44 protein-coding genes and 1 riboswitch are annotated in these 46007 nt (G+C 71.8%); of the genes, 15 read left to right on the plus strand and 29 right to left on the minus strand.

Annotated elements, in window-relative coordinates; genetic code table 11:
- Positions 1-144: 144 nt before the first annotated feature.
- Together AB0C73_RS30185 and AB0C73_RS30190 are read left to right on the plus strand one after the other, a co-directional pair.
- Positions 145-201: a trp operon leader peptide gene (locus AB0C73_RS30185; protein WP_362536492.1), complete on the plus strand. Its 57-nt coding sequence runs from the start codon at positions 145-147 to the stop codon at positions 199-201.
- Between the two features lie 103 nt (positions 202-304).
- Positions 305-2173, plus strand: a complete 1869-nt coding sequence (locus tag AB0C73_RS30190; protein WP_362536341.1) for an anthranilate synthase family protein — start codon at positions 305-307, stop codon at positions 2171-2173.
- 5 nt (positions 2174-2178) lie between these two features.
- Here the strand turns inward: AB0C73_RS30190 and AB0C73_RS30195 are convergent, their stop codons facing one another.
- From AB0C73_RS30195 to AB0C73_RS30210, 4 genes are all read right to left on the minus strand, one after another.
- Positions 2179-3177 (minus strand): 2-hydroxyacid dehydrogenase, encoded by a 999-nt coding sequence (locus AB0C73_RS30195; protein WP_362536343.1) that lies wholly within the window; start codon positions 3175-3177, stop codon positions 2179-2181.
- A gap of 101 nt (positions 3178-3278) precedes the next feature.
- Entirely contained in the window at positions 3279-3926 is a 648-nt protein-coding gene (locus tag AB0C73_RS30200) for a response regulator transcription factor (protein ID WP_362536494.1), read from the minus strand.
- 50 nt (positions 3927-3976) lie between these two features.
- Positions 3977-5209 carry a DUF5931 domain-containing protein gene (locus AB0C73_RS30205; RefSeq protein WP_362536345.1) on the minus strand — a complete coding sequence of 411 codons (1233 nt, stop codon included), beginning with the start codon at positions 5207-5209 and terminating at the stop codon, positions 3977-3979.
- Between the two features lie 37 nt (positions 5210-5246).
- The gene (locus AB0C73_RS30210) at positions 5247-5993 is read right to left on the minus strand and encodes a lysophospholipid acyltransferase family protein (RefSeq protein WP_362536347.1); all 747 of its coding nucleotides are present in this window, start codon (positions 5991-5993) and stop codon (positions 5247-5249) included.
- Positions 5994-6169: 176 nt separating this feature from the next.
- On the opposite strand from AB0C73_RS30210, the gene AB0C73_RS30215 reads away from it, so the two are divergent.
- Together AB0C73_RS30215 and AB0C73_RS30220 are read left to right on the plus strand one after the other, a co-directional pair.
- Complete coding sequence (locus tag AB0C73_RS30215; RefSeq protein ID WP_362536349.1) at positions 6170-6982, plus strand: alpha/beta fold hydrolase; 813 nt, start codon at positions 6170-6172, stop codon at positions 6980-6982.
- The gene (locus AB0C73_RS30220; protein ID WP_362536351.1) at positions 6975-7646 is read left to right on the plus strand and encodes a hypothetical protein; all 672 of its coding nucleotides are present in this window, start codon (positions 6975-6977) and stop codon (positions 7644-7646) included. Before AB0C73_RS30215 ends, AB0C73_RS30220 begins: the two co-directional genes overlap by 8 nt.
- 255 nt (positions 7647-7901) lie before the next feature.
- Here the strand turns inward: AB0C73_RS30220 and AB0C73_RS30225 are convergent, their stop codons facing one another.
- The 6 genes from AB0C73_RS30225 to AB0C73_RS30250 form a co-directional block, all read right to left on the minus strand.
- On the minus strand, positions 7902-8663 hold the full coding sequence (locus tag AB0C73_RS30225; RefSeq protein ID WP_362536353.1) for an endonuclease/exonuclease/phosphatase family protein: 762 nt from the start codon (positions 8661-8663) through the stop codon (positions 7902-7904).
- 69 nt (positions 8664-8732) lie between these two features.
- Positions 8733-9674, minus strand: coding sequence for an ROK family glucokinase (locus tag AB0C73_RS30230; RefSeq protein WP_362536355.1), 942 nt, complete (start codon positions 9672-9674; stop codon positions 8733-8735).
- Between the two features lie 87 nt (positions 9675-9761).
- Positions 9762-10253 (minus strand): DUF5304 domain-containing protein, encoded by a 492-nt coding sequence (locus AB0C73_RS30235; RefSeq protein ID WP_362536357.1) that lies wholly within the window; start codon positions 10251-10253, stop codon positions 9762-9764.
- A 51-nt stretch (positions 10254-10304) separates the two neighbouring features.
- Positions 10305-11468 carry an ArsA-related P-loop ATPase gene (locus AB0C73_RS30240; RefSeq protein WP_362536359.1) on the minus strand — a complete coding sequence of 388 codons (1164 nt, stop codon included), beginning with the start codon at positions 11466-11468 and terminating at the stop codon, positions 10305-10307.
- A gap of 68 nt (positions 11469-11536) precedes the next feature.
- Positions 11537-11980 (minus strand): SRPBCC family protein, encoded by a 444-nt coding sequence (locus tag AB0C73_RS30245; RefSeq protein WP_362536360.1) that lies wholly within the window; start codon positions 11978-11980, stop codon positions 11537-11539.
- A 91-nt stretch (positions 11981-12071) separates the two neighbouring features.
- Complete coding sequence (locus AB0C73_RS30250) at positions 12072-12839, minus strand: metallophosphoesterase (protein ID WP_362536362.1); 768 nt, start codon at positions 12837-12839, stop codon at positions 12072-12074.
- A 256-nt stretch (positions 12840-13095) separates the two neighbouring features.
- Here AB0C73_RS30250 and AB0C73_RS30255 point away from each other — a divergent pair, with 256 nt between their 5' ends.
- Both AB0C73_RS30255 and AB0C73_RS30260 read left to right on the plus strand, forming a co-directional pair.
- Positions 13096-14892 carry an AMP-dependent synthetase/ligase gene (locus AB0C73_RS30255; RefSeq protein WP_362536364.1) on the plus strand — a complete coding sequence of 599 codons (1797 nt, stop codon included), beginning with the start codon at positions 13096-13098 and terminating at the stop codon, positions 14890-14892.
- A gap of 127 nt (positions 14893-15019) precedes the next feature.
- Positions 15020-15550, plus strand: a complete 531-nt coding sequence (locus AB0C73_RS30260) for a hypothetical protein (protein ID WP_362536366.1) — start codon at positions 15020-15022, stop codon at positions 15548-15550.
- A gap of 19 nt (positions 15551-15569) precedes the next feature.
- Here AB0C73_RS30260 and AB0C73_RS30265 read toward each other — a convergent pair whose 3' ends face one another.
- Positions 15570-16712: a glycosyltransferase family 4 protein gene (locus AB0C73_RS30265; protein ID WP_362536368.1), complete on the minus strand. Its 1143-nt coding sequence runs from the start codon at positions 16710-16712 to the stop codon at positions 15570-15572.
- Between the two features lie 156 nt (positions 16713-16868).
- Between AB0C73_RS30265 and AB0C73_RS30270 the strand changes: the two genes are divergently transcribed.
- The gene (locus AB0C73_RS30270; RefSeq protein ID WP_362536496.1) at positions 16869-18107 is read left to right on the plus strand and encodes a glycosyltransferase 87 family protein; all 1239 of its coding nucleotides are present in this window, start codon (positions 16869-16871) and stop codon (positions 18105-18107) included.
- On the opposite strand, the gene AB0C73_RS30275 is transcribed toward AB0C73_RS30270, so the two are convergent.
- Entirely contained in the window at positions 18065-19432 is a 1368-nt protein-coding gene (locus AB0C73_RS30275) for an MATE family efflux transporter (protein WP_362536498.1), read from the minus strand. The two genes, AB0C73_RS30270 and AB0C73_RS30275, sit on opposite strands and share 43 nt — an antisense overlap.
- A gap of 102 nt (positions 19433-19534) precedes the next feature.
- Between AB0C73_RS30275 and AB0C73_RS30280 the strand changes: the two genes are divergently transcribed.
- Positions 19535-20086 carry a PadR family transcriptional regulator gene (locus AB0C73_RS30280; protein ID WP_362536370.1) on the plus strand — a complete coding sequence of 184 codons (552 nt, stop codon included), beginning with the start codon at positions 19535-19537 and terminating at the stop codon, positions 20084-20086.
- Here the strand turns inward: AB0C73_RS30280 and AB0C73_RS30285 are convergent.
- The 5 genes from AB0C73_RS30285 to AB0C73_RS30305 form a co-directional block, all read right to left on the minus strand.
- Complete coding sequence (locus tag AB0C73_RS30285) at positions 20083-21309, minus strand: hypothetical protein (protein WP_362536372.1); 1227 nt, start codon at positions 21307-21309, stop codon at positions 20083-20085. The two genes, AB0C73_RS30280 and AB0C73_RS30285, sit on opposite strands and share 4 nt — an antisense overlap.
- 114 nt (positions 21310-21423) lie before the next feature.
- The gene (locus tag AB0C73_RS30290) at positions 21424-22446 is read right to left on the minus strand and encodes an NlpC/P60 family protein (RefSeq protein WP_362536374.1); all 1023 of its coding nucleotides are present in this window, start codon (positions 22444-22446) and stop codon (positions 21424-21426) included.
- 184 nt (positions 22447-22630) lie between these two features.
- Positions 22631-23659, minus strand: a complete 1029-nt coding sequence (locus AB0C73_RS30295) for an NlpC/P60 family protein (RefSeq protein ID WP_362536376.1) — start codon at positions 23657-23659, stop codon at positions 22631-22633.
- A 265-nt stretch (positions 23660-23924) separates the two neighbouring features.
- Positions 23925-25289 carry an NYN domain-containing protein gene (locus AB0C73_RS30300; protein ID WP_362536378.1) on the minus strand — a complete coding sequence of 455 codons (1365 nt, stop codon included), beginning with the start codon at positions 25287-25289 and terminating at the stop codon, positions 23925-23927.
- A gap of 43 nt (positions 25290-25332) precedes the next feature.
- Positions 25333-25575, minus strand: coding sequence for a hypothetical protein (locus AB0C73_RS30305; protein WP_128976779.1), 243 nt, complete (start codon positions 25573-25575; stop codon positions 25333-25335).
- 188 nt (positions 25576-25763) lie between these two features.
- Here AB0C73_RS30305 and AB0C73_RS30310 point away from each other — a divergent pair, with 188 nt between their 5' ends.
- Positions 25764-26498, plus strand: a complete 735-nt coding sequence (locus AB0C73_RS30310; RefSeq protein WP_362536380.1) for a rhomboid family intramembrane serine protease — start codon at positions 25764-25766, stop codon at positions 26496-26498.
- The gene (locus AB0C73_RS30315; protein WP_362536382.1) at positions 26495-26776 is read left to right on the plus strand and encodes an Lrp/AsnC ligand binding domain-containing protein; all 282 of its coding nucleotides are present in this window, start codon (positions 26495-26497) and stop codon (positions 26774-26776) included. Before AB0C73_RS30310 ends, AB0C73_RS30315 begins: the two co-directional genes overlap by 4 nt.
- A 69-nt stretch (positions 26777-26845) precedes the next feature.
- Here AB0C73_RS30315 and AB0C73_RS30320 read toward each other — a convergent pair whose 3' ends face one another.
- The 6 genes from AB0C73_RS30320 to AB0C73_RS30345 form a co-directional block, all read right to left on the minus strand.
- Complete coding sequence (locus AB0C73_RS30320) at positions 26846-28288, minus strand: aminotransferase class V-fold PLP-dependent enzyme (RefSeq protein WP_362536384.1); 1443 nt, start codon at positions 28286-28288, stop codon at positions 26846-26848.
- A 188-nt stretch (positions 28289-28476) separates the two neighbouring features.
- Positions 28477-28593, minus strand: a riboswitch (SAM riboswitch).
- Between the two features lie 87 nt (positions 28594-28680).
- On the minus strand, positions 28681-29745 hold the full coding sequence (trpD, locus tag AB0C73_RS30325) for an anthranilate phosphoribosyltransferase (RefSeq protein WP_362536386.1): 1065 nt from the start codon (positions 29743-29745) through the stop codon (positions 28681-28683).
- A 158-nt stretch (positions 29746-29903) separates the two neighbouring features.
- On the minus strand, positions 29904-31529 hold the full coding sequence (locus AB0C73_RS30330) for a cytochrome bc complex cytochrome b subunit (protein ID WP_362536388.1): 1626 nt from the start codon (positions 31527-31529) through the stop codon (positions 29904-29906).
- Positions 31526-32578 carry a Rieske 2Fe-2S domain-containing protein gene (locus AB0C73_RS30335; protein ID WP_362536390.1) on the minus strand — a complete coding sequence of 351 codons (1053 nt, stop codon included), beginning with the start codon at positions 32576-32578 and terminating at the stop codon, positions 31526-31528. Before AB0C73_RS30335 ends, AB0C73_RS30330 begins: the two co-directional genes overlap by 4 nt.
- On the minus strand, positions 32575-33384 hold the full coding sequence (locus tag AB0C73_RS30340; protein WP_362536391.1) for a c-type cytochrome: 810 nt from the start codon (positions 33382-33384) through the stop codon (positions 32575-32577). The genes AB0C73_RS30335 and AB0C73_RS30340 overlap by 4 nt, the downstream gene beginning before the upstream one ends.
- Positions 33385-33460: 76 nt before the next feature.
- Positions 33461-34081, minus strand: coding sequence for a heme-copper oxidase subunit III (locus tag AB0C73_RS30345; RefSeq protein WP_362536393.1), 621 nt, complete (start codon positions 34079-34081; stop codon positions 33461-33463).
- A 191-nt stretch (positions 34082-34272) separates the two neighbouring features.
- Here AB0C73_RS30345 and AB0C73_RS30350 point away from each other — a divergent pair, with 191 nt between their 5' ends.
- Positions 34273-34677, plus strand: coding sequence for a hypothetical protein (locus AB0C73_RS30350; protein ID WP_362536395.1), 405 nt, complete (start codon positions 34273-34275; stop codon positions 34675-34677).
- A gap of 158 nt (positions 34678-34835) precedes the next feature.
- Here AB0C73_RS30350 and AB0C73_RS30355 read toward each other — a convergent pair whose 3' ends face one another.
- The 4 genes from AB0C73_RS30355 to coxB form a co-directional block, all read right to left on the minus strand.
- On the minus strand, positions 34836-36092 hold the full coding sequence (locus tag AB0C73_RS30355; RefSeq protein ID WP_362536397.1) for an Ig-like domain-containing protein: 1257 nt from the start codon (positions 36090-36092) through the stop codon (positions 34836-34838).
- 114 nt (positions 36093-36206) lie between these two features.
- The gene (locus AB0C73_RS30360) at positions 36207-36605 is read right to left on the minus strand and encodes a cytochrome c oxidase subunit 4 (protein WP_362536398.1); all 399 of its coding nucleotides are present in this window, start codon (positions 36603-36605) and stop codon (positions 36207-36209) included.
- Positions 36602-38338 carry a cytochrome c oxidase subunit I gene (gene ctaD / locus AB0C73_RS30365; RefSeq protein WP_362536400.1) on the minus strand — a complete coding sequence of 579 codons (1737 nt, stop codon included), beginning with the start codon at positions 38336-38338 and terminating at the stop codon, positions 36602-36604. Before ctaD ends, AB0C73_RS30360 begins: the two co-directional genes overlap by 4 nt.
- Entirely contained in the window at positions 38335-39261 is a 927-nt protein-coding gene (gene coxB, locus AB0C73_RS30370) for a cytochrome c oxidase subunit II (protein ID WP_362536402.1), read from the minus strand. Before coxB ends, ctaD begins: the two co-directional genes overlap by 4 nt.
- Before the next feature lie 360 nt (positions 39262-39621).
- Between coxB and AB0C73_RS30375 the strand changes: the two genes are divergently transcribed.
- A complete protein-coding gene (locus tag AB0C73_RS30375; protein ID WP_362536404.1) occupies positions 39622-41004 on the plus strand; it encodes an aminotransferase class V-fold PLP-dependent enzyme in 1383 nt (460 codons plus the stop codon).
- 60 nt (positions 41005-41064) lie between these two features.
- On the opposite strand, the gene AB0C73_RS30380 is transcribed toward AB0C73_RS30375, so the two are convergent.
- Positions 41065-42039, minus strand: a complete 975-nt coding sequence (locus AB0C73_RS30380) for a carbohydrate kinase family protein (protein ID WP_362536406.1) — start codon at positions 42037-42039, stop codon at positions 41065-41067.
- Positions 42040-42171: 132 nt separating this feature from the next.
- Here AB0C73_RS30380 and AB0C73_RS30385 point away from each other — a divergent pair, with 132 nt between their 5' ends.
- Positions 42172-42381, plus strand: coding sequence for a hypothetical protein (locus AB0C73_RS30385; protein WP_362536408.1), 210 nt, complete (start codon positions 42172-42174; stop codon positions 42379-42381).
- Positions 42382-42459: 78 nt separating this feature from the next.
- Positions 42460-44004 carry a hypothetical protein gene (locus tag AB0C73_RS30390; protein ID WP_362536409.1) on the plus strand — a complete coding sequence of 515 codons (1545 nt, stop codon included), beginning with the start codon at positions 42460-42462 and terminating at the stop codon, positions 44002-44004.
- A 78-nt stretch (positions 44005-44082) separates the two neighbouring features.
- On the opposite strand, the gene AB0C73_RS30395 is transcribed toward AB0C73_RS30390, so the two are convergent.
- Positions 44083-44439 carry an iron-sulfur cluster assembly accessory protein gene (locus tag AB0C73_RS30395; RefSeq protein WP_362536411.1) on the minus strand — a complete coding sequence of 119 codons (357 nt, stop codon included), beginning with the start codon at positions 44437-44439 and terminating at the stop codon, positions 44083-44085.
- 253 nt (positions 44440-44692) lie between these two features.
- Between AB0C73_RS30395 and nadA the strand changes: the two genes are divergently transcribed.
- Positions 44693-45871 carry a quinolinate synthase NadA gene (gene nadA, locus AB0C73_RS30400; protein WP_362536413.1) on the plus strand — a complete coding sequence of 393 codons (1179 nt, stop codon included), beginning with the start codon at positions 44693-44695 and terminating at the stop codon, positions 45869-45871.
- Positions 45872-46007 lie beyond the last annotated feature (136 nt).

A 46007-nucleotide genomic window follows, 5' to 3' on the forward strand; every position in this document is an offset into this window, starting at 1 on the left:
CTACATCATTTCCAACCACCCCCCACTCCCGCTTGCGCACCGTACGGTCGTGTGACCCCTTCCGCGTTACCGGGGGCCCGTACCGCACCGTCCACGGTGCGGAACGGGCCCCGTTCGCGTATCCGGCTGCGTTACAGTGCTCGCATGTTCGCGCACTCGAACCAGAACTGGTGGTGGACCGCTCATTCGGCGGCCCACTGACTGCGCGTACTCCCAGACACACGCGAAGGCCGCCCGAGGGGCGGCCTTTCTCGTACCCGCGAGGCCGTTCCTCTCCGACTCCCACGGAAGGAACCACCCGCCCATGGACCTCTCCCGTCTCCTCGACGCCTCCTGCCCGCCCTTCGCGCTGCTGCGCCGGCGCACCCCGGGCCGGGACCACGACACCGTCGAGGCCCTGATCGGCCCGGTGCACGAGGCCGAGCACCTCGCCGACCTGCCGGTGGGCGGGCGGCCGGCGCTCGCCCTGGTGCCGTTCCGGCAGATCCGCGAGCGCGGCTTCGACGTACGCGACGACGGCACCCCGCTCTCGGTCCTGGTCGCCGAGGAGACGTACGAGCTGCCGCTCACCGAGGCCCTCGCGCAGCTTCCCGCCCATGCCGTACGGGTCGAGGGCGGCGGGTTCGACGTCTCCGACGAGGAGTACGGGCGGATCGTGCGCCGGGTCATCGACGAGGAGATCGGCGCCGGCGAGGGCGCCAACTTCGTCATCCGGCGCACCTACACCGGCGGGATCCCGGGCTTCGGGCGGGCCGACGCGCTGGCCCTGTTCCGGCGGCTGCTCACGGGCGAACGGGGCGCGTACTGGACCTTCGTCGTCCACACCGGTGACCGGACCCTCGTCGGCGCGAGCCCCGAGGTGCACGTCCGGATGACCGGAGGCACGGTCGTGATGAACCCGATCAGCGGCACCTACCGCTACCCGGCGGGCGCCGCGCCGACCCCCGAGGACCTGCTCGCGTTCCTGGCCGACCGCAAGGAGACCGAGGAGCTGTCGATGGTGGTCGACGAGGAGCTCAAGATGATGTGCACCGTCGGCGACCGCGGCGGGGTGGTGATCGGCCCCCGTCTGAAGGAGATGGCGCACCTCGCCCACACCGAGTACGAGCTGCGCGGGCGTTCCTCGCTCGACGTGCGCGAGGTGTTGCGCGAGACGATGTTCGCGGCGACCGTCACCGGGTCTCCGCTGCAGAACGCCTGCCGGGTGATCGAGCGGCACGAGGTCGGCGGCCGCGGCTACTACGCGGGCGCGCTCGCGCTGCTCGGCACCGACGAGAACGGGGCGCAGACCCTGGACTCGCCCATCCTCATCCGTACCGCCGACATCGGCGCGGACGGGACCCTTCGGGTACCGGTCGGTGCCACGCTCGTCCGGCACTCCGACCCGGCGGGCGAGGTCGCCGAGACCCACGCGAAGGCGGCGGGCGTGCTGGCCGCGATGGGAGTGCGGGAGGGGCGGCCGCGCGAGGAGAGCGCGGTGCCGACCCGGCTCGCCGAGGACCCGCGGGTGCGGGCGGCGCTGGACGCGCGGCGGGCCGACCTGGCGCCGTTCTGGCTGAAGATGCAGGTGCGGTCGGCGGAGCTGTCCGGCCACGCGCTGGTGATCGACGCCGAGGACACCTTCACCGCGATGCTGGCGCACCTGCTGCGCTCCTCGGGCCTGGAGGTGTCGGTGCTGCGCTACGACGAGCCGGGTCTGCGGGAGCTCGCCCTGGCCCACGAGGGCCCGGTGGTCCTCGGCCCGGGCCCCGGCGACCCGCAGGACGCGGCCGACCCGAAGATGCGCTTCCTGCGCGGCCTGACCGCGGAGCTGCTCCGCGCCCACCGGCACGGTCTGCTCGGCGTGTGCCTGGGCCACGAGCTGATCGCGGCCGAACTGGGCCTGGAGCTGGTACGGAAGCAGACCCCGTTCCAGGGCGCCCAGGTGCGGATCGATCTGTTCGGGCAGGAGCAGACGGTCGGCTTCTACAACAGCTTCACGGCGCGCTGCGACGACCGGACGGCGACGGAGCTGGCGCTGCACCGGATCGAGGTGAGCCGGGACCCGGCGACGGACGAGGTGCACGCGCTGCGCGGTCCGGGCTTCGCCGGGGTGCAGTTCCACCCGGAGTCGGTGCTGACCATGGACGGCGCGGCGGTGACGGCCTCGCTCCTGGCGGGCGTACTCGTCTGAAGGTGCTACGGGATCCGCGGGACCAGGACGTTCTCGCTGCGCCTGCCGGCCAGGTGGTCGAGGACGTTCTGGACCGTGGTGTCGATGATCTGGCCGACCGCGTCGGCCGTGTAGTACGCCTGGTGGGAGGTGACCACCACGTTGGGGAAGGTCACCAGGCGGGCCAGGGTGTCGTCCTCGATGCCCGCCAGGGACTTGTCCTGGAAGAAGAGCCCGGCCTCCGCCTCGTACACGTCGAGGCCCACCCCGGCGAAGCGGCCCGCGCGGAGTTCGCCGACCAGGGCCTCGGTGTCGATGAGGCCGCCGCGGCTGGAGTTCACCAGGATCGCGTCGTCCTTCATCGCGCGCAGGGCGGCCGCGTCGATGATGTGCTGGGTGGCCGGAAGCAGCGGCACGTGCAGGCTGATCAGGTCGGCCTCGGCGAAGATGCGGTCCTTGTCCGCGTACTTCATGCCGAGTTCCAGGCAGGCGGGGTTCTCGGCGACGTCCCAGCCGAGCAGGTGCATGCCGAAGCCGTGGGCGATCCGGGTGAAGGCCTCGCCGATCTTGCCGGTGCCGAGCACGCCGACGGTGCGGCCGCGCAGGTCGCGGCCCATCAGCCCGTCGAGCCGGAAGTCGAAGTCGCGGGTGCGGTTGGAGGCCCGGACGATGCGCCGGTTGACGGCCATCGCGAGGGTCCAGGCGAACTCGGCGACGGAGTACGGCGAGTAGTACGAGACGCGGGCGACGGTGAGGCCGAGCCGTTCGGCCACGTCGAGGTCGATGTTGTTGAAGCCGGTGGAGCGCTGGGCGATCAGCTGGGTGCCTCCGGCCGCCAGGGTCTGGAGCACCCGGTTGTCGAGGTTGGCGTTGACGCTGGTGGAGATGATCTCGTAGCCGGCGGCGATGCGCGCGGTGTCCTCGTCGAGGAAGACGTCCAGGCACCTGACGTCGTGGTGCCCTTCGAAGGCCTTCTCGATCAGCGGCTTCTCGTCCGCCTGCACGCCGAATGCCAGGATCTCCACGGGCCCTCCCGGGTTGAACGCCGAATTCGCCTCTGGGTCAGTCACCAGGAGCGAATATACGGGCCCGCCCGACGCGCGGCTGCCGGGCGGGCCCGGGTGCCTCAGGCGTCGTCGAGGCCGCGCTCTATGGCGTAACGGACGAGCTCGACCCGGTTGTGCAGCTGGAGCTTGCCGAGGGTGTTCTGGACGTGGTTCTGCACCGTGCGGTGCGAGATGACGAGCCGTTCGGCGATCTGCTTGTAGCTCAGGCCCTTGGCGACGAGCCGCAGCACCTCGGTCTCCCGCTCGGTGAGCTGCGGGGCCTTGGGCTCGTCGGCGCCGGGCGCGGGGGCGGGCTCGGAGGCGAGCCGGCGGTACTCGCCGAGGACCAGGCCCGCGAGGCCGGGGGTGAAGACGGGGTCGCCGACGGCGGTGCGGCGCACCGCGTCGATCAGCTCCTCGGTGCTGGCCGACTTCAGCAGATAGCCGGTGGCGCCGGACTTCACGGCCTCCAGGACGTCGGCGTGCTCGCCGCTCGCGGAGAGGACCAGGACCCTGAGGCGCGGGTCGGCGCCGACCAGTTCCTTGCAGACCTGGACGCCCGGCTTGAGGGGCAGGTTCAGGTCGAGGACCAGGACGTCCGGGCCGGCCGCGGCGGCCCGGCGTACCGCCTGCTCGCCGTCTCCGGCGGTGGCCACCACGTCGAGGCCCGCCTCGGAGAGGTCGCGGGCGACCGCGTCCCGCCACATCGGGTGGTCGTCGACCACCATGACCCTGACCGGCCGCTGCCCGTCCGCCTGCTGCTCGTTCAGCCGCTCGCTCACTTCGTTCCTGCCTTCCCCCGTCGCTCGCGCGGTGCGCGCGGGACCTTCAGTTCCACTTCGGTGCCCTGTCCGGGCACGGAGATCAGCTCGGCGCTGCCGCCGAGGTCCCGCAGTCTGCCGCGGATGGACTGGGCGACGCCCATCCGGCCCTCCCCCTCGGCCTTCGCGAGCCGGCCCTCGGGGATGCCGGGCCCGTCGTCCCGTACGGTCACGATCACCTCGTCGCCCCAGTCCTCGACCAGGATCCAGGCCCGGGCCCCGTCGCCGGCGTGCACCCGTACGTTGTCCAGGGCGGCGCCGACGGCCGCGGCCAGTTCACGGGCGGCCGGGGACGGCAGCGGAACGGGCGTGCCGGGGTCGGAGAGGGTGACCCTGGCTCCGGCCCGCGGGGCGAGCAGGGTGCGCAGATCGACGTCGGTGCCGGGGTCGTCGATGTCCTCCGGCTCCTCCACCAGGCGGACGACCGCGCCTTCCGACTCGTCCTCGGAGACGTACGAGCGGCGGGTGAGGCCACCGGCCACCAGGGTGCGCAGCGCGACCTCCTGCTCGCCGGCCATCCGGCCCAGCTCGGCCGCCTCGCCGCCGAGGGCGGTGCCGCGGCGCTGCACCATGGCGAGGACTTGGAGCACGCCGTCGTGGATGTCGCGGGCGAGCCGCTCGCGCTCGCGGGTGGCGGCCTCGATCTCCAGGGCGCGGGCGAGGGTGCGCTCGGAGGCCCGGGCGACCTCGACGATGTATCCGACGGCGACGGAGGCCACCCACACCAGGAGCACGTTGTGCAGGGTGTCGAGGCTGGGCTCGCCGCGCGCGACGAGGTTGGCGGCGGCGATCAGCGAGGAGGCGAAGGCCGCCCAGCGCCAGCCGCCCTTGATCGCGTACGCGAGGGCCGCACCGGCGGTCCAGATGGAGGGCAGGGTGGGCCCCTCCACGCTCTGCGCCTGCTCGTCGGCGACCGGGGTGAGCAGGATGCCGGTGAGCGCGATGGCCAGGTCGACGACCAGGAAGCGCTTGGTGCAGCGGATCGCGCCGGACACCTGCGGCAGCGTGGCCAGGGTCCACACACAGATCACGGCGAAGACGGCGACGGCGACCCACGGCCGCTCGAAGCGGTCCCGGCCGAGGACGCCGAGCAGCACCGCGTAACCCATCGTGAGCACGCGGTACCCGGTGAGCGCACGCCACAGCGGCTGCTCGACCGACATCCGCACGACCCGTTCGCGCCTGGCCATCTCCCCCACCCCCGGGCGCCCCCTCCTCCTCGGAGGGTCAGGCGCCGGACTCTTCCCGTGCCGCGATCTCGGCCTTGACGGCCTCCTTGGCGGCCTTCTCGGCATCGGCGATCTGGCGCTTCGCGGCCGTCGCGTAGATGTCCACGTACTCCTGCCCGGACAGCTTCATAATCTCGTACATGACCTCGTCGGTCACCGAGCGCAGGATGAAGCGGTCGCCCTCCATGCCCTGGTAGCGGGTGAAGTCGAGCGGCTTGCCGATCCGGATGCCCGGGCGCATCAGCTTGGGCAGGACCTTGCCGGGCGGCTGGATCTTCTCGGTGTCGATCATGGCGACCGGGATCACCGGCGCGCCGGTGGCCAGCGCCACGCGCGCGAGACCGCCGGGCTTGCCGCGGTAGAGCCGTCCGTCGGGCGAGCGGGTGCCCTCGGGGTAGATGCCGAACAGGCCGCCGCTCTCGATGACCTCGATGCCGGCCTTGATGGCCGCCTCGCCGGCGCCGCGGGCGCCGGAGCGGTCCACCGGGAGCTGCCCGACGCCCTTGAAGAAGGCGGCCGTGAGGCGGCCCTTGACGCCCGGGGTGGTGAAGTACTCCGCCTTGGCGATGAAGGTGACCTTGCGGTCGAGCACGGCGGGCAGGAAGAAGGAGTCGGAGAAGGAGAGGTGGTTGCTCGCGAGGATGGCCGGCCCCTCGGCGGGAATGTTCTCGAGGCCCTCCACCCAGGGCCTGAAGGCGAGCTTCAGGGACCCTCCGAGGGAGAACTTCATTGCGCCGTAGATCAACTCGCCATGCCTTCCGTGCCTTCCACGTGCTCGTCGGGATGACCTTATCCCGTTCTCCTCCTGATCCCGCGCTCCCCGCAGTCCTCTTCGTGCGGACGGACCTGGTCGGTGTCGGCCCGGTCGCGTACGGTGAAAGCCTTCCCCTTTTCGTCGTCGAACCCCGAACAGGAGACCCCGTGTCGGTCCTTCCTGGAGCCGAGCCCTACCGCCACGAGGGCGGCAAGGTCGGCGTCCTCCTCTGTCACGGATTCACCGGCTCCCCGCAGTCGCTGCGCCCCTGGGCCGAGTACCTGGCCGGGCACGGACTGACGGTGTCGCTGCCGTTGCTGCCCGGGCACGGCACCCGCTGGCAGGACATGCAGGTCACCACCTGGCACGACTGGTACGCGGAGGTGGACCGCGAGCTGCGCGAGCTGAGCGCGCGCTGCGAGCGGGTCTTCGTCATGGGCCTGTCGATGGGCGGCGCGCTGACGCTGCGGCTCGCGGCGCGGCACGGTGACGCGATCAGCGGCATCGTCCTGGTCAACCCCGGCAACAAGGTGCACGGTCTGGCGGCGTACGCGCTGCCGGTCGTCCGCCACTTCGTGCCCACCACCAAGGGCATCGCCAGCGACATCGCCAAGCCGGGCAACGACGAGGTCGGCTACGACCGGGTGCCGCTGCACGCGGCGCACTCGCTGCGGCGCCTGTTCCAGGTGGTCGACGGGGAGCTGCCGCAGGTCACGCAGCCGATGCTGCTGCTGCACAGCGCTCAGGACCACGTGGTGCCGCCGGCCGACTCGGCGCGGATCCTCAGCCGGGTGTCGTCCACGGACGTCAAGGAGATCGTGCTGGAACAGAGCTACCACGTGGCGACGTTGGACCACGATGCGGAGCGCATTTTCGAGGAGAGCTGGGCGTTCGTGACCCGGCTCGCCCCGGAGGCGGCTCCGGAGCCGACCGACGGGATCGGTGCGATCGGGGAGAAGGGACTCGCGAGCGGTGGCTGAGCAGCAGGACGGGGAGCGCGACCCGCAGCCCATCGACGAGGAGGCGGCGTGGGCCGCGATCGTCGCGGGGTACGGCGAGGAGCCCGCGGACCCTCCGGGCGCGCGCCCGTTCCGTCCGGACCGTCCGGTGGAGGACCTGGCGCTGCCGGACCTGCCGGACGCGCCGGACGACGGCGGGACGCCCGCGCCCGGGCGCGCCGACGCCTCCGAGTCGCCGGAGAAGCCGGACAAGTTCCGCAGGCCGGAGCCGCCCGCCGACCCGGACCGGCCCGCGCTCGGCTCGTCGATCGTCTTCGCGCCGGGCGTGGGCGTCGGCGGTCCGCGGGACTACTCGCTCGCCGACCCGGACGAGGCGGAGGCCACGGACGGGGCGGGCGGCACGGACGGCGCGGGCGGCCACGACGAGGGCCACTTCGTCCCCCCGGAGCCCCCGCCGCTCCCGGAGGCCGACACCACGACCAAGTTCGCCTGGCTCGCGGTGGTCGGCGGCCCGGTCCTGATGCTGCTCGCGGTGCTGCTCCAGTGGGACATGACCTGGTGGCTGACCACGCTGTGCGTGGGCGGCTTCCTGGGCGGCTTCGTGACCCTGGTGGCCCGGATGAAGGGCGACGACGACGAGGACGACGACGGCTTCGACGACCCGGGCCGGGGCGCGGTGGTGTAGCCGCCGGGCGCAGCCCGCGGTCAGGACGCCGGCACACGGACCACCGCCGGCACCGGCCGCCGGGCACCCTGGTTCACACCGCCGGGGCCCCAGACTCCGCCGGCACACGGACCACCGCCAGGACCGGCAGGTGGGCTGAGCCTCCCCACGCCCCCGCTCGCACCGCTCGGCGCCTGGCGCGCCTCCCGGGCTTCGGGCGGCTGCGGCGGCCTCCGACCGCCGGGCCTCGCACACCGGCCGCCGGGCACCCCTGGTTCACACCGCCGGGGCCCCAGACTCCGCCGGCACACGGACCACCGCCAGCACCGGCAGGTGGTCCGTCGCCGTGTGGAGGTCCGCGCGGGCGAGGCCGGTCGGGACGCCGCAGGCCAGGAACTCGACGCCCGGGGTGGCGAGGATCGCGTCGATGCGGCGGTCGGGGGCGGTGGCCGGGAAGGTGGGGGCGGTGCCCCAGGGGGCGGTCGCGTGGCCGTCCTGGAGCTCCTTGGTCAGGCGGGTCCAGGCCGGGCCGCCGGGGCGTTCGTTGAGGTCGCCCGCGACGATCGCGTACGGCGTGCCGAGCGCGGCCAGCCGGTCGAGGACCAGGCCCGCCTGTGCGTGGCGCTCCTGCTCGGACAGGCTCAGGTGGCAGCTGATCAGGCCGAGCCGCGCGCCGCCGAGGCGGACCACGGCGGTGGCGAGGCCGCGCCGGTGCAGCCCGGGGGTGAGCGGCAGCAGGATGTCCTCGGTGCGTTCCACCGTGGCCCGCAGCGAGCAGAGCAGCAGCGGCCCCGCGGCCGTGGCGCCGCCGCTCAGCACGAACAGCTCGCTCTTCGCGGCAAGGCGCGCCGCGTGCTTGCGCCAGCGGAAGAAGCGCGGCGCCTCCTGGACGAGGACGAGGTCGGGGGCGCAGGCCCGGATCACCCGGGCGAGGGCGTCCTCGTCGTCCCGCATCGAGCGCACGTTGTAGGAAAGGATCCGGACGACGGCCGAACCATCGGGTTCGGTACGGGAGTTGGGCAGCTCGCTGATCGCCATGCGGCCAACATAAACGCAGTGCCCGCCGCACCCCAGAGGGCACGGCGGGCACCGGCGTGAAGAGCCTGGTCAGCCCTGGCGGGCCAGGTCCGCCGCGCCGACCAGACCGGCCTTGTTGCCGAGCTGCGCCGCGAGCACCTGCGCGTGCGGCCGCCACTGGCCGCCGATCAGCCAGCGCCGGAAGGACTTGCGGATCGGGTCGAGCACCAGCTCGCCCTCGTCGGAGACCCCGCCGCCGACGATGAACGCCGACGGGTCGAACAGCGACGCCAGGTCCGCGAGACCCGCGCCGGCCCAGCGGGCGAGCTCGCGGAAGGAGTCGACGGCGACCGGGTCGCCGGCCCGCGCGGCCTCGCTGATGTGCTTGCCCTGGATGCCCTCGGGGGTGCCGTCGCCGAGGCCGAGGAGCACCGTCGCGTTCTCGGGGGTGGCGGCGGCGCGCTGCTTGGCGTACCGCACGAGGGCGCGGCCGGAGGCGTACTGCTCCCAGCAGCCCTGGCTGCCGCAGCCGCACAGCAGACCGTCCGGGACGACCCGGATGTGGCCGAACTCGGCGGCCACGCCGAAGCGGCCGCGGCGCAGCTTGTTGCCGATGATGATGCCGCCGCCGAGGCCGGTGCCGAGCGTGATGCAGATGACGTCCTCGTGGCCCTGGCCGGCACCGAAGCGGTACTCGCCCCAGGCGGCCGCGTTGGCGTCGTTTTCGACCACGACGGGGAGGCCGACGCGCTGCTCGACCTTGTCCTTCAGCGGCTCGTGCCGCCAGTCGATGTTCGGCGCGAAGAGGACGGTGGCGCGCTTGTCGTCGACGTAGCCCGCGGCTCCGATGCCGACGGCCTCGATCTGGTACCCCTTGCCGGCCTCGGAGACCGCGGCGCAGATGGCGTCGACGATGCCCTCGGGGGTCGGCGGGGTGGGCACGGTGTGGGTGTCGAGGATGTTGCCCTCCTCGTCGACCACGCCGGCCGCGATCTTCGTGCCGCCGATGTCGACGCCGATGGTGAGTCCCATGTGTCCCTCAGTTTTCGGTCGAGCCCCGCTACGGCCCACCGTACCCGAGGAGGACGCCCCTCCTGATCGCTACGGGATCACTCAGGGTCAGTCCAGGTCGATGTGCTGCCCGGATCCGGACCCGTCGTCCTTCCCTCGGTCCTTCCCTCCGTCCTTCCCTTCGCCCTTCGGCCCGGCGCCCGCGTCCGGCTCGTCCGGCTCCGTGCCGGTCGCCCGCTGCGTGTCGCCGCGGGTCCAGCGGGCCTCCTGGCCCTGGACGGCGGTGCGGTAGGCGGCGAGCAGTTCGTTCCCGGCGGCGGCGAGGTGGTCGAAGACCTGCGGGTTGCGCTCGATGACGGGCTCGACGAGGGCCTTCGCCTGGTTGACGACCTGGTGGACGGTCGCGGCGGCCTGCCCGGCGGTGGGACCGGCGAGCGGTCCGCCGAGCACGCCGGAGACCTTGTCGGCGACGGCCTCGAAGAGCTTGCGGAACTCCTCGGCCGGGCTGCCGGGCTCCTCCCCGCGGGCGGCGCGGCGGCGGGCCTTCTCGGCCTCCAGGTCCTCGGCGCAGGCCCGGGCCCAGGCGTCCGAATCGCTCATGGCGTACTCCTTACGGGCTTCTACGGTCGACGGTACACGCCCCGGTACGGCTCAGGGAGCGGTCCTCGGCCACAGTCCGGGGTCCGGCGCGAACCGGATCCTGAGGTCGCCGTCGACGAGTCCGGCGCCGGTGACGGTGCACCGGCGCAGTACCGGCGGCAGCGGCACGGCGCGGCGGAACGGGCCGACGGCGAGGAGGAGTTCGTCCCCGCGGCGGACGAGCGAGAGCCTGTCCTTGACGGCGCCGGGCAGCGGGACGTGCCAGACGAGGATGCCGTCGGTGTCGCGCCGGTCCTCGACGGTCCAGGGGGTGGGGGCGGTCGGCTCGCCGACGGGTGCGGCGAGGAGGACCAGGTCCTCGGCGCCGCGCGGGGCGCGCCCGAGGTGCGGCAGCTCGTGCAGGGCGGGGTGGAGCGCGCGGAGGGCGGCGAGGTGCTTGTGCTGTTCGGCGGCGAGGCCGGCGAACCAGGGGTCGGGCGAGTCGGCGGGCAGCATCTGGTTGGCGACGACGGTGTCCAGGGCGAGGCCCTGGAGGGCGAGCCCGAGCCGGGCGGTGCGCAGGGCGTCCTCGGCGGCGGGGCCGGGGGCGAGGACGAGGCGTACGGCGGTGTGCGGGGAGTCGATGACGTCCTGGACGGCGGCGAGCTCGGTCTCCCAGCGTGCGGTCGTCTCGTACAGCCACTGCGCGGGCAGGGGTACGCCGGCGAGCTGGGCGAGCATCGGGCGCAGCGCGCGGGCGGCCTGCCGTTCGGGCGGCAGGAGCCGGCGCAGATAGCGGCGCAGCTGGGCGGGGAGGGCGAGCAGGGCGAGGGCCTCGCGGACCGGCGGCAGCTCGACGACGACGAGGTCCCAGTCGTCGGCGGCCGCGTCGCGGATCGCCCGGAGCAGGGCGACCTGGCCGCTGCCGGGGAGCTCGGTGAGCTCGGCGTCCTCGAAGGGCGCGGCGCCGAGGAGGTCGAGCGCGGTGGCGGAGCGCGCCTGGAGGGCGAGGAACTCGTGCCGGAAGTCGGCGGCGGGGTCGGGCACGAGCAGGTGAAGGCTGCCGGGCGCGGTGGCGAGGAGTCCGTCCGGCCCGGCAGGGCCCAGATCCAGGCCCCGTGCCTCCTCCGCCACCAGCAGCACCCGCCGCCCGCTCCGTGCCTCGGCGAGCGCGGTCCCCGCCGCCACGGAGGCCCGCCCGGCCCCGCCGGCCCCGGTCACAAGAATGATCCGCATGCGCCGACGGTACCGGTGCCCGCCGACAGCCCCGACGGGCCCGGGGAGCCCCGGAGGGGGCTCCGGAACTACTTCGGGGACTCGACGCGCTTCTTCAGGCCCGCGAGCGCGCGGTCGATGATGACCTTCTCCGCCTTGCGCTTGATCATGCCGAGCATCGGGATCTTGACGTCGACCGTCAGCTGGTACGTGACCTCGGTGGCCGCGCCGCCCGACGCCGGGGCGAGGCGGTAGGAGCCGTCGAGGGCGCGGAGCATCTGGGACTTGACCAGGGTCCAGGAGACCTCGTCGTCGCCGGTCCAGGTGTACGCGAGGGTGTGGTCGTCCTTGATCGCGCCGGCGTCGAGCACCAGGCGGACCTTCTCCGCGCGCCCGGCCGCGTCCTTCTCCAGGACCTCGGCCTCCTTCACCTCGCCCGTCCACTCGGGGTAGCGGGCGAAGTCGGCGATGACGCTCATGACCTCGGCCGGGGCCGCCTCGATGGTGATGCTCGAGCTGGTGTGTTCCGCCATCGCGGGGGCTCCTCGTATGGACGCGATCCGTGTCTCCGTATCTGCCTGAAGGCTATCGCGCCGTTGTCGCGGCGCTGTCACGGCGGGTCCGTCACCACTCCAGGGTCCACGGGCGTCCGGTCGCCGCGAAGTGCCCGACGTTCACGCACTCGGTCGCACCGACCCGCATCCGGCGCACCAGCGGCTGGTGGACGTGCCCGAAGAGGGCGTACCGCGGGCGGGTGCGGCGGATGGCGTCCAGGAGGGCGCGGCTGCCGCGCTCGAAGCGGCGGGCGACCGTGTCGTACGTGAGTTCCGGCAGGTCCGGCGGGATGTGCGAGCACAGCACGTCGACCTCGCCGAGTGCCTCGACCTTCGCCGCGTACTCCTCGTCGGAGATCTCGTACGGGGTGCGCATCGGGCTGCGCAGGCCGCCGCCGACGAAGCCGAAGACGAGCCCGCCGATCTCGGCCCGCTCGCCGTCCAGGACGGTGGTGCCGGGCCGGGCGTACTCGGGCCAGAGGCCGGGCATGTCGACGTTGCCGTAGGTGGCGTACGTGGGCGCGGGCAGGGCCGCGAACATCTCGGCGTACTGGCGGCGGACGGCGGACTCGATCGCGGTGGCGCGGTCGATGCCGAGCTCGCCCCAGAGCCTGCGCCCCAGGTCACGGGCCTCGTCGAAGCGGCGGGCGGTGCGCAGCTCGACGAGCCGGTCGGCGTTCTCGACGCCGAAGAGGTCGGGGAAGATGCCCCGGCTGTGGTCGGCGTAGTCGAGGAAGAGCACCAGGTCCCCGAGGCATATCAGGGCGTCGGCGCCCTCCCCCGCCTTGGCGAGGGCTTCCGTGTTGCCGTGCACGTCGCTCACCACATTGATCCTCATGGACTCACCCTAGGGCGTCGGACCTGCGGTTACTTGGGAGTCGGGAAAGGGGTCGACTAGTGTGCGACGAGAGTGGCCACGCTTGTGTGACGCATGGAACATCTGCCCTGGACCCCCTATCGGGAACCACGTACTGATGGGTAACGTCCGGGCAGTCCACAGTCGTGCTCCCCCACCGAGCACCCTGCCCGATCATGGACCGCACCGGTGCATCACACAGAGCCGTGGCGCCGGAGCCCGATGAGGAGCAGCAGTCTTGCGCGAGTTCAGCCTTCCGGCCCTGTACGAGGTCCCCACGGACGGCAACCTGACGGATCTCATCCGCCGCAACGCCACCCAGCACCCAGACGTCGCCGTCATGGCGCGGAAGGTCGCGGGCACCTGGACGGACGTCACCGCCAAGCAGTTCCTCGCCGAGGTACGAGGCGCTGCGAAGGGTCTGATCGCGGCCGGCGTCGAGCCGGGCGACCGGGTCGCCCTGCTGTCCCGCACCCGCTACGAGTGGGTGCTGCTGGACTTCGCGATCTGGAGCGCGGGCGCGATCACCGTGCCGGTGTACGAGACCAGCTCGCCCGAGCAGATCCAGTGGATCCTCGGCGACTCCGGCGCCTCCCTCGCGCTGGTGGAGAGCCCCGCGCACCAGGCCTCGGTGGAGTCGGTCCGGGCGGGTCTGCCGGCCCTCAAGGACGTGCTGCAGATCGAGGACGACGCGGTGGCGCGGCTGACGGCCGACGGCGCGGGCGTCTCGGACGAGCTGCTCGACCAGCGGATGTCCACGGCGAACGCGGACGACCCGGCGACGATCGTCTACACCTCGGGCACCACCGGCCGCCCCAAGGGCTGTGTGCTGACCCACCGGGCGTTCTTCGCCGAGTGCGGCAACGTGGTCGCGCGGCTGAAGCCGCTGTTCCGTACGGGCGAGTCCTCGGCACTGCTGTTCCTGCCGGCCGCGCACGTCTTCGGCCGGCTGATCGAGGTCGGCTGTGTGATGGCGCCGATCAAGCTGGGCTGTCTGCCGGACATCAAGACCCTCACCGACGAGCTGGCCTCCTTCCAGCCCACGATGGTCCTCGGTGTCCCGCGGGTCTTCGAGAAGGTCTACAACGCGGCCCGGGCGAAGGCGCAGGCCGACGGCAAGGGCAAGATCTTCGACAAGGCGGCGCACACGGCGATCGCCTACAGCCGGGCGCTCGGCACCCCGCAGGGCCCGTCCTTCAGCCTGAAGCTGAAGCACAGGATCTTCGACAAGCTGGTGTACGGGAAGCTGCGCGCGGTCCTCGGCGGGCGCGGCGAGTACGCGATCTCCGGCGGCGCGCCGCTGGGCGAGCGGCTCGGGCACTTCTTCCGCGGCATCGGCTTCTCGGTCCTGGAGGGCTACGGCCTGACGGAGTCGTGCGCGGCGACCGCGTTCAACCCGTGGGACCGGCAGAAGATCGGTACGGTCGGCCAGCCGCTGCCCGGTTCGGTGGTGCGGATCGCCGACGACGGCGAGGTGCTGCTGCACGGCGAGCACATCTTCACCGGCTACTGGAACAACGAGGCGGCGACGGCGGAGGCGCTGGCGGACGGCTGGTTCCACACCGGTGACATCGGCACCCTCGACGAGGACGGCTACCTCGCGATCACCGGCCGCAAGAAGGAGATCCTGGTGACGGCGGGCGGCAAGAACGTCGCCCCGGCGGTCATCGAGGACCGGATCCGGGCGCACGCGCTGGTCGCGGAGTGCATGGTGGTCGGCGACGGGCGCCCGTTCGTGGGCGCGCTGGTGACCGTCGACGAGGAGTTCCTGGCCCGCTGGGCGGCCGAGCACGGCAAGCCGGCCGGCTCGACCGCGGCGTCGCTGCGGGAGGACCCGGAGCTGATCGCGGAGATCCAGCGTGCGGTGGACGACGGCAACGCGGCGGTCTCGAAGGCGGAGTCGGTGCGGAAGTTCCGTATCCTGTCGGCGCAGTTCACGGAGGAGGCGGGGCACATCACCCCGTCGCTGAAGCTGAAGCGCAATGTCGTGGCGAAGGACTTCGCCGACGAGATCGAGGCGATCTACAGCGCCTGACGCTTCGTCGAACGCCCCTGGCGGGCCCGGATCACGGGCCGGCCGGGGGCGTTCGCGCGCGTCAGGCCCGGAACGCCCAATTCCGCTCACACGACGTGAACGTCCCCGAACGACCCGAAAGGAAGCCATGCGGCTCAAGCGCACCGCCCCCGTCCTGGGCGCGACCCTCGCCTCCCTCGCGTCCCTCGTCGCCCTCACCGGCTGCTCCGGCGACGGCTGGGGCGAGGACGCCGGCCTGCCGGCGGCCGGCGATCTGGCGGCCCTCGAGAAGCTGGTCTCCGCGCACACCACGTGCAGCGACCTGCGCCGCAGCTCCGGCGGCCCGCTGTCCGAACAGGCCGCGGACCCGGCCTGGGCGGTGAAGGAGCGCGCGGTGTGCGGCGACGACAGCAGGGACACGGTCACCCTGCTCACCGTCTCCGACATGGAGAAGTTCCAGCAGGCGAACAAGGCCGCGGCGGCCCACGGCAAGGGCGTCCGGGTCCTCCTGGGCCAGAACTTCGCCCTGTCGACCGCCGACACCCCGACCGCCCGCGCCCTGCTGAAGGCCGACGTCCTGCTCTTCACCTGCGACAAGGACTTCAAGGTCCCGGACGGCTACCGCAACGAGAAACTCCTGGTCGACGGCTGCGCACTGACGGACTACCTGCCGGCCTGAGCGACCCGCCGAGAACCCCCTACAGAAGTTCCCGGAGGCGCTCCGCCAGGAGGTCCCAGCGCCATTTCTCCTCGACCCACATCCGGCCGCGTTCGCCCATCCTGGCGCGCAGTTCGGGGTCGAGGAGGAGGGTGGCGACGCGGTCGGCGGTGTCCTGTGGGACGCCGCCGCGGACCACCCAGCCGGTCTCGCCGTCGAGGACGGCGTCGGGGGCGCCGCCCGAGTCGCCGGCGACGACCGGGAGGCCGGTCGCGGAGGCCTCCAGGTAGACGATGCCGAGGCCCTCGACGTCGAGGCCGCCGCGGCGCGTACGGCAGGGCATCGCGAAGACGTCGCCGGCGCCGTAGTGGGCGGGGAGCTCGGACCAGGGGACGGCGCCGGTGAAGCGGACGGAGCGGGACACGCCCGTACGGGCCGCGAGGGCGTGCAGCTCCTTCTCGTACGGGCCGCCGCCGACGATCAGGAGGACCGCGTCCGGCACCCGGCGCAGGATCTCCGGCATGGCGAGGATCAGGGTGTCCTGGCCCTTGCGCGGCACGAGCCGCGAGACGCACACGACGACCGGGCGGTCGCTGAGCCCGAGCCGCTCGCGTACCTCCACGCCGCCCGAGTCGGGGTGGAAGGTCTTCTCGTCGACGCCCGGCGGCAGCTGCGTCATCCGGCCGGCCGCGGCCGGCGTGAGCGCCGAGGCGATCCGGGAGCGGGTGTACTCGCCGAGATAGGTCAGCGTGTCCGTGCCCTCGCCGATGCGGCGCAGGAGCTGCCGGGCGGCCGGCAGCTGCGCCCAGCCCGCCTCGTGCCCGTGCGTCGTGGCGACGAGCCGCTTCGCGCCCGCGCGCCGCAGCGCCGGACCCATCAGGCCGAGCGGCGCGGCGGCGCCGAACCACACGGACTCGCAGCCGTGTTCCTTCAGCAGCGCCGTCGCACGCGCCGTCACCCGAGGAGTGGGCAGCAGCATGGTGGTGCGATCGCGGACGACCGTGAAAGGCTGGTCCGCGTCGAACGCGGCGGTCGCCTCGATCCCTTCGCGGCTGCGCTTCCACGTGGAGGCGTAGACCACGATCCGCTCGGGATCCAGGCGCAGCGCCATGTTGTGCAGGAAGGCCTGGATTCCGCCCGGACGGGGCGGAAAGTCGTTCGTTACGATCAGGGTCTTGTGCATCGTGGCCGACAGTACCGCGATCGCGCCCCGAGCCCGGCACCACCACCCTCCGCCCCGGCGGACCGACAGGACAGGAACAGGACAGGTATGGCGGGCGCAGTGGGCACGGTGATACGTGACGGCCTCGCGGGGGCACGTGCCGGACGTCTCACGCAGATGCTCGGCCTGTGGGGCTTCACCCGGGTACTGATCCTGCTGACCGTCTTCAAGGTCGTGGTGATCCCCGGCCCCGACGTCACGAGCGACGTCGAGGAGATCTACCAGGGCTGGTACGAGGTGCTGCGCACCGGCACGTACCCGCTGGACGACGTCACCTGGCAGTACCCGCCGGCCGCCGCGCTCGCGATCCTCTCCCCCGCCCTGCTGCCCTTCCTCGGCTACTCCGCCGCCTTCTTCGTGCTCGCCCTGTGCTGCGACGCGCTGGTCTTCGGGCTGCTCAGCTACGCGGGGCGGCGGCGGGGCCGGTCGATGCGGGGGGCGTGGCTGTGGCTGGCCGGGGTGCCGCTGCTCGGCCCGACCGCCTACTGCCGGTACGACCTGATGGTGACCGCGGTGGCGGTGGCCGGGCTGCTCGCGGCGCTGCGCAGCCCGGTGGTGCTCGGCGCGCTCGCCGGTCTCGGCGCGACGCTGAAGGTCTGGCCGGTACTGCTGCTCGCCGGCGCCGCGCGCGGCCGGGCGGCGTTCCGCTCGGCGTTCTCGGCGGCGGGCACCGGGGCCGGGGTGGTGCTCGCCTGCGGGCTCGCGGCACCCGGTGCGCTGGCCTTCCTGGGCTTCCAGCGGGACCGGGGCACCGAGATCGAGTCGCTGGGCGCGCTGCCCTTCCACGTGGCCGTGCACTTCGGCTGGCCGGGCGAGGCGCGGATGAACTACGGCTCGATCGAGTTCCTCGGCCCGGGTGTGAAGGCGGTGTCGACGGCGGCGATGCTGCTGACGGTGGCGGCCTTCGGCTGGCTGCTCGTGTGGTGGGTCCGGGCCCGCCGCCGGACGGTCTCGACGACGGCGGACGCGGCCTTCGTGGCGTTGCTGCTGTTCACCACGACGAGCCGGGTGATCAGCCCCCAGTACATGATCTGGCTGGTGGGTCTGGCGGCGGTGTGCCTGGTCTACCGGGCGAGCCGGATGCGGATGCCGGCGCATCTGGTGCTGTGGGCGACGGCGGTGACGCAGTTCGAGTTCCCGGTGTGGTTCTCGCACGTCGGCCACAGCGACCCGCTGGGCGTCGGCCTGCTCCTGATCCGCAACGCCCTGCTGGTCGCGGCCACCGTCTCGGCCTGCCGGATCCTGTGGCACCAGACGGTCACGGAACCGCGCCTGGAGGCCGCCACGACCGCGGCCCCGGCCCGGCTGCCGGCTCAGGCGGACCGGGAGAGGGACCGGGTCTCGGTCTCCTCCTGAGCCCGGGCCCGGGCCGCGGCCCGCGCGGTCCGGCGGCGCAGCAGACCGAGAGCCGTGCACTGGGCCGCCATGGCGAGGGCCATGGCCAGGCAGATCCCGGCGAGCCCGAGGGCGGCCGAGAGCGCGTACGCGAGCGGGAGCTGGAGCAGGACGCCGGCGACGGTGATCCTGGCCAGCTTCGGTGAGTCGCCGCTGCCCTCGAAGACCCCGGAGAGGGCGATGAACCCGGCCATGAGCAGCAGATACGGGCCGATGCAGCGCAGGAACAGGGCGCCGGCCGCGGCGACGTCGGGCTCGGCGCCGAAGCCGCGCATCACCGGTCCGGCGGCGAGCAGCAGCAGGACGGCCGCGCCCGTGCCGAGCAGCCCGGCGAGGGCGAGGGCCTGCCGCCCGACGGCCTCGCGCTCGTCGCTTCCGCCGCCCAGGAGGTGCGCGGTGTGGATGGCGGCGGCCTGCTTGACGGCGTAGAAGGCCATGGTGGCGAGGTACATGGCCTTGGTGGCGATGCCGTAGGCGGCGATCTCGGTGACGCCGAGCCGGGCGACGACGGAGACGAGGGCGAGCGTGCCGCCCATGCGTACGACGAAGTCGACGGACATGGGCAGGCCGAGGGCGGCGGTGCGGCGCAGGGCGGTCACGGTGGAGGCGGCGGTGCCACCGGCCGGGCGGGCCGCGCGGGCGGCCTTCAGAAGCGCGTTGCGGCGCAGCGCGAGCAGTCCGGCGGCGAGGGCGGCGGTGCGTCCGACGACGGTGGAGACGGCGGCGCCCCGGACCCCGTACGCGTGGACGAGGAACGGGTCGAGGACGAGGATCAGGCCGTTGGCGAGGAAGGCGAGCCGCATGGGGGTGCGGGTGTCGCCGGTGCCCTTGAGGACGCCGTCCAGGACCGTGGTGGCGAAGAAGACGGCCGTGCCCGGGAGCGAGATCGCGAAGTAGGCGGTCGCCAGGCCGTGCGCGGGGTGGCCGGAGCCGCCGAGCAGCAGCGCGGCGAGCGGGTCGCGCAGCAGATAGCCGCCGAGGGCGACGGGCGGGACGAGCAGGGCGCCGAGCGCGGCGCCGCCCCGTACGGCGGAGCGCAGCGCGCCGGGGTCGTCGGCGCCTCTGGCCCGGGCGACGAGCACGGTGGTGCCGGAGGCGGCCATGAGGACGACGCCGAGCAGCAGGTTCTCGACGTTGGTGGCCACGGCGACGGCGGCGACGGCGGCCCCGCCGAGCCGGGCGACCCAGACCATGTTGATGATCCCGGCGGCGACTCCGGCGAGGAGTTCGAGGTAGACGGGTCCGGCGAGCCGGACGAGCGTGCGGCGGTGTTCCTTCACGGCGATCACGGATGAAGCCCCCCTCTTTTCGAGATACCTCGGATAGAGGTATCTCGAAAAGAGATAGCATGACGGCGGACAACGCGACAAGCGCGAAGGAGTGAGCCGGTGCTGGAGCTGACGATCCTGGGCTTCCTGTACGAGCGGCCGCTGCACGGCTACGAGCTGAAGGAACGCATCCAGGGCCTGAGCGGCCATGTCCGGCCGGTCAGCGACGGCGCGCTCTACCCCGCGATCACCCGTCTGGTGAAGAACGGCCTGGTCGACAGCCGGACCGAGCCGGGCACCGGCGCGGCCCCGCGCCGCACCCTGTCGCTGACCGGGGCCGGCCGGGCGGACCTGTTCGCCCGGCTGCGCGCGCCCAAGGACGTCGAGATCTCCGACGGCCAGCGCTGGTTCACCCTGCTCGCCTTCCTCGGCCGGCTCCCCGACCCCGCCGAGCAGGCCGCCGTCCTGCGCCGCCGCCAGGCCTTCCTGGACGCGCCGACCAGCTTCTTCTACGAGGAGGGTGCCCCGGTCCGCGCGGAGCAGGAGCCGGATCTCTTCCGCCAGGGCATGCTCCGGATCGCCCGCGCCACGGGCACGGAGGAGAAGGCCTGGCTCACCGAGGCCCTGGCGGAGCTCGACCGGCGGTCTCAGGAGGACACGCCCCGGACTTAGGGCGTGCCCTGGCCCAGCCGGTCCCGCAGAAACGCCCGCCAGTCCGCCGTGAAGGCCTCCGGCGTGGTGTCCAGGACGTCCTGGAGCGCCTTCTCGACCGCGCCCTCGCGCCGCGGATGCGCGCCGACCGCCCGGTAGAAGTCGGTCAGCTTCGCCTCGCCCCAGCGTTCGGCGACCATCGCGCAGGCCAGCCAGCCGCTCTCGTAGGCACGGGCCATCGCCTCGCCGTCGCCGCCGAAGGCGAACTCCTTGTCGTCGGGCAGCCCGGCCGGGGTGTTCCCGGCACGCACCGCTCGGGCGAGTTCCGGGGCGGCCTGGGCGGGGGTGCGGCCGGTGCCGCGGTAGGCGACCCAGTCGGCGAAGCCCTCGGAGAGCCAGACCGGGGTGGCCGCGCCGGTCTGGGCGCGGGTGGCCACATGGGTGGTCTCGTGGGTGAGGACGAAGCCGCGGCCGAAGTCGCCGAGCACGCCGTACGCGTCCGGGTTGACGATCACCCGGTCCGCGGGGGCCTTCGGGCCGCCGCCGATCTGGCCGGTGGTGACGGCGGCGATCCCCCGGTACGAGCCGGCGGGCGCGGCGAGCAGGCGGCCCATGCCCTCCACGGAGGCGGGGACGAGGACCACGACCCGGCCCGCCCAGGGCGAGGGCCAGGCCTCGGTGACGGCCGGCACCGCCCGGTCCGCGGCGTCGGCGATCTCGCGCAGCCGCTCCCGGCTCTGGCCCACCCCGAGGACCAGGCTGCGGTGCCCGGTCACGGTGGTGACCGCGCCCTGCTCCCACAGCTGCTGCGGGGCGCCGTCGGCGGCGCGGTCACCGGTCACGTACCAGCGCCCGTCCTTCTCGGCGAGGTCCAGGACGCGTTCGGTGGTGGCGGGCCCGGAGTCGTACCCCTTGATGCGGTAGCCGAACTCGGCCCGCGCGGTGGCGCGCCCGGGGCCGTCCGGGGTGACGCCGGTGACCCGGTAGTCGAGCCCGTCCAGCGGAATCGTCGCGAGCCGGTCGAACTCGGTGCGCGCGGCGGGCACGAGGGCCGGGTCCAGGCCGGCGAGATAGCCGGCCTCGTCCCGGTGGAGCAGCGCGGCGGCGTGCCGGTCGAGCAGCCGCTGGATCTCGGCGCGGGCCGGGGCCCCGGGTCCCGCGGAGGTGCAGCCGGCGAGGACGAGCACCCCGGTCAGCAGGCACGCCACCGCCCCGCGCCGCGCTCGCCCGCCCTGACCTGCCACCCCACGATCGTACGGGGCGCCCAGGGGACGCGCCGGAGGCGAGCGGGCGGCGAAGGGCCCCGGGAACCGGCCGGAAGCGCCCCGGGAACCGGCTGGAAGGGCCCCGGAACCGGCTCAGACCCTGGTCACGGTCACATGGGACATCATGTTCACCGGGTCGTAGCGGACCCGGGCGCCCGGGTAGGGGGCGTGGATGACCTGGCCGTTGCCCGCGTAGATCGCCACATGGCTGGCGTCGCTGCGGTAGGTGACGAGGTCGCCGGGCTGCGCCTGGGAGAGCGGGATGCGGCGGCCGGCGCCGCGCTGGGCCTGCGAGGTGCGGGGCAGGGCGATGCCGGCCTTGCGGTACGACCAGACCATCAGGCCCGAGCAGTCGAAGGCGGACGGGCCGGTCGCGCCCCACACATAGGGCCGGCCGATCACGCTGCGGGCGGCGAGCACCGCCGCCGCGGCCCGCGAGGGGCCGAGGTCGCCGAGCGGCGGCAGGACCTCGTCGAAGCCGTCCCGGCCGGAGCGGGAGGCCCGCTCGAAGCCCGCGCGCTCGTCGGGGGAGAGCGCGGCGAGCACCCGGCGGGCCTCGGCGAGCTTGTGCTCGACGGTGCGCTTGTGCCGGGCCACCTCGCGGCGGCTGCGGTCGAGTTCGGCGAGCGCGCGGCCCGCCTCGGTGCGCTGCTGGGCGAGCCGGCGCAGCTCGCCGTGGAGCCGGCCGAGGGCGGCGCTCTGGCGGGCGGTGACCCGGTCGAGGGCGGAGGCCCTGGCGAGGTAGCTGTCCGGGTCGGAGGAGAGCAGCAGCGCGAGGGCCGGGTCGATGCCGCCGGAGCGGTACTGCGCGCCGGCCACCGAAGCGAGTGCGCCGCGCATGCGGTTGATCCGCTCCTGGGCGCGGGCCAGGGAGTCCTGGGCCTGGGAGACCGTCTTCCGCAGCGCGTCGGCCTTCTCGTCGGCCCGGTTGTAGCCCTCGGTGGCCCGCTCGGCCTCTTCGAGGAGCCGGTCGACGGTGGCGCGGGTGGCCCGGGCGGTCTGCGGGGTGGCGCCGCCCGGGTCGGCGTGCGCGGGGACGGCGCCGAGTGCCGTGGCCGCGGTGGCCGCGGCTGCGGTGAGGACGGTGACCCTGGCGGGTCGTCGGTGGGACGCCACGGATCGGGCTCCGTTCGGCTCGGCGGACTGGCGCGGCAGACAGTAGCCGCTGACGCTTCCGCCTCCAACGAAGCAGCCGGGCACACAAAATGACGCCCCGCCGCAGGACCACAGGTCACCGGCGGGGCGTCACGTCAGCCCGGGATCCGACAAACCACCCGGATGGGGGGCAGGTCGCGTGGCGTCAGATGCGGACGCCGAACTGGAAGGAGCCGATGGTGCTCATCGACTCGTAGCGCACCACGGCGCCCGAGTGGGGGGCGTGCAGGACCTGGCCGTTGCCGGCGTAGAGGCCCACGTGCGCCAGGCTGTTGAAGAAGACGAGGTCGCCCGGCTTGAGCTGGCTGCGGCCTATCTTCACGCCGTCGTTCTGCTGGGTGTAGGTGGTGCGGGTGAGGCTGACGCCGGCCTGGCGGTAGGCCCACTGCGTCAGGCCCGAGCAGTCGAAGGAGTTGGGGCCCTCGGCGCCGGAGACGTACGGCATGCCGAGCCGGGTGGCGGCGGCGCTGAGGGCGGCGGAGCCGCGCTGCGAGGCGGGCACCTCGTTGCCGAGGTCGACACGGTCGCCGGCGGCGCGGCTGGCGCGCTGCTCCTCCTCCTGGATCCGGGCGCGCTCGGCGGCGGTCAGGGTGTTGAGGAGCTTGCGCGCCTCGGCGAGCTTCTCCTGGGACTTCTGCTTCTTCTCGTTGAGGGTCTTGCGCACGTCCTCGAGGTCGGCGAGCTTCGTCGTCGCCTCGGCGCGCTGCTGGGCGAGGATGCGCTGCTTGGCCTGGATCGACTCCAGCACATCGGCCTGCTGGGCGCTGAGCTGGTCGATCGCGGACGCCTTGTCGAGGTAGCTGTCCGGGTCGGAGGAGAGGAAGAGCTGGAGCGCCGGGTCGATGCCGCCGGAGCGGTACTGCGCGGCGGCGACCGAACCGATCTGCCCGCGCAGGGTGTTGAGCTCCTGCTGGCCGCGGGCGACCTTGTCCTGGAGAGCGCTGATCTCCTTCTGCAGCGTCCCGCGGCGCTCGTCGGCGAGGTTGGCCTGCTCGGTGGCGACCTCGGCCTCTTCCTGGAGCGCGTGGACCTTCGACTTGACGTCGTCGATCTTGGGCTTCGGGGCCGCCTGGGCTCCGGCCTGGGCGGAGAGGGCGACGGCGGCTGCGGCGGTCGCGGTGAGCACGGTCACACGGGTGCGGCTCGGCTGCTTGGGACGACGGTGGGACGCCACGGGGGCGATCTCCTTCTTCCTCGAGCCGCCCGGCCGTTCAGAGGCAGGCGGTACCCACGCTGACACCCCGGATGAGTGATCAACCGCGCGAAGGTTCGAGCCCTGACCCTAGTGACCTTCTTGTGATCAGTTCAAATCCCAGCGGCCAAAATCTCGCCCGTCCCACAAGTTGTTTCCCGACACCACACGGGCAGCAATGGCCACTTGACCCTGCGTGGACCACAAAAGGGATATGCGGGACGTTCAGGATGACCGTGACGAGACGTCACGTCAGGCGCGAAAGCCGCTTCAGCAACAAGGCGGACGCGACCGGCCGTGCACCGGACTTGGCGACGCCGTCGGCCACCTCGCGGTCGGTGGACACCACGACCACGGGACGGCCGGGCGGCTCCGCCCGCACCAGCTGACGGATCAACTCGTCCGCCGTGACACCCGGCTTGGAGAACAGCACCCGCACGCCGCGCGGCGGGGCGAGCAGGACGGGCGCCGCCAGCTCGGCCCCGTCGAAGACACAGGTGACCTCGGCACCCGAACGGGCCGCGAGCGCGGACAGACCGCCGAGCAGCCGCAGCCGCTGCTTCTCCAGCGGCATCGTCGGATAGCCGGTCTTGGTGACGTTGTAGCCGTCCACCACCAGGTGTGCCTGCGGCAGTTCGAGCAGCTGGTCCAGGAGCGCCGGGTCGGTCTCGGACAGCGCGCGGGCCGCGATGTCCTTCGGCGACATCCGTCCCGGCTCCACCGCGTCCACGGTGTCCGCCGGGTGCATCGACACCGGCGGCAGGGCGAGTTCACGGCGCAGCCCCTGGGCGGCGTCGAGCACGGTGTCCAGGAGCAGCCGCAGCCGCATGTCCTCCACCGAGCGTCCCTCGCGGGCGGCCCGGCGGCTCGCCTCCAGGGCGGCCTCGACCTCGCCGAGCCGGGCCTTGAGCCGCCGGCTCTCGCTCTCGGCGGCCGACACCTGGGCGGCGGCCTCGGTGCGCGCGGTGTCCATCTCCGCCTGCAGCCGGCGCAGCGCGGCCTCGCCGCGCTTGACGTCGCTCTGGGCGCTGCGCAGCTTCCGGTGAAGCGATTCGGCGTCCTTGCGGGCGCTCTCCAGGTCGCGGCGCAGCTGCTCGGTCTCGGTCTTGGCGCGCTCCCTGGCGCCCGCGACCTCCTCGCGCAGCCGTTCGAGCTCGCGCCGGCCGGCCTCGTCGGCCCGCTCGGCGTCGGCGCGCTCGGCCTCCTCGCCGGCGGCGGCGACCAGCTTGCCCCAGCCGGCCGGGCGCAGCACATAGGCGGCCGCGGCCACGTCGACCGGGTCGGCGGCGCCGGGCGGGGCGCCGGACTCGACGGCCCCGGCCAGCTCGGGCTGAGCCTCCTTGAAGCGCTCGCCGATCCGCTGCCGGAACAGCGGGTCGCTCTCCAGGGCGGCGGCCATCGCGTTCCCGGCGAACTTGGCGCGCCGGGAGGCGGTGAAGCGGGCGTACTGGCGCAGCGGGGCGGGCAGTTCGGCGACGGTCAGCCCGCCGAAGGCGTCCGCGACGAGCGCGACGACCCTGCGGCGTACGGGCTCGGGCAGCGGCCGGTCGAGCGCCTCGGCGGCACTGTCCGCCGAGCCCGCCGGCCGATCACCGTGCGCGGGCTGCTCCACGGTCCGTCACCCACTCCCTCGTCTCGCCCTCCCGGGCCGCTCCTCAGGAAGCGGCGCCCGGCCTGTCCACCAGTTCGATCTGGTCCACCGCGTTGCACCAGCGGCAGCGGACCGACTCGATGGTCTCACTGACCACCTCGCGCTCCTCGACCTTGGGCTCTCCGGCGAGGTCCAGATGGACGTACTCGACGACCTTGGACGAGCGGGTCACGTCGAAGCGGGTCAGATTGCCGCAGAGTGTGCAGCGCCAGCGGGTCTCGGCGGTCGGCAGGGGAACCGTCGTCATCGTTGCCGTCCTCTTTCCGTACGAGGCTCAGTGTGAGGCTTTGTGCGAGGTGTCACGGGCCCGCGGTGCGCCGTCGAACAGCGGGAATGTCGCTCATAAGGCAGGCTCTCACCCTACGGCCTCGCGGGTACCCCGTGTCACGGCGAGGCACTCTGTCCAGGTGGGCCCCGGTACGCCATGATCTGTCCATGATCGACTGGCGGGGCGCGGCCCTCGGCGCCTGGCGCGGCGCGCGGAACGGGCCGACGGTGACGTACGGCATCATCGCCTGCTGCGTGCTGCTGTTCGCCGTGAGTCCGGTGTCGGGGCTCAATCCGGGGTACGGCACCGGTGACACCCTGCTCGCGGCGCAGAGCGCGTACTTCCAGCGCTGGGGCGTGATCCCGGCCGATCTGGTGCGGGCCGATCCGCGCGCCCTGCTCACCCCGCTGACCGCGCTGTTCGTGCACGGAAGCTGGCTGCATCTGCTCGGGAACATGCTGTTCCTGTACGTGTTCGGCGCGATGGCCGAGGAGCGGATGGGTCCGGCCGCGTTCGGTCTGTTCTATCTGGGCGTGGGCTGTCTGGCGCTGACGGGTTACGCGGCGGCGCACGCCGACAGCGCGCAGACGCTGGTCGGGGCGTCGGGGGCGATCTCGGGGGTGCTCGGGGCGTTCCTGTATCTCTTTCCGCGGGCGCGGGTGACGAGCCTGTTCCCGTTCCTCTTCTTCCTGCCGCTGCGCTTCCCGGCCTGGATCGTGCTGATCTTCTGGTTCGTGCTCCAGTGGCTGGCGGCGCGCTCGGCGGGGGCGGGGCCGGGAGTGGCGTATCTGGCGCATGTGATCGGCTTCGCGCTGGGGTTCGTCTACGCGTGGGCCCGGTACAGGGGTGGGGATACAGTGAAGCCACCAGCCGCGGCCATCGAGGGAGAAAGCCAGCCGTGATCACCGCGATCGTGCTCATCAAGACCAGCGTGGACCGCATCCCCGAGATCGCCGAGGCGATCGCCGCGATCGACTCCGTCAGCGAGGTCTTCTCCGTCACCGGCACCTACGACCTGATCGCGATGGTCCGGGTGGGACGCCACGACGACCTGGCCGACATCATCCCCGGCCAGATCTCCAAGATCCCGGGCGTCGAGGCCACGGACACCCACGTCGCCTTCCGCGCCTACTCGCAGCACGACCTGGACGCGGCCTTCGCCATCGGCCTGGAGTCGTAAGCACGCGTGCACGGCGGTGCGGCCGGCCCTCCCCCGCGGGAGGCCGGCCGCACCCGTTCGAGTGAACGGTCAGCCGCGGACGGGGACGCAGCGCCCGTCCTCGGTGCGGTAGTTCCACCGGGCGCCGTCGCGCACCAGCTCCTTGACCGCGCCGATGAAGCGCTCGATGTGCTCGTCGGGGGTGCCGGCGCCGAAGCTCACCCGGATGGCGTTGAGGGACCGCTCCCCCGGGTTCGCCTCGGGGGCGCCGCACTCGCCCGCCACCTGCGGGTCGCCGCCGAGCAGGGTGCGGACCAGCGGGTGGGCGCAGAAGAGACCGTCGCGGACGCCGATGCCGTACTCGGCGGAGAGCGCGGCGGCGAAGTGGGAGCTGTTCCAGCCCTCGACGACGAAGGAGATGACGCCGACGCGCTCGGAGTCGTCGCCGAAGAGGGAGAGCACGCGGACCTCGGGGACCTCGGCGAGGCCCGCGCGGACGGTGGCGATCAGCTGCTTCTCGCGGGCGACGAGGGACTCGAAGCCGGCCTCGGTGAGCGCCTTGCAGGCGGAGGCGATCGAGTAGACGCCGATGACGTTCGGCGAACCGGCCTCGTGCCGGGCCGCGGTGGTGTGCCACTCCACGTCCACACCCCCGTCGGCCCGGCGGGCCACCGAGCGGGAGGCGCCGCCGCCCGCCAGGTAGGGCTCGGCGTCCTGGAGCCAGTCGGCGCGGCCGGCGAGGACGCCGGAGCCGAACGGCGCGTACAGCTTGTGCCCGGAGAACGCGACCCAGTCGACGTCCAGGTCCCGTACGGAGACGGGGTGGTGGGGCGCGAGCTGGGCGGCGTCCAGGACGATCCGCGCGCCGTGCGCATGGGCGGCGGCGGCGAGTTCGCGCACCGGCCACAGCTCGCCGGTGACATTGGAGGCACCGGTCACACAGACCAGCGCGGGGCCGATGGGGCCTCCCCAGCTCGAAGAGCTAGGGGAAGGCTCCCGGTCGGCGAGCGCCCGCTCCAGGGTCTCGACGGCCTGCCGCGGCGTGCGCGGCGCGTCGAGGCAGGTGACCCGGGCGTCCCTCCAGGGCAGCAGCGAGGCGTGGTGCTCGGTCTCGAAGACGAAGACCTCGCAGCCGTCGGGGATCACCTGGGCGAGCAGGTTGAGCGAGTCGGTGGTGGAGCGGGTGAAGACCACCTGGTCGCCGGGGCGGCAGTCGAGGAACTCGGCGACGGTGGCGCGGCTGTTCTCGAAGAGGTCGGTGGAGAGCTGGGAGAGGTAGCCGGCGCCGCGGTGCACGCTGCCGTAGTACGGGGCGTAGGCGGCCACGTCGTCCCAGACGCGCTGGAGGGCCGGGGCGCTGGCGGCGTAGTCGAGGGCCGCGTAGGTGACCTCGCCGCCGGTGACGAGCGGGACGGTGACGTCGCGGCCGAGGACCGGCAGCGGGGCGGCGCAGCAGGGCTCCGCGGGCTCCTGGGCAGGGGCGGCGGCGGTGAGGGTGGCGGCGACGACGGCGGTGTTCGGGCATGCGGACATAGCGGTGTCTCCCGGCAGAAAAGGGGCGCGAAAAGGCGTGAAAGGGCCCGAGCGGCGACAGCGCGCGAAGGGCTGTCCCGCTGTACGGGTGTGGAGTGGGAAAGGGGCCGAGAAGGGCCCTAACGCATTCGCTTGCTCACGAGACACCGCTCCCTATGAGGACCAAGGACCCCAGGGTGGCGCACAGGGATCCGCGCTTGCCGCAGGCTTCTGCTCGTACGGCCTGGTCTTCACCCGGGGCACCCCGCCACGGACGGAGGGTTGCCGGACAGCCGGCCGGGGCCTTGCAGCTGTCACTCATGACCTGGTTCAGAACCTATGCCAGACGATCACGACACCGCAACCCCGTCCCGGCATCCGGGACGGGGTCGCCATGCGCCGTTCATGAGCCGTCAGGCGTTGCTGGCGGCGACCCACCGGTCCAGGGTGCGGCGCGCGGCACCCGAGTCGATGGACTCGGCGGCCCGGTCCATACCGGCCCGCAGCTGCTCCGCGAGGATGCCCTCGCCCGGCTCCAGGGCGACGAGGGCCGCCGCCGAGTTGAGCAGCACCGCGTCCCGTACCGGACCGGCCTCACCGGCGAGCAGCCGCCGGGCCACGTCGGCGTTGTACGAGGCGTCCGCGCCCCGCAGGGCCTCCACGGGGACCAGGTCGATGCCGACGTCCCGCGGGTCGAAGCGCTCCTCGCGCACGGTGCCGTTCCGGACCACCCAGACGGTGGAGGTGGCCGTGGTGGTGAGCTCGTCCAGACCGTCGTCGCCGCGGAAGACCAGGGCGGAGGAACCGCGCTCGGCGAGCACTCCGGCCATGATGGGGGCCATCCGGGGGTCGGCGACCCCGGTCGCCTGGGCCTTGACCCGGGCCGGATTGGTGAGCGGGCCCAGGAAGTTGAAGACGGTGCGCACGCCCAGCTGGCCGCGGGCGGCGGCCACGTGCCGCAGCGCGGGGTGGAACTTCACCGCGAAGCAGAAGGTGACTCCGGCCTCCTCGGCGACCTCGGCCACCCGCTGAGGGGTCAGCTCCAGATTGACGCCGAGCTTCTCCAGGACGTCGGAGGCCCCGGAGGCGGAGGAGGCCGCCCGGTTGCCGTGCTTCACCACCCGGGCGCCGGTGCCGGCCACCACGATCGCGGACATGGTGGAGATGTTGACCGTCTTGGCGCCGTCGCCGCCGGTCCCGACGATGTCCACACTCGGCCCGGGCACGTCGATCAGCCGGGCGTGCGCGTACATCGCCTGGACCAGGCCGGTCAGCTCCTCGACCGTCTCGCCCTTGGCGCGCAGGGCGACCGCGAAGCCGGCGATCTGGGCGTCGGTGGCCTCACCGCTCATGATGGTGTCCATCGCCCAGGCGGTGGCCTCGGTGCTGAGGTTCTCCCGCCCGAGAAGCGCGTTCAGGACCGCGGGCCAGGAGCGACCCGCCGCGGTGTCGCCTCCAGCGGGGTTCACAGCGCTCATGACAGCTCCTGAGGTGTTCGTGGCTTCGTACGGGATCGGTGTGATCCCCAGACCGGTGTGATCCCCACCCTATCGAGCCCGGGGGACGGCAAAGAGCCCCGTCCATCGAATGGACGGGGCTCTCACCGTGGCGACCTACGTCAGGAGGTCAGTGGTGATCAGTGGTGGCCGTGGCCGCTCTCGATCTCCTTGAACTCCTCGACGGTGGGCTTGAGCACCTGGCTGTCGCCGCCGTAGTAACCCCGGTTGAGCTTGACCCGGAGCTTCTCCATGCGGCCGATCTTGCGCTCCACACCGTTCTCGTCCACGGCCGGCGGCAGCTCGGCCGGCTCGTACTGCTCGTGCGCGGTGAGCTTGTGGCGCTCGCCCTGGCTGAGCGGGGTGTGGACCTCGACGTACTCACCGTGCGGCAGGCGCTTGATGATGCCGGACTCACGCCCGTGCAGCACCTTGTCCTTGTCCCGGCGCTGGAGGCCGAGGCAGATCCGCTTGGTGACGACGAACGCGATGACCGGGCCGGCGAAGAAGAAGATCCGCACGAACCAGGTGATCGAGTTGATCGACAGGTGGAAGTGGGTCGCCCAGATGTCGTTGCCACCACCGACGAGCATGATCATGTACGCGGTGATCCAGGCGACACCGAAGGCGGTGCGCGTCGGAGCGTTGCGCGGGCGCTGCGCGATGTGGTGCTCGCGCTTGTCACCGGTGAGCCAGGACTCGATGAACGGGTAGACCGCGATGGCCGCCAGGACGAGCGGGAAGATCACCAGCGGGATGAAGACACCCAGGACCAGCGTGTGGCCCCACAGGTTGATCTCCCAGCCCGGCATGACACGGATCAGACCCTCGGCGAAGCCCATGTACCAGTCGGGCTGGGCGCCGGTGGACACCTGGTCCGGGCGGTACGGGCCGATGGCCCAGATCGGGTTGATCGAGGCGAGCGCCGCGATGACCGCGATGACGCCGAAGACCAGGAAGAAGAAGCCTCCGGCCTTCGCCATGTACACCGGCAGCAGCGGCATGCCGACGACGTTCTTGTTCGTACGGCCCGGGCCCTCGAAGTGGGTGTGCTTGTGGACGAACACCAGGATGAGGTGCGCGACCACCAGGCCGAGCATGATGCCCGGGAGCAGCAGCACGTGCGCCGAGTAGAACCGGGCGACGAAGTCGCCGCCGGGGAACTCACCGCCGAACAGGAACATCGACAGGTAGGTGCCGACGATCGGCACCGACAGGATCGCGCCCTGCATGAAGCGCACACCGGTGCCGGAGAGCAGGTCGTCCGGGAGCGAGTAACCGGTGAAGCCGGTGAACATGCCCAGGAAGAACAGCAGGAAGCCGAACAGCCAGTTGATCTCACGCGGCTTGCGGAACGCGCCGGTGAAGAACACGCGCATCATGTGCACGAACATGCCGGCGAGGAAGATCAGCGCCGCCCAGTGGTGGATCTGCCGGATGAGCAGACCACCGCGCACCTCGAACGAGATGTGCAGGGTCGAGTTGAACGCCTCGGACATCAGCTGTCCCTGGAGCGGGACGTAGCTGCCGACGTACTCCACCTCGTTCATCGACGGGTGGAAGAACAGCGTCAGGTAGACACCCGTCAGGATGATGATGAGGAAGCTGTAGAGGCAGACCTCGCCCAGCATGAAGGACCAGTGGTCCGGGAAGATCTTCCGCATGTTGGCCTTGGCCAGCGTGTAGATCCCCAGGCGGCCGTCGGCCCAGTCGGCGACCCGCTCACCGGCGGGGGCCTTCTTCTTAGCAGTGGTCACAGTGCTCATCCGCGCTCCCAGAAGGCGGGGCCGACGGGCTCTTCGAAGTCGCCGTGCGCTTCCAGGAATCCCTTGTCGTTCACGCCGATCCGCAGCTGCGGAAGGGCGTGGCCGGCCGGGCCGAAGATGACGCGGGCGCCGTCGGACAGATCGAAGGTGGACTGGTGGCACGGGCAGAGCACGTGGTGCGTCTGCTGCTCGTACAGCGAGATCGGGCAGCCGACGTGGGTGCAGATCTTCGAGTAGGCGACGATGCCCTCGTGCGACCACTCGAGCTCGCGCTTGTCCTTGATGTCCTCCGGCTGGATGCGGACGATCATCAGGGCGGCCTTGGCGATCTCGGTCTGGAAGTGCTCGTCGTGCTCTTCCAGGCCCTCGGGCTTCGCGAACGTCAGCGAACCGACGGCGACGTCCTCGGGACGCAGCGGCTCGTTGGTGTTCATGTTGATGAGCAGCTTGCCCTTGGCCCACAGGGTGGAGCGGAGCTTCTTCTCGGGCAGCGGACCCATGTCACGCAGCAGCACGATGCCGGAGAGCGGCACCAGGGCCAGCGCGCCGAACAGCGTGTTGCGGATCAGCTTGCGGCGGCCGAAGCCGGACTCGGCGGCGCCGGCCGCGAAGTCCGCCATGACCTTCGCCTTGACCTCGGGCGTGGCCTCGATCGGGTGGCGCTCGTCGGCCACCTCGACGTCGGACATCAGGGTGCGGGCCCAGTGGACCGCGCCCGCGCCGATGAAGAACAGCGCCGCACCGAGGGTGAGACCCAGGGCGAAGTTGAGCGCGGACACCCGGCCGAACGGCCAGATGTACACGATCTTGTCGACCGGGAAGATCACGTACGAGGCGATGAAGCCGATCGTGGCCAGCATCGACAGCGCGAACATGAAGGCGATCGCGCGCTCGGACCGCTTGGCGGCCCGCTCGTCGATGTCCTGGATGCGCGGCTTGTGGGGCGGGAGGCCCGGGTCGGCGAACGGGTCTTCGGCGACCTTCACCGCGCCGTGCGCGGTGTCCTGCTCGATCGGCAGGTTCTCTTCAGGAATGTCTTGGGTACTCATGACTTCTTGGCCTTAGCGGTGTGGGCCGCGACCCAGACGGCAACTGCGATGAGTGCGCCCAGTCCGAAGACCCACGCGAACAGACCCTCGCTGACGGGGCCGAGGCCACCCAGCTTGAGACCACCCGGGTTGTCGGCCTTGTCGCTGTTCACGGCCTGGACGTAGGCGATGATGTCCTTCTTCTGCTTCTCCGGCATCGTGGTGTCGGGGAAGGACGGCATGTTCTGCGGACCGGTCTGCATGGCCTCGTAGAGGTGCTTCGGGTCCACGCCCTCAAGGGTCGGGGCGTACTTGCCGTAGGTCAGCGCGCCACCCTCGCCGGTGAAGTTGTGGCACTGCGCGCAGTTGGAGCGGAACAGTTCGCCACCCTTGGCGATGTTGGCGCCCTCAGGGCTGTACTGGCCTTCCTTCGGCGTGACCGGGCCGGCACCGAGGGAGGCGACGTACGCCGCGAGCTGATCGATCTCAGCCTGCGAGTAGACGACCTTCTTCTTCGGGACCTGGGCGCCCGGCTGCTGCGCGGGCATCCGGCCGGTGCCGACCTGGAAGTCCACGGCCGCCGAGCCCACGCCGACCAGGGACGGGCCGTCAGAGGTGCCCTGACCGCCGGTTCCGTGGCAGCTGGCACAGCCGACGGCGTAGAGCTTCTTGCCCTCCTCGATGGCGAGGGACTGGGCGGTTTCATCGGCCTTCGCCGTGCCCGCGGGTGCGAACGCGGCGTACAGCCCCCCAGTTGCCGCCAGCGCGAGAAGTAGGACGACGACCGCCGCCAGCGGATGGCGTCGTCGTGCGGAGAGCTTTTTCACGGATTACCCCGGTGTCAGGATCTTCTGCGTCGATGCTTGCTGGATGTGTCGGTGCCCGCCGGGAGGCGGGGCCCGATTACTTGATCAGGTAGATCGTGGCGAAGAGGCCGATCCAGACGACATCGACGAAGTGCCAGTAGTAGGACACGACGATGGCGGCGGTTGCCTGCTCGTGAGTGAACCTCCTGGCGGCGTACGTCCGGCCGAGGACCAGCAGGAAGGCGATGAGACCGCCTGTCACGTGCAGACCGTGGAAGCCCGTCGTCAGGTAGAACACGGAGCCGTAGGGGTCGGAGGACAGCGAGAGGCCGTCCGCCTTCACCAGCTCGGTGTACTCGAAGACCTGGCCGCCGATGAAGATCGCGCCCATGACGAACGTGAGAGTGAACCACGCCCGGAGCTTCTTCACGTCACCCCGCTCGGCGGCGAAGACGCCGAGCTGGCAGGTGAGGGAGGAGAGCACCAGGATCGTGGTGTTCGTCGCCGAGAACGGAAGGTTCAAGGCGTCGGCCTTTTCCGTCCAGTACTCGGCGCCCATCACGGATCGCAGAGTGAAGTACATCGCGAAGAGGGCCGCGAAGAACATCAGCTCGGAACTCAGCCAGATGATGGTTCCGACGCTGGTGAGGTTCGGTCGATTGACCGACGGGTGCGCGTGCCCGGTATCTACTGTCGTTACTGTCGCCACGACCGACATTATGTCGGTCGCTTATCCCGCCCTCACTCCGGGGGGTGCCGTTCGGAGTGTCCGGGCCGCGTGTCCTGCCCGAACGGCCCATCCTGGGGCCTCCGCGGCACCCTTCGAACAGGTGTTGAACGGGTGTTGACGGGGTGTGGACCGGAGTAGCATCCGCGCCAACGGCAGGCCACCTTCACGGAGGACGAACGATGCAGTCGAGCGCCACGGTCCTGGTCTACAGCGACGACGCGAACACCCGCGCACAGGTCCGCCTCGCGGCCGGCCGGCGGCCCGCCGCGGACGTTCCCCCGGTCGAGTTCGTGGAGTGCGCGACGCTGCCGGCCGTGCTCACGGCCCTGGACGAGGGCGGCATCGACCTGTGCGTCCTCGACGGCGAGGCCGTCCCGGCCGGCGGCATGGGTGTGTGCCGGCAGATCAAGGACGAGATCTTCCGGTGCCCCCCGGTGCTGCTGCTCATCGGCCGCCCGCAGGACGCCTGGCTGGCCACCTGGAGCCGCGCGGACGCCGCGGTCACCCTCCCGGTGGAACCGGTCGAGTTCGCGGCATCTTTGGCCGACCTTTTGAGGGCTCGGCTCGCCTCCGCGCGCCTCTAGCGTGCGTCGACGGTCGATCGTGCTCGGTCCCTCGTTCCTCGGGACCTGCGCGCGTTCTCCCTTTCGACACCCGCCGGCGCGCTTCGGCTCGCTCGCCGAGGCCCTGGGGCGCACCCTCAGGGGGCGCACGCCGAGGCGCCCGGAGGCGAACCGAGCCTCTAGAGAGAGGGCCGCAGCCTGGCCTTGGCGTCCTCGGTGGCGGTCGGGTCGCCGCCCTCGGACACCAGGGCGCTGCCCTTGCGCCACTTCTCCCACGACAGGTTCCAGTCGCCGAAGCCGTTGCCGAACGAGTCCATCATCTCGCCCTCGCTGTTGACGACGCGGACGATGTCGCCCGGGCGGACGGTCTCGTAGAACCAGGCCGCGTTGTCGGTCGACATGCCGACACAGCCGTGGCTGACGTTGGCGACGCCCTGGGAGCCCACCGACCAGGGGGCGGCGTGCACGTACTCGCCGCTCCAGGTGACCCGGGTGGCGTAGTAGACGGGCAGGTCGTACGAGTCGGAGCTGCCCTCCGCGATGCCGATGCTGGTGCCCCGCATCCGGACGTAGTACTCCTTGCCGAGCACCACTTTGATGCCGTTACGGGTGGAGAAGCCCGGTTTTCCGGTGGTCACCGGAATGGTGTTGATCACTTCTCCGTTGCGCCGCACCGTCATCTGGTGCGCGCCGGCGTCCGCGACGGCCTCGATGCGGTCGCCGATGGTGAGCGTCAGCGGCTTGGACGCGCCGCCGTAGAGCTTGTCGCCGACCTTGACGCCGTCCAGGTTGCCGGTGACCGTGACGGTCGCGCCGGTGGGCCAGTAGTCCTTCGGGCGGAAGTGCAGCTTCTTGTCGTCCACCCAGTACCAGGCGCCCTCCACGGCGGGGGTGGAGCGGACCTTGAGGGCCCGTTCGACGACCGCGCGGGCCGCCCTGTCCTTCACCGGGAGGCTCAGTTCGGCGGTGATGGGCTGCCCGACGCCGTACTTGCCCGCCTCCGGGCCGAACGTGGCGGTCAGGGCCGCTTTGGCCGGGGCGGTCTCGAACGTGAACGTACGGGCTCCTGGGGCGCCGTCCTCGTCCTCGGTGGCCACCTGGACGGTGTAGCGGGCGCCGGCCGCCAGCGCGGCCGTGGAGCGCCACTTCCGTCCGTCGGCGGTGAGTTCGCCCGCCAGGTGGTGTCCCGCGGCGTCGGTGGCGGTGACGTCGGTGATCCGTGCGTCCCCGTCCTCGGCGGTGATCTCCAGCGGCTTCTCGGGGTCGGCCTTCTTCCCGTCGCCGGGCGTGTTGAAGGTGACCTCGTCCGCCGCGTCGTAGGGCCTCGCCGACAGCGGATGGTCCCCGTCGCCCGCACACGCCGTGGCGCCTGCGGTGACGGTGAGGGCCAGAAGGGTGCAGCTCAGAACAGTCCGAATGCGCGGCGTGTCGTTCATGACCTCACGCTAAGAACAATCCTCGCGCGCGGCGCGCCGAGCGTGCCAAAAGAGGGGCCCGGCCGCTTCGTCGGAACGAAGTGACCGGGCCCCTCGGGGTGTTACGGGGTGCCGCTACTGGTTCTGGTTCTCACCGCGGTAGAACTCGAAGACCCAGCTGAAGATGCCGAGCAGGATCACCGGAGCGGAGAAGTACAGCAGCCACCAGCCGATGGCGATGCCCGCGAAGGCGAGCGCGCCACCCGTGGCCAGGAAGAGCGGAGCCCAGCTGTGCGGGGCGAAGAAGCCCTGCTCGCCGGCCTCGTCCGCGACCTCGCCCTCCTTGTCGTCCTGCGCCAGCTTGTCGACCCGCCTGGCCGTGAAGCTCAGGTAGTAGCCGACCATGATGCACAGGCCGAACGTCATGAAGAGCGCCGCCGTACCGGCCGGCTCCTTCGCCCACACGCCGTAGACGATCGTCATGGCGAGGACGAAGACGCTCAGCCAGATGAACATCTTGCCCTGGATCTTCACTTGCCGGCCTCCTTGCCACCGGTGAGGGCCGCCACCTCGTGAGGCTTGTTCTCGAGCTGGTCGAGCGCCGCGATCTCGGGGTGGTGCAGGTCGAACGCCGGGGATTCGGAACGAATCTTCGGCAGCGCGAGGAAGTTGTGCCGCGGCGGCGGGCAGGACGTCGCCCACTCGAGCGAACGGCCGTAGCCCCACGGGTCGTCGACCTCGATCTTCTTGCCGTACTTGGCGGTCTTCCAGACGTTGTAGAAGAACGGCAGGAGCGACAGGCCGAGCAGGAAGGAGGAGATCGTCGAGATCGTGTTCAGCAGCGTGAAGCCGTCGGCCTCCAGGTAGTCCGCGTAACGACGCGGCATGCCCTCGACGCCCAGCCAGTGCTGCACCAGGAAGGTGCCGTGGAAGCCGACGAACAGCGTCCAGAAGGTGATCTTGCCGAGCCGCTCGTCCAGCATCTTGCCGGTGAACTTCGGCCACCAGAAGTGGAAGCCGGAGAACATCGCGAACACCACGGTGCCAAAGATGACGTAGTGGAAGTGCGCGACCACGAAGTACGAGTCGGAGACGTGGAAGTCCAGCGGCGGCGAGGCCAGGATGACGCCGGTCAGACCACCGAAGGTGAAGGTGACCAGGAAGCCGGTGGCCCAGAGCATCGGTGTCTCGAAGGACAACGAGCCCTTCCACATCGTTCCGATCCAGTTGAAGAACTTCACACCGGTCGGTACGGCGATCAGCATCGTCATGAAGGAGAAGAACGGGAGCAGTACACCGCCGGTGACGTACATGTGGTGGGCCCACACGGTCACGGACAGGCCGGCGATCGCGATGGTCGCGGCCACCAGACCGATGTAACCGAACATCGGCTTGCGGCTGAAGACCGGGACGACCTCGGAGATGATGCCGAAGAACGGCAGGGCGATGACGTACACCTCGGGGTGGCCGAAGAACCAGAAGAGGTGCTGCCACAGCAGGGCGCCGCCGTTGGCCGCGTCGAAGACGTGGCTGCCGAACTTCCGGTCCGCCTCAAGGGCGAACAGCGCGGCCGCGAGGACCGGGAAGATGATGATCGCCAGGACGGCGGTCAGCAGCACGTTCCAGGTGAAGATCGGCATCCGGAACATCGTCATGCCCGGAGCGCGCATGCAGATGATCGTGGTGATGAAGTTGACCGAGCCGAGGATCGTACCGAAACCGGACAGGGCCAGACCCATGATGCCCATGTCGGCGCCGATGCCCGGCGAGTGCACCGCGTCGGACAGCGGCGCGTACATGAACCAGCCGAAGTCGGGCGCGCCCTGGGGCGTCAGGAAGGAACACGCCGCGACGATCGAGCCGAGCAGGAACAGCCAGTAGGCGAACATGTTCAGCCGCGGGAACGCGACGTCGGGGGCACCGATCTGCAGCGGCATGATCCAGTTCGCGAAGCCGGCGAAGAGCGGCGTCGCGAACATCAGCAGCATGATCAGGCCGTGCATGGTGAACGCCTGGTTGAACTGCTCGTTCGACATCAGCTGCGTGCCCGGGCGGGCCAGCTCCGCGCGCATGAAGAGCGCGATGATGCCGCCGACGCAGAAGAAGGCGAACGACGTGACCATGTACAAGGTGCCGATGGTCTTGTGGTCGGTGGTGGTCAGCCACTTCACCACCACGTTGCCCGGCTGCTTGCGCCGTACCGGCAGCTCGTTCTCGTACGAGTCCTCAGCCGCCGCGGCACCCTGGGGTTCGTTGAGGATGCTCACAGTAGGTTCTTCTCCGCATTCCTGGCCGGGTCCGTCTGCTCGATGCCGGACGGGATGTAGCCGGTCTGCCCCTTCTCCGCCAGCTCCTTCAGGTGCGCCTGGTAGCGCTCCGGGGAGACCACCTTGACGTTGAAGAGCATCCGGGAGTGGTCGACACCGCACAGCTCGGCGCACTTGCCGAGGAAGGTGCCCTCCTGGGTCGGGGTGACCTCGAAGGCGTTGGTGTGACCCGGGATGACGTCCTGCTTCATGAGGAAGGGGACCACCCAGAAGGAGTGGATGACGTCACGAGAGGTCAGGACGAAGCGGACCTTCTCGCCCTTGGGCAGCCACAGGGTCGGACCCGGGTTGCCGGTCTGCGGGTTCCGGTTGCCGGGGATGCCGGCGTCGTAGACGCCGCCCGCGTTCGCCGGGAACTCGTTCTTGAGGTTGTCCGGAATCGCCGCGAGGTTCGGGGCCGTCTTGGCGTTTCCGGTGACACCGGGCACGTCCTCGACGTAGTTGAAGCCCCAGCTCCACTGGTAGCCGACCACGTTGATGGTGTGGGCCGGCTTCGGGGAGAGCTCGAGGAGCTTGGCCTCGTCGCGCGCGGTGAAGTAGAAGAACACCGAGACGACGATGAGGGGGGTCACCGTGTACAGCGCCTCGATGGGCATGTTGTAGCGGGTCTGCGGAGGAACCTCGACCTTGGTGCGGCTGCGCCGGTGGAAGATGGTGGCCCAGATGATGAGGCCCCACACCAGTACGCCCACAGCGAGCGCCGCGGCCCAGGAGCCCTGCCAGAGGGAGAGGATCCGGGGAGCCTCTTCCGTGACGGGGGTGGGCATACCAAGGCGGGGGAAGTCTTCCCAGTTGTACGAGCAACCGGTGGCTGTCGCCAGGATCAGGCCCGCAGTCAGCACCTGCGGCAGCTTCCGCCGCATCGGGCGCCGAGACGTGGGGGTACCGCCCGCGCCTCGGCTGCGGGGGAGGTCGGAGCCGTTGGGACTCACGTAGCGCCTTCCCGAGAGTCACGGCCCGCATAGGTCGGCTGCCACGGCCGTCCGTCTTCTACGTCGGTCGCCGCCCCGGCCGCGGGCAGGGGTTTGGATGTTTATGCGGACCAAACCCTACTGGACGCTATTTGGGGTCGCGCGGGGAGGGTGCCCAACGCGCCGTCCGAGCCCCCGAAGGGGTGGACTCCCGGCTTCCGGGCGGGGGCGGGCAGGGCCGATCGGCGGTGCGGGCGGGGCTTCTGACGGGGCATCGCCGGGTGGTGCGGGCGGCGGGGATAGCGTGGGCGGATGCCGTACTTCGACGCCGCCTCGGCGGCCCCGCTGCACCCCGTGGCACGTCAGGCGCTGCTCGCCTCGCTGGACGAGGGCTGGGCCGATCCGGCCCGCCTCTACCGGGAGGGACGGCGGGCCCGGCTGCTGCTCGACGCGGCACGGGAGGCGGCCGCGGAGGCGGTCGGCTGCCGTCCGGACGAGCTGGTCTTCACTCCTTCGGGGACACGCGCGGTTCACGCGGGGGTCGCCGGGGCGCTCGCCGGGCGCCGGCGGGCCGGGGACCGGCTCGTGGTGTCCGCGGTCGAACACTCTTCCGTCCTGCACGCCGGCGAGGCGCACACGGCGGCGGGCGGAACGGTGACGGAGGTGCCGGTGGGCCGGTCCGGCGCGGTGGACCCGGCGGTCTTCGCGGCGGCGCTCGACTCCCGTACCGCGCTCGCCTGTCTGCAGTCGGCCAACCACGAGGTGGGCACCGAGCAGCCGGTCGCCGAGGTGGCGGAGGCGTGCCGGGCGGCCGGGGTGCCGCTCCTCGTGGACGCGGCGCAGTCGCTCGGCTGGGGGCCGGTGCCGGCGGGCTGGTCGCTGCTCGCGGCGAGCGCGCACAAGTGGGGCGGGCCGTCGGGGGTGGGGCTGCTCGCGGTGCGCAAGGGTGTCCGGTTCGCCCCGCAAGGTCCGTCGGACGAGCGGGAGTCGGGGCGGGCGCCGGGCTTCGAGAACCTGCCGGGGATCGTGGCGGCGGCGGCCTCGCTGCGGGCGGTACGGGCGGAGGCCGAGTCGGCGCGGCTGCGGGCCCTCGTGGACCGGATCCGGTCACGGGTGCCGGAGCTCGTGCCGGATGTGGAGGTGGTGGGCGATCCGGTGCGACGGCTGCCGCATCTGGTCACCTTCTCGTGTCTCTATGTCGACGGGGAGACGCTGCTCTCGGAGCTGGACCGGGAGGGTTTCTCCGTTTCGTCCGGTTCGTCGTGCACGAGTTCGACGCTGACGCCCAGCCATGTGCTGCGGGCGATGGGGGTGCTGAGCGAGGGGAACGTACGGGTGTCCCTGCCGGCGGGTACGACGGAGGCGGACGTGGACCGCTTCCTCGCCGTCCTGCCGGGCGTCGTCTCCTCCGTCCGCGCCCGCCTCGGCGTCCCGGCCGCCATGGCCGCCGAGCCCGTCGCGGCGCCGGACACCCTGCTGGTCGACGCCCTGGGCAGGCGCTGCCCGATCCCGGTGATCGAGCTGGCGAAGGTGATCGCCACGGTCCCGGTGGGCGCCACGGTCACCGTCCTCTCGGACGACGAGGCGGCCCGCCTCGACATCCCGGCCTGGTGCGAGATGCGGGGCCAGGAGTACGTGGGCGAGCACCCGTCACCGGGCGGCGGGACGGCGTACATGGTGCGGCGGGTGGCCTGACGCGCCGGACCCCGGGCGCCGTGGGGCACCCGGGGTCCGGCGTACGGATCAGGAGCGGGATCAGGCCAGGTGGGCCCGGACCTCGGCGGCGGCCTCGTCGCCGTAGGCCTTGGTGAAGCGGTCCATGAAGTGGGCGCGGCGCAGGGTGTACTCCTGGGTGCCCAGGGTCTCGATCACCAGGGTGGCGAGCATGCAGCCGACCTGGGCGGCGCGCTCCAGGCCGACGCCCCAGGTCAGACCGGTCAGGAAGCCGGCGCGGAAGGCGTCGCCGACGCCGGTCGGGTCGACCTTGGCCTCCTCCTCCGGGCAGCCGACCTCGATCGGGTCCTCGCCGACGCGCTCGATGCGCACACCGCGCGAGCCGAGCGTGGTGACGCGGTGCCCGACGCGGCCGAGGATCTCCTCCTCGGTCCAGCCGGTCTTCGACTCGATGAGGCCCTTCTCGTACTCGTTGGAGAAGAGGTAGGCCGCGCCGTCCATGAGGGTGCGGATCTCCTCGCCGCCCATGCGCGCGATCTGCTGCGAGAAGTCGGCGGCGAAGGGGATGGCGCGGGTCCGGCACTCCTCGGTGTGGCGCATCATCGCCTCGGGGTCGTCCGCGCCGATGAGGACCAGGTCGAGGCCGCCCACGCGGTCGGCGACGGCCTTGAGCTCGATCAGCCGGGCCTCGCTCATGGCGCCGGTGTAGAAGGAGCCGATCTGGTTGTGGTCCTGGTCGGTGGTGCACACGAAGCGGGCGGTGTGCAGGACCTCGGAGATGCGCACGGAGCCGGTGTCCACACCGTGCCGGTCGAGCCAGGCCTGGTACTCGTCGAAGTCGAAGCCGGCCGCACCGACGAGGACCGGCCGGCCGCCGAGCTGCCCCATGCCGAACGAGATGTTCGCGGCGACGCCGCCCCGGCGGACGTCGAGATTGTCGACCAGGAACGACAGCGAGACCGTGTGGAGCTGGTCCGCCACGAGCTGGTCGGCGAACCGGCCCGGGAAGGTCATGAGGTGGTCGGTGGCGATGGAGCCGGTGACTGCGATACGCACGGCTGGCTGCTCCTGCGGAAAGGGACGGCGTTGACAGTTCACGCTACCGGCTGGCCAGGGGGAAGCCGAACAGCGGAAACTACCCCAGAGTAGGCCTTTTCTCCGAAGCCGGAGCGTGCGTACGGTGCCGCCATGACCGAGTATCCCGCTCCTCGTGAGCCCCAGGAGTCCGAGTTCAGCCTTGCGGAGCTGTGCGGCGACGGCGCACGGATGGCCCCGCACTGGGTGACGCCGGCCGCCCCGTCGGCCGCGCCGGTCTCCCCCGCGCTGATCCACGGCGTCGAGGTCCCGGCGGCCTCGGCCCGGCTGATCGCGGCGACCGCCGAATACGGGGCGGCCTAGGGCCTGTCCGGCATCGCCGCTTGACCGCCGCGGAACCGTTCCGGCGCCGCTCCCGTCCCAGGGGTGTCCTCCGCAGGGATGCCACGTCTGAAGGAGCGCGCGGTGAGCAGCAGTACGGAGACGGAGAACCGGCCCCCGGAGAACCGGCCGAGGAAGCGCGGTCCGCTTCTCGTCGCCTCGGTGGCGGCGGGAGTCCTCCTCGTGGGCGGCGGGGGCGTGTACTACGCCGCCACCGCGTCGGGCGACGGCACCACGGCCGGCGCGGGCGGCGCCGCGGAGGACGCGGCCGCCGCTCCCCCGCCGCTGAAGCTGGGCGGCACGGGCGGTCCGGGCGGTCCGGGGATCGCCCCGGGTGAACCCGACCCGGGCGGCGGTCCGGGCGGGACCGTCTATCAAGCCAAGGGCCCACTCCCCCACGGGCCCTCCTCGGCCGCGGTCCACCGGCCCGAGGGCCGGGTCACCTCGGCGGAGGTGACCCGGCTGGCCGAGGCGCTCGGCCTGTCGGGCGAGCCGCGCCTGGTCGGCGAGGTGTGGCGGCTCGACCCGGAGAAGGACACCACGGGGCTGCGCCTCGACGTGTCCGTGAAGGGCCCGGGCAGCTGGACCCTGAGCCGGTACGACGGCGGCCCCGTCGGCGACTCCTGTCTCAAGGGCAAGGCGTGCCCGCCGCCCGGTGAGGCGAAGCCGCCGGCCGGCGGGGGCTCTCCGGTGAGCGAGGCGGCGGCCAGGGCGGCCGCGGCGCCGGTCCTGAAGGCGATCGGCCAGGACGACGCCAAGGTGGACGCGTCCCAGCTGATGAACGGCTCGGTACGGGTGGTCAACGCCGACCCGGTGGTGGACGGCCTGCCCACCTACGGCTGGTCGACCGGGATCCACATCGGCCCGGACGGCTCGGTGGTGGCCGGCAGCGGGCGTCTGAAGGAGCCGGCGAAGGGCGCGACCTATCCGGTGGTCGGCGCGGAGAAGGCCCTGGCCGAGCTGAACGAGGCCTCGAAGGGCACCGGCCCGATCGGCATCGGCGGCTGCGCCACGGACCCGCCGGCGAACGCGGACGGGCAGCCCGGCATGCCGGGCGACACGCCGGACGCGCCCTGCCGGACCTCGGTCGAGATGGCACCGCCGAACGTCGTGGAGGTGACCGGGGCGCGCTTCGGTCTGGCCGCGCAGTACGTGGACGGCGAGCAGGTGCTCGTACCGGCGTGGCTGTTCGAGGCGCGGGCGAAGACGGACGCGAAGCCGTACACGGTGACCCAGACGGCGGTGGAGCCGCGCTATCTGGCCCCGCCGGCCGCCTCGAAGCCCGCGCCCAACCCCACGCCGGAGCCCACACCGCCGCCGGACCAGGGGACGGCGCCGGTCCGGCAGATCACCTCGTTCACGACGGACCCGAGCGGCCGGACGTTGTCGGTGACCTTCTGGGGCGGGGTGTGCAGCACGTACACCGTGACGGCCGAGGAGAGCCCGCGGCAGGTCGTGGTGCGGATCGCGGAGAAGGCGCAGGAGCCCGGCCGGGTCTGCATCATGATGGCCGTGGAGATCACCCGTACGGTGTCGCTCCAGGCGCCGCTCGCCGACCGCCCGGTGGTGGACGGGGCGAGCAGCGAGGCGGTGCCCCGGTCGTAGGGCGAACGCGAGGACGTACGCGCGAGAGGGTGGCACCCGGAACTCCGGGTGCCACCCTCTCAGGCGTTCGCGGACGGCTTAGCTGAAGCTGTCGCCGCAGGCGCAGGAACCCGTCGCGTTCGGGTTGTCGATCGTGAAGCCCTGCTTCTCGATGGTGTCGACGAAGTCGATCGAGGCGCCGCCCAGGTACGGAGCGCTCATGCGGTCGGTGACGACCTTGACGCCGCCGAAGTCCTTGACGACGTCGCCGTCGAGCGTGCGCTCGTCGAAGAACAGCTGGTACCGCAGGCCGGAGCAGCCGCCGGGCTGAACGGCGACGCGCAGCGCCAGGTCGTCACGGCCCTCCTGGTCGAGCAGGGCCTTGACCTTGGCCGCGGCGGCGTCGGACAGGAGGATGCCGTCGCTGACAGTGGTCTTCTCGTCCGATACGGACATCTGCTTCTCTCCCGGGTTTGTACGGAGGCTGCTTGCCGACGGTTGCAACCGGCGGGGCCCCGGATTCATTCCAGGCCGAGGCCTGTCTTTCCCTGTCCATGCTCGCACACCGCGTCCGACGACGCGGAAGGCGAATGCGTCACATCGACACTATCGCCATCGTCAAAGTGACATGAACCGGTTATGATAGATAGCGTCATTTAGACGAAAAGGCTTTTCGAGGCTCACCGTAGAAGTAGAAAGGGTGCGTGACGTGACCACCGCCCAGCCCTTGGACGTCCAGCCGACGCCGCTCGCTCTCCTCCTCCTCGGCCGCGAGGCCGACCCGAAGAGCGAGCGCGGCGTGGAGTGCCCCGGCGACCTCCCGTCGCCCTCCGACCCGGACCTGGTGGAGCGCGCCCGCGCCGCCAAGGAGAAGCTGGGGGACAAGGTCTTCGTCCTCGGGCACCACTACCAGCGCGACGAGGTCATCCAGTTCGCCGACGTCACCGGCGACTCCTTCAAGCTCGCCCGTGACGCCGCCGCCAAGCCGGAGGCCGAGTACATCGTCTTCTGCGGTGTGCACTTCATGGCCGAGTCGGCGGACATCCTGACCGGTGACGACCAGAAGGTCGTGCTGCCCGACCTCGCCGCCGGCTGCTCGATGGCCGACATGGCCACCGCCGAGCAGGTCGCCGAGTGCTGGGACGTGCTCACCGAGGCCGGCGTCGCCGAGCAGGTCGTGCCCGTCTCGTACATGAACTCCTCCGCCGACATCAAGGCCTTCACCGGCAAGCACGGCGGCACCATCTGTACCTCGTCGAACGCGAAGAGGGCGCTGGACTGGGCCTTCGAGCAGGGCGAGAAGGTACTGTTCCTGCCCGACCAGCACCTGGGCCGCAACACCGCCGTCCGCGACATGGGCATGTCCCTGGACGACTGCGTGGTCTACAACCCGCACAAGCCGAACGGCGGGCTGACCGCGGAGGAGCTGCGCGCCGCGAAGATGATCCTGTGGCGGGGCCACTGCTCGGTGCACGGGCGCTTCTCGCTGGACTCGGTCGACGACGTGCGCGAGCGCATCCCGGGCGTCAACGTGCTCGTCCACCCCGAGTGCAAGCACGAGGTCGTGGCCGCGGCGGACTACGTGGGCTCGACGGAGTACATCATCAAGACCCTGGAGGCGGCCCCGGCCGGCTCGAAGTGGGCGATCGGCACCGAGCTGAACCTGGTGAAGCGCCTCGCCGACCGCTTCGCCCCGGAGGGCAAGGAGGTCGTCTTCCTCGACAAGACGGTCTGCTTCTGCTCGACCATGAACCGCATCGACCTGCCGCACCTGGTCTGGGCCCTCGAGTCCCTGGCCGAGGGCAACCTGGTCAACCGCATCCAGGTCGACCAGGAGACGGAGGCGTTCGCCAAGCTCGCGCTCGAGCGGATGCTGGCACTGCCGTAACGATTCCTCGTACGGACGAAGGGGTGGGCCCCCGCGCACTGCGCGCCGACCGGGTCTTCCGCGTCGGCGCCCGCGGGGCCGGCGCGCTCGTCCTCGTCATCATGACCCTCGTCGGCGTCTTCCTCGCGGTCCGCGC

Source organism: Streptomyces sp. NPDC048623 (assembly GCF_040650755.1).
GTDB lineage: Bacteria > Actinomycetota > Actinomycetes > Streptomycetales > Streptomycetaceae > Streptomyces.

Bases quoted from the DNA above. Each gene is read 5' to 3' on its own strand.
- AB0C73_RS30190 (WP_362536341.1), top strand. From the start codon at position 305: ATGGACCTCTCCCGTCTCCTCGACGCCTCCTGCCCGCCCTTCGCGCTG.
- AB0C73_RS30200 (WP_362536494.1), bottom strand. From the start codon at position 3,926: ATGGTGGTCGACGACCACCCGATGTGGCGGGACGCGGTCGCCCGCGAC.
- AB0C73_RS30205 (WP_362536345.1), bottom strand. From the start codon at position 5,209: ATGGCCAGGCGCGAACGGGTCGTGCGGATGTCGGTCGAGCAGCCGCTG.
- AB0C73_RS30225 (WP_362536353.1), bottom strand. From the start codon at position 8,663: ATGGCGATCAGCGAGCTGCCCAACTCCCGTACCGAACCCGATGGTTCG.
- AB0C73_RS30230 (WP_362536355.1), bottom strand. From the start codon at position 9,674: ATGGGACTCACCATCGGCGTCGACATCGGCGGCACGAAGATCGCGGCC.
- AB0C73_RS30235 (WP_362536357.1), bottom strand. From the start codon at position 10,253: ATGAGCGATTCGGACGCCTGGGCCCGGGCCTGCGCCGAGGACCTGGAG.
- AB0C73_RS30240 (WP_362536359.1), bottom strand. From the start codon at position 11,468: ATGCGGATCATTCTTGTGACCGGGGCCGGCGGGGCCGGGCGGGCCTCC.
- AB0C73_RS30245 (WP_362536360.1), bottom strand. From the start codon at position 11,980: ATGGCGGAACACACCAGCTCGAGCATCACCATCGAGGCGGCCCCGGCC.
- AB0C73_RS30250 (WP_362536362.1), bottom strand. From the start codon at position 12,839: ATGAGGATCAATGTGGTGAGCGACGTGCACGGCAACACGGAAGCCCTC.
- AB0C73_RS30260 (WP_362536366.1), top strand. From the start codon at position 15,020: ATGCGGCTCAAGCGCACCGCCCCCGTCCTGGGCGCGACCCTCGCCTCC.
- AB0C73_RS30265 (WP_362536368.1), bottom strand. From the start codon at position 16,712: ATGCACAAGACCCTGATCGTAACGAACGACTTTCCGCCCCGTCCGGGC.
- AB0C73_RS30270 (WP_362536496.1), top strand. From the start codon at position 16,869: ATGCTCGGCCTGTGGGGCTTCACCCGGGTACTGATCCTGCTGACCGTC.
- AB0C73_RS30305 (WP_128976779.1), bottom strand. From the start codon at position 25,575: ATGACGACGGTTCCCCTGCCGACCGCCGAGACCCGCTGGCGCTGCACA.
- AB0C73_RS30310 (WP_362536380.1), top strand. From the start codon at position 25,764: ATGATCGACTGGCGGGGCGCGGCCCTCGGCGCCTGGCGCGGCGCGCGG.
- AB0C73_RS30320 (WP_362536384.1), bottom strand. From the start codon at position 28,288: ATGTCCGCATGCCCGAACACCGCCGTCGTCGCCGCCACCCTCACCGCC.
- trpD (WP_362536386.1), bottom strand. From the start codon at position 29,745: ATGAGCGCTGTGAACCCCGCTGGAGGCGACACCGCGGCGGGTCGCTCC.
- AB0C73_RS30330 (WP_362536388.1), bottom strand. From the start codon at position 31,529: ATGAGCACTGTGACCACTGCTAAGAAGAAGGCCCCCGCCGGTGAGCGG.
- AB0C73_RS30335 (WP_362536390.1), bottom strand. From the start codon at position 32,578: ATGAGTACCCAAGACATTCCTGAAGAGAACCTGCCGATCGAGCAGGAC.
- AB0C73_RS30345 (WP_362536393.1), bottom strand. From the start codon at position 34,081: ATGTCGGTCGTGGCGACAGTAACGACAGTAGATACCGGGCACGCGCAC.
- AB0C73_RS30350 (WP_362536395.1), top strand. From the start codon at position 34,273: ATGCAGTCGAGCGCCACGGTCCTGGTCTACAGCGACGACGCGAACACC.
- AB0C73_RS30355 (WP_362536397.1), bottom strand. From the start codon at position 36,092: ATGAACGACACGCCGCGCATTCGGACTGTTCTGAGCTGCACCCTTCTG.
- coxB (WP_362536402.1), bottom strand. From the start codon at position 39,261: ATGCGGCGGAAGCTGCCGCAGGTGCTGACTGCGGGCCTGATCCTGGCG.
- AB0C73_RS30375 (WP_362536404.1), top strand. From the start codon at position 39,622: ATGCCGTACTTCGACGCCGCCTCGGCGGCCCCGCTGCACCCCGTGGCA.
- AB0C73_RS30385 (WP_362536408.1), top strand. From the start codon at position 42,172: ATGACCGAGTATCCCGCTCCTCGTGAGCCCCAGGAGTCCGAGTTCAGC.
- AB0C73_RS30390 (WP_362536409.1), top strand. From the start codon at position 42,460: ATGCCACGTCTGAAGGAGCGCGCGGTGAGCAGCAGTACGGAGACGGAG.
- AB0C73_RS30395 (WP_362536411.1), bottom strand. From the start codon at position 44,439: ATGTCCGTATCGGACGAGAAGACCACTGTCAGCGACGGCATCCTCCTG.